The sequence below is a fragment of the Melghirimyces thermohalophilus genome, from assembly GCF_900102685.1.
Taxonomy (GTDB): domain Bacteria; phylum Bacillota; class Bacilli; order Thermoactinomycetales; family DSM-45169; genus Melghirimyces; species Melghirimyces thermohalophilus.
In genome coordinates this window covers 56,971-103,042 of sequence record NZ_FMZA01000013.1, presented here as the reverse complement: position 1 = coordinate 103,042, position 46,072 = coordinate 56,971, and the positions used below count along the sequence as shown (strand labels likewise).

At 49.0% G+C, this 46,072-nt stretch carries 37 protein-coding genes and 3 pseudogenes (1 of these 40 cut by a window edge); 6 read left to right on the top strand and 34 right to left on the bottom strand.

The features are described from left to right. Positions 1 to 122 precede the first annotated feature (122 nt). Positions 123 to 1,340, bottom strand: a complete 1,218-nt coding sequence (locus tag BLP91_RS10990) for a LolA family protein (protein ID WP_091570848.1) — start codon at positions 1,338 to 1,340, stop codon at positions 123 to 125. 271 nt (positions 1,341 to 1,611) lie between these two features. On the opposite strand from BLP91_RS10990, the gene BLP91_RS10985 reads away from it, so the two are divergent. Next, positions 1,612 to 2,514 carry an acetamidase/formamidase family protein gene (locus tag BLP91_RS10985; protein ID WP_091570870.1) on the top strand — a complete coding sequence of 301 codons (903 nt, stop codon included), beginning with the start codon at positions 1,612 to 1,614 and terminating at the stop codon, positions 2,512 to 2,514. A 60-nt stretch (positions 2,515 to 2,574) separates the two neighbouring features. Here BLP91_RS10985 and pdxA read toward each other — a convergent pair whose 3' ends face one another. The 16 genes and pseudogenes from pdxA to BLP91_RS10905 form a co-directional block, all read right to left on the bottom strand. Beyond that, entirely contained in the window at positions 2,575 to 3,570 is a 996-nt protein-coding gene (gene pdxA, locus BLP91_RS10980) for a 4-hydroxythreonine-4-phosphate dehydrogenase PdxA (protein WP_091570845.1), read from the bottom strand. Next, positions 3,563 to 4,831 (bottom strand): four-carbon acid sugar kinase family protein, encoded by a 1,269-nt coding sequence (locus tag BLP91_RS10975; RefSeq protein WP_091570842.1) that lies wholly within the window; start codon positions 4,829 to 4,831, stop codon positions 3,563 to 3,565. The genes pdxA and BLP91_RS10975 overlap by 8 nt, the downstream gene beginning before the upstream one ends. Positions 4,832 to 4,845: 14 nt before the next feature. Then, complete coding sequence (locus BLP91_RS10970; protein WP_091570840.1) at positions 4,846 to 5,799, bottom strand: 2-keto-3-deoxygluconate permease; 954 nt, start codon at positions 5,797 to 5,799, stop codon at positions 4,846 to 4,848. A 135-nt stretch (positions 5,800 to 5,934) separates the two neighbouring features. After that, the gene (locus BLP91_RS10965; protein ID WP_176757943.1) at positions 5,935 to 7,635 is read right to left on the bottom strand and encodes a sigma-54-dependent Fis family transcriptional regulator; all 1,701 of its coding nucleotides are present in this window, start codon (positions 7,633 to 7,635) and stop codon (positions 5,935 to 5,937) included. 121 nt (positions 7,636 to 7,756) lie between these two features. Further along, on the bottom strand, positions 7,757 to 8,716 hold the full coding sequence (locus BLP91_RS10960; RefSeq protein WP_091570867.1) for a ring-cleaving dioxygenase: 960 nt from the start codon (positions 8,714 to 8,716) through the stop codon (positions 7,757 to 7,759). Between the two features lie 75 nt (positions 8,717 to 8,791). After that, a complete protein-coding gene (locus BLP91_RS10955; protein ID WP_091570834.1) occupies positions 8,792 to 8,998 on the bottom strand; it encodes a hypothetical protein in 207 nt (68 codons plus the stop codon). A gap of 521 nt (positions 8,999 to 9,519) precedes the next feature. Further along, positions 9,520 to 10,959 (bottom strand): NAD-dependent succinate-semialdehyde dehydrogenase, encoded by a 1,440-nt coding sequence (locus tag BLP91_RS10950; RefSeq protein WP_091570832.1) that lies wholly within the window; start codon positions 10,957 to 10,959, stop codon positions 9,520 to 9,522. Between the two features lie 255 nt (positions 10,960 to 11,214). Next, the gene (gene nrdF, locus BLP91_RS10945) at positions 11,215 to 12,183 is read right to left on the bottom strand and encodes a class 1b ribonucleoside-diphosphate reductase subunit beta (protein ID WP_091570829.1); all 969 of its coding nucleotides are present in this window, start codon (positions 12,181 to 12,183) and stop codon (positions 11,215 to 11,217) included. Positions 12,184 to 12,214: 31 nt separating this feature from the next. Further along, complete coding sequence (gene nrdE, locus BLP91_RS10940; protein ID WP_091570864.1) at positions 12,215 to 14,299, bottom strand: class 1b ribonucleoside-diphosphate reductase subunit alpha; 2,085 nt, start codon at positions 14,297 to 14,299, stop codon at positions 12,215 to 12,217. Continuing rightward, entirely contained in the window at positions 14,286 to 14,657 is a 372-nt protein-coding gene (gene nrdI / locus BLP91_RS10935) for a class Ib ribonucleoside-diphosphate reductase assembly flavoprotein NrdI (protein ID WP_091570826.1), read from the bottom strand. The genes nrdE and nrdI overlap by 14 nt, the downstream gene beginning before the upstream one ends. Before the next feature lie 225 nt (positions 14,658 to 14,882). Beyond that, entirely contained in the window at positions 14,883 to 16,577 is a 1,695-nt protein-coding gene (locus BLP91_RS10930; RefSeq protein ID WP_091570824.1) for a glycoside hydrolase family 13 protein, read from the bottom strand. A 47-nt stretch (positions 16,578 to 16,624) separates the two neighbouring features. Beyond that, positions 16,625 to 17,446 carry a carbohydrate ABC transporter permease gene (locus BLP91_RS10925; RefSeq protein WP_091570821.1) on the bottom strand — a complete coding sequence of 274 codons (822 nt, stop codon included), beginning with the start codon at positions 17,444 to 17,446 and terminating at the stop codon, positions 16,625 to 16,627. Next, a complete protein-coding gene (locus tag BLP91_RS10920; RefSeq protein WP_091570818.1) occupies positions 17,446 to 18,309 on the bottom strand; it encodes a carbohydrate ABC transporter permease in 864 nt (287 codons plus the stop codon). Before BLP91_RS10920 ends, BLP91_RS10925 begins: the two co-directional genes overlap by 1 nt. A gap of 13 nt (positions 18,310 to 18,322) precedes the next feature. Further along, positions 18,323 to 19,552, bottom strand: a complete 1,230-nt coding sequence (locus tag BLP91_RS10915; protein ID WP_091570816.1) for an ABC transporter substrate-binding protein — start codon at positions 19,550 to 19,552, stop codon at positions 18,323 to 18,325. A gap of 124 nt (positions 19,553 to 19,676) precedes the next feature. Next, a complete protein-coding gene (locus tag BLP91_RS10910) occupies positions 19,677 to 20,663 on the bottom strand; it encodes a LacI family DNA-binding transcriptional regulator (protein WP_091570813.1) in 987 nt (328 codons plus the stop codon). Positions 20,664 to 20,903: 240 nt separating this feature from the next. Next, positions 20,904 to 21,273 (bottom strand): annotated as a pseudogene (locus tag BLP91_RS10905) (MFS transporter); the annotation flags it as partial. A gap of 268 nt (positions 21,274 to 21,541) precedes the next feature. Here BLP91_RS10905 and BLP91_RS10900 point away from each other — a divergent pair. After that, positions 21,542 to 23,074, top strand: coding sequence for a YifB family Mg chelatase-like AAA ATPase (locus BLP91_RS10900; protein ID WP_091570810.1), 1,533 nt, complete (start codon positions 21,542 to 21,544; stop codon positions 23,072 to 23,074). 296 nt (positions 23,075 to 23,370) lie between these two features. Here the strand turns inward: BLP91_RS10900 and BLP91_RS10895 are convergent, their stop codons facing one another. The 6 genes from BLP91_RS10895 to BLP91_RS10865 all read right to left on the bottom strand — a co-directional run bounded on the left by BLP91_RS10895 (position 23,371) and on the right by BLP91_RS10865 (position 31,969). Beyond that, positions 23,371 to 24,630, bottom strand: coding sequence for a Zn-dependent hydrolase (locus BLP91_RS10895; protein ID WP_091570808.1), 1,260 nt, complete (start codon positions 24,628 to 24,630; stop codon positions 23,371 to 23,373). Between the two features lie 44 nt (positions 24,631 to 24,674). Next, complete coding sequence (locus BLP91_RS10890; RefSeq protein ID WP_245662235.1) at positions 24,675 to 24,920, bottom strand: hypothetical protein; 246 nt, start codon at positions 24,918 to 24,920, stop codon at positions 24,675 to 24,677. A 98-nt stretch (positions 24,921 to 25,018) separates the two neighbouring features. Continuing rightward, entirely contained in the window at positions 25,019 to 26,437 is a 1,419-nt protein-coding gene (gene hydA, locus BLP91_RS10885; RefSeq protein ID WP_091570803.1) for a dihydropyrimidinase, read from the bottom strand. Positions 26,438 to 26,508: 71 nt separating this feature from the next. Next, positions 26,509 to 27,768 carry an NAD-dependent dihydropyrimidine dehydrogenase subunit PreA gene (gene preA / locus BLP91_RS10880; protein ID WP_091570800.1) on the bottom strand — a complete coding sequence of 420 codons (1,260 nt, stop codon included), beginning with the start codon at positions 27,766 to 27,768 and terminating at the stop codon, positions 26,509 to 26,511. 38 nt (positions 27,769 to 27,806) lie between these two features. Further along, positions 27,807 to 29,183, bottom strand: a complete 1,377-nt coding sequence (locus BLP91_RS10875) for an NAD(P)-dependent oxidoreductase (protein WP_091570797.1) — start codon at positions 29,181 to 29,183, stop codon at positions 27,807 to 27,809. A gap of 839 nt (positions 29,184 to 30,022) precedes the next feature. Beyond that, positions 30,023 to 31,969: an aconitate hydratase gene (locus BLP91_RS10865; protein WP_091570861.1), complete on the bottom strand. Its 1,947-nt coding sequence runs from the start codon at positions 31,967 to 31,969 to the stop codon at positions 30,023 to 30,025. A 442-nt stretch (positions 31,970 to 32,411) separates the two neighbouring features. On the opposite strand from BLP91_RS10865, the gene BLP91_RS10860 reads away from it, so the two are divergent. Both BLP91_RS10860 and BLP91_RS10855 read left to right on the top strand, forming a co-directional pair. Continuing rightward, positions 32,412 to 33,503 (top strand): alanine racemase, encoded by a 1,092-nt coding sequence (locus BLP91_RS10860; protein WP_091570792.1) that lies wholly within the window; start codon positions 32,412 to 32,414, stop codon positions 33,501 to 33,503. 12 nt (positions 33,504 to 33,515) lie between these two features. Then, a pseudogene (locus BLP91_RS10855) lies at positions 33,516 to 34,277 on the top strand (N-acyl-D-amino-acid deacylase family protein); the annotation flags it as partial. Positions 34,278 to 34,363: 86 nt separating this feature from the next. Here BLP91_RS10855 and BLP91_RS17560 read toward each other — a convergent pair. Both BLP91_RS17560 and BLP91_RS10850 read right to left on the bottom strand, forming a co-directional pair. Next, positions 34,364 to 34,621, bottom strand: a complete 258-nt coding sequence (locus BLP91_RS17560) for a sodium:solute symporter family transporter (RefSeq protein WP_143003532.1) — start codon at positions 34,619 to 34,621, stop codon at positions 34,364 to 34,366. A gap of 288 nt (positions 34,622 to 34,909) precedes the next feature. Beyond that, entirely contained in the window at positions 34,910 to 36,001 is a 1,092-nt protein-coding gene (locus BLP91_RS10850; RefSeq protein WP_091570786.1) for a PQQ-dependent sugar dehydrogenase, read from the bottom strand. 299 nt (positions 36,002 to 36,300) lie between these two features. On the opposite strand from BLP91_RS10850, the gene BLP91_RS17555 reads away from it, so the two are divergent. Both BLP91_RS17555 and BLP91_RS10840 read left to right on the top strand, forming a co-directional pair. After that, positions 36,301 to 36,519 carry a DivIVA domain-containing protein gene (locus tag BLP91_RS17555; protein ID WP_091570784.1) on the top strand — a complete coding sequence of 73 codons (219 nt, stop codon included), beginning with the start codon at positions 36,301 to 36,303 and terminating at the stop codon, positions 36,517 to 36,519. Next, positions 36,479 to 36,595 carry a DivIVA domain-containing protein gene (locus BLP91_RS10840; protein ID WP_425412214.1) on the top strand — a complete coding sequence of 39 codons (117 nt, stop codon included), beginning with the start codon at positions 36,479 to 36,481 and terminating at the stop codon, positions 36,593 to 36,595. Before BLP91_RS17555 ends, BLP91_RS10840 begins: the two co-directional genes overlap by 41 nt. Before the next feature lie 91 nt (positions 36,596 to 36,686). Here BLP91_RS10840 and BLP91_RS17165 read toward each other — a convergent pair. From BLP91_RS17165 to BLP91_RS10795, 9 genes and pseudogenes are all read right to left on the bottom strand, one after another. After that, positions 36,687 to 36,985 (bottom strand): annotated as a pseudogene (locus BLP91_RS17165) (IS3 family transposase); the annotation flags it as partial. A 181-nt stretch (positions 36,986 to 37,166) separates the two neighbouring features. Then, positions 37,167 to 38,219, bottom strand: a complete 1,053-nt coding sequence (locus tag BLP91_RS10830; protein ID WP_091570775.1) for a galactitol-1-phosphate 5-dehydrogenase — start codon at positions 38,217 to 38,219, stop codon at positions 37,167 to 37,169. A gap of 253 nt (positions 38,220 to 38,472) precedes the next feature. Continuing rightward, on the bottom strand, positions 38,473 to 39,504 hold the full coding sequence (locus BLP91_RS10825) for a zinc-binding dehydrogenase (RefSeq protein ID WP_091570771.1): 1,032 nt from the start codon (positions 39,502 to 39,504) through the stop codon (positions 38,473 to 38,475). Between the two features lie 41 nt (positions 39,505 to 39,545). Then, positions 39,546 to 40,805: a galactitol-specific PTS transporter subunit IIC gene (locus BLP91_RS10820; RefSeq protein WP_091570769.1), complete on the bottom strand. Its 1,260-nt coding sequence runs from the start codon at positions 40,803 to 40,805 to the stop codon at positions 39,546 to 39,548. Between the two features lie 79 nt (positions 40,806 to 40,884). Next, complete coding sequence (locus BLP91_RS10815) at positions 40,885 to 41,169, bottom strand: PTS sugar transporter subunit IIB (protein WP_091570766.1); 285 nt, start codon at positions 41,167 to 41,169, stop codon at positions 40,885 to 40,887. 15 nt (positions 41,170 to 41,184) lie between these two features. After that, positions 41,185 to 41,658 carry a PTS sugar transporter subunit IIA gene (locus tag BLP91_RS10810; protein ID WP_091570764.1) on the bottom strand — a complete coding sequence of 158 codons (474 nt, stop codon included), beginning with the start codon at positions 41,656 to 41,658 and terminating at the stop codon, positions 41,185 to 41,187. 37 nt (positions 41,659 to 41,695) lie between these two features. Then, positions 41,696 to 43,747, bottom strand: a complete 2,052-nt coding sequence (locus BLP91_RS10805; RefSeq protein WP_091570761.1) for a BglG family transcription antiterminator — start codon at positions 43,745 to 43,747, stop codon at positions 41,696 to 41,698. 336 nt (positions 43,748 to 44,083) lie between these two features. Continuing rightward, positions 44,084 to 45,220: an NAD(P)/FAD-dependent oxidoreductase gene (locus BLP91_RS10800; protein ID WP_091570858.1), complete on the bottom strand. Its 1,137-nt coding sequence runs from the start codon at positions 45,218 to 45,220 to the stop codon at positions 44,084 to 44,086. 151 nt (positions 45,221 to 45,371) lie between these two features. Further along, positions 45,372 to 46,072, bottom strand: the 3' portion of a protein-coding gene (locus BLP91_RS10795) for a hypothetical protein (protein ID WP_091570758.1). Its footprint extends 46 nt past the window's final position; only the last 701 of its 747 coding nucleotides appear in the window; its start codon lies off the right edge, out of view; its stop codon occupies positions 45,372 to 45,374.

Below are 46,072 nucleotides of genomic sequence, written 5' to 3'. Positions count from 1 at the left end.
ACTTCTGTCCTTTTTTCGCCATGAAAACACCCCTTAAAAGTAGTTCCGTTCACAGGGGGTTTTTCCTGTGTCTACTTTAAGGGGTGCACATCAATAACGATCCCTGCTCTTTTTTTGTTTTTTTATTTTTCCTTCATCTTTTCCCAATCCTTAGGCACCACCGGAGCAAATTGTTGGGTGTTGACCCCTTGGTTGAACTGAATGTCTTGCACCTTGATGTGATAGGCTTCGTCCCCGTTCCGATCCGTCCCGATCAGCTTCAACAGCACGCCTGTCTCAGTATCCACCCACATTTTATAGGTGGTAGCTCCTAACTTCTTGGAGAGATACTCGTTGTGTTTCCCCTCGATCACCGTGATATCCCGGTTAAACATCTTGTCATGGCCCACGACTTTATTTTCCTTGTTACGCAGCCAGAATGCGTAGTTTTGCGGGAAAGTCACTTCTTTGGCAACATAGGCCGATGCCGGATCTTGCCGCTGGACAAAGACCGATTGCCCTTTTTCATTAGTAAAATGACGCGGTCCGTTGAATTCTTTTTGAGGAGCCACTTTCGATTTGGAGAACTGCTCTTTCTGATGGTTCATCACCAGCTGTTCTTTCCCGTTTGACTTGGTTTCAAAGACGGTTCCGTTTGCTTTGGTCACCTTCACATGGCTTCCCGGTATTTTTCCTTCATCCACCTGAAATTCGACCGTTTCATTTTGTCCGTTGTTTTGGAAATGGATGTGGAAGGATCCTTGGATGTTTTGGTAATGATCCACCGCATTCAACATTTTCTTTTGAATGGAGGCGATTGCGGAGTTGGTATGGTAGGTTTGATCGGTCAAATGGTTCACCGAAGCAGTCGGCAGGCTGTACAAATTGACCATGTCCGCACCGGTATATGTGTTTGCGTAATCGCCGTGTTGAGTCACGTCGACTCCATTCATCGATCCACTAACAGCACCGATGTAACTCCAGCCACCAGGTGCTGTATTCTGGTTAATATCACCAACAGAATAGTGACCGGAACTATTTTTTATAAAATAGTTCGCAGCAGGGTTCGTAAAATCGGAGTTGTTGAGCCATACGGAGAGTTCTGGATTGTTATAGGAATAGTCGTAGTCCCAGTGATACCACCGATAGGAATCGTTTCGGGCAAGGCGATCATCTCCGTTTTGGTCCCCACTGTATCCACTTCGATAGGTCCAACTTCCATAAGATCCATTGGAGCAAGGATAACCAACCGCATCATTATCACACATGGCTTCCGTTGCATAAACGGTTGAAGGAGCGCTAGTTCCCAACCCTCCGACGGCTAACACACCGACTATCAGACTGCTCAACAACTTTTTCATCTTCATCCCTCCTCGAGTAATCATTCGTACCGCAGTTTCCTTTTGTGTCCATTTCGTATTAATTTTTCCTTTCATTTGCAAATTTCAAAACAAACCTTCGAAAAATGATCAAGCGCACAGATGACTAATCCCTATAGCCTAAGCCTCCTTCTTCAATGACCAGGATCTGTGGTTCCGCATGATCCGATCGATCACCAACGAGCTTTTTTCGGATTACTTTCTCCGGCACGATTCCTGTGCTATGCTGGGATCAAAAAGAGGGGAATGGGGGATGACGGTTCAACTATCCTGTGAAAAGTCGATTTATTCTTTCAGTAAAAACCACGCGCCCATTGTGCGGGTGACGGCGCCGGCACGTGTGGAGATCGAAACTTATGATTGTTTCACCAACCAGGTGACGTCTACCGAAACCTTTACCTCCTTGGATTGGGATCGAATCAACCCCGCCACCGGTCCGATCGAGGTGGAGGATGCGGAACCAGGGGATATCTTGAAAGTCCACATCGAAACGATCGAGTGGGCGGAGCAGGGAATCATGGCCACGGGCCCCAAAATGGGGGTGATGGGTCACCGTCTCCAAAAACTGAGCGCTAAACCGATTGCCATCCGGGACGGCAAAGCCATTTTCAACGAGCAGTTACATATCCCGCTCAATCCGATGATCGGGGTGATAGGTGTGGCTCCCGCAGAAGGGGAGGTCCCCTGTGGGACCCCCGGCTCCCACGGTGGCAACATGGACAATAAGCTGATCACGGAAGGGGCCACCCTCTATTTTCCGGTGTTTGTGAAAGGGGCCCTGTTTGGGCTGGGGGACCTCCATGCGGCGATGGGAGACGGAGAAGTCTGTGTCTCGGGCATCGAGATCCCTGGCAAGGTGACCGTTCAGTTGGATGTGATCAAAGGTTTCTCCATTCCCAATCCCCGTCTGGAAAATGCCGATTCCTTCGTTACTATCGCTTCTGCCTCCACCCTGGACGAAGCAGCCAAAACAGCGGTGGAAGAGATGATCGACTATCTCTCTCAGTATATCGATCTTCCACTGGAGGAGCTGACGATGCTGATGAGCGCCACCGGCCAAACGGAGATTTGTCAGATGGTCGACCCCTTGGTCACTGCCCGCTTCGTCGTTCCCAAGTGGGTGTTGAAATCTTACCAGGTCCCTATTTATGAGTAAGATAAAACACAAAATAGCCGGGGAATCTATCCACCCGGCTTTTTGCATAGCTCCATTCGATTAACTTTTCGGAGCCAGTTCCACCGCTTGCTGGATCGCTGCCACCATGCTTTTTTCATCCGCTTGCCCGGTGCCGGCGATATCGAAGGCCGTTCCATGGTCCACACTGGTCCGAATGATGGGCAGGCCCACGGTGATGTTGACGCCGGCATCCAGACCCAACACTTTGACAGGACCATGACCCTGGTCGTGATACATGGCCACCACGATATCAAAGTCTCCCCGGACGGCGCGGAAGAAAAGGGTGTCGGCGGGCAGCGGCCCCTCTACATCGATCCCTTCCTCCTTCGCTTTCTCCACGGCGGGGACCACTTTTTCCTCCTCTTCCCCGTTGCCGAAGAGGCCGTTTTCCCCGGCGTGGGGGTTGATCCCGCACACGGCGATCCGCGGCTTGGCAATACCGGCGCGGCTCAGGGTGTCATGGGCGAGACGGATCACCCGATACACTCTATCGGGCTGGATCATCCGAACGGCCTCGAGCAGCCCCACGTGAGTGGTCACATGAATCACTTTTAGCTTGGGCGCCGATAACATCATGGAATAATCGTCGGTTCCAGTCAGATCGGCTAGAATCTCCGTATGCCCCGGGTAACGGTGCCCCCCTTGCTGCAGGGCTTCTTTATTGAGCGGCGCTGTGCAGATGGCGTCCAGTTGACCATCCTGCGCCAGGCGGATCGCCTTCTCCAGATAACGAAAGGCGGCATCCCCTGCCTGGGGGGAGACTTGCCCCACGGGAAGCTCTGGAGAAAGCAATCCCAGGTCCAAAACGTCCACCTGTCCCTGCTGGAAGGTAGCCTCGCCCACCGATGACACCGGATGAATCCCCAAGCCGGTCCGAACAAAGGTCTCTGCCCGTTCCATGATCTTCTGATCTCCGATCACAATGGGGCGACATCTATCATAAAGGTCCGCCCTGTGTAAAGCTTTCAGGATAATCTCAGGGCCGACCCCCGCTGCATCTCCCATCGTCATTCCGATAATCGGTCGGTCACTCATACACTTTTGTCCCCTTTAACCGATGATTTGCTTCAACCAATGAGACATCCGAACCGAAGGCGCCTGCTTTGGTGACGGCCAGTCCCGAAGGACCGCCCAGAAGGGTACCGATGGGGAGTCCCGGCTCCACTTCTCCCTTCAGGGTCAGACCCTGTGCCCCGATGTGGCGACAGACGGATTTGGCCGTATCCCCTCCGGTCAGGATGAGACGTTCCACCTGATTTTGCCGGATCACTTCCCCAGCGAGTTTTCCCAATTCACCGACGATCCGTTCACCCGCTTCGGCTCGATTCCAACCGGCTGGTTTCGCTCCGGTCGTATCTCCGGATCCGACGTATATCACCAGGTCACGGCCTTGCTTTAAGACCCGGCCGGCTCGTTCCATGGCATCCTCCAGAGAGGGGGGATCGGCGAACAGCAAGCGGGTGGGATCCAACTCGAGGATTTCCGTCCCGGGTTCCTGCAGCATTCGTTTCACCTGCCTTTGGGTTACCTGGGACATGCTGCCGGATACGGTCAACACAGGACCCCGGGTCTCAGGCAGTTCCTCCCTTTTCTCTTCTCCCAGCGCAGGAAGAAGGTGCTCGGCCAACCCGGCAGAACCGACCCACAGAACAGCATGCTGCCTCAACTGCTGAACAATTCGGACCAAATCCTCATCGGTGGCGGCATCAAAGATCAACAGCCGGATGCCCTTTTTCCGACAATTAGCCAGCCGTTCTGCCCAATCCTCCCCGGAACCTCGGGGAAAAAGCATGGTCTTTTCCCCTGTCTGAGCCGTCAAAAGACGGCTGAGATCCGATTCGGTGACCGGTGTTCGGGGATCCCGGGCCACCTCCGTTTCATGAACGGGGACCCCTTTCACATAATGGATACCTCCTTCTGTGGCCCGACCCATTTTGGGATAGGCGGGAGCGATCACGGCAAACGGGAGCCCTGATTCATCCAGGGCCGCTTGCACCTCGGATCCTACATTTCCTCTTAAGGTGGAATCGATTTTTTTGTAATAAAGTTTCGTCCCTTGCTCCTTCAGCCACCGGACCGCCTGGGATACCGCTTTGGCGGCCGCAGTCGGGGCAAGCGTCCGACTATCCGTTTCCAGCACGATACCATCCGTTGCCCCAAGGGAAGCTTCGGGACAGAACAGAACAGAGACTTCCAACCCTTTGGCGACAAATTGAACACCCGTATCCCCCGCTCCAGTCAGATCATCGGCGATCACGCCGATGGCGGGATCCCGGTTCACATGGATACCTTCCATAAGAGTGGCCTCCGTCAGGATTTTTTCCAAGGTTTTTTCACTAGGAACGCGATATACAACGGCAACAGCAAGGCAGTCGTCACTGTGGACGCCGCCACCTGAACCGTAGCCAGCGCCGATACCTTGGCGAAAGAAGCGTTGGCTGCAGCGATAGCCGCAGGAGTGGCCACAGCGTTACCCGCCGTCGAACCTTCCGCTGCTCCGGTGATGGGGTTCCAGCCGCAGGCTTTAAAGACGAGGTAACCGGCGGTGCCAGTCAAAATAACAGTCAGCACACCCAGTAGGATTCCGCTGAGTCCCCCTTCGATAATCTTGCTGAAATCGATTCCCATCCCCAGGGCGAAGGCGAAGAAGGGGATCAACATGTCGCTGCCTTTCCCCAGGAAGTTTCGCATTTCGTCGTCCAGATTACCCAAAACCATCCCCACCAGAATCGGCAGCAAGACCGACAGAAAAGATTGCAAGGAGAAGAATCCTTCCACATAACCCATCGCCCCAAAAATGCTGAGGGCCACCATGGTGAGAAACGGTCCGTCATTGAGTGCCAACAGAGAATAGGCCGCTTTATCTTCTTTATTCCCGTATTGGCCCACAATCGCCATATACAAGCCACCGTTGCTATTGGTCATCGCCGCAATGATCGCTAAGGGCGCGAGACCGAGCCACAAGCTGTCCTCTCCGGCGAAGGTGTAGGCGATCAGGCCAACCGCCGCTCCCACCAGCCATTTCACCCCCAGGAGGGTGGCCCCTTTGGCCAGACTGACTCCGAAACTGCGCAGGTTGATCTGCGCCCCGGCACAAAGCAGGAACAGCGCGATCAACGTGCCCGATCCGTCCACAAACAGATCTTGGGTAAAGTTTCCGATCCGCAGCAGTCCCGGGGCAAAGGTGTTGATCAGAGCCGCCGTGAGCAGCGGAATCACCATCATCCCACCGGGAATCCGATCCATAAACCGCTTGATCTTCATTGCCAACCTCTCCCTTACCGTATCAGATTCGTTTAATTTTACAACAAATAAACCAAAAGAAAACGCTTTCACTTTGAGTCTACATAAGTTATGTTCTATATTGCAATGGTATTAGTAACCGTTTTCCGGGAGAGGTTATTTGCGATTCAGTTTTCGCCACAAGGTACTACGGTTGATTCCCAGTCGTTTGGCCGCCTTTGTCCGATTGTCCCCTTCTTCTTCCAACACCTGGCGGATGATCCGTTCCTCGATTTCTTCTAAAGTCCCGCTTAAAAAGTTGTTGCATTCTGATATCCCTTGTGTAAACCCCATCGATTGATTCAGTTGCTTCCGTCCTTGGTCGACAGATAGAAAGGGGGTATTCGCTTCCCGTACCAACCCTTCCAACGTAGCAGCCAGCTGGGGTAGGTTCCCCGGCCAACGTTCCCTCTTAAACAACTCCAACAATTCCGGCTCCAAGCCGACCACCTGTTTTCCGTACTTGGAATTGAACTGGGCAATCCAAAGACGGCATAAGTCGTCCAAATCCTCGATCCGCTCCCGCAGAGGAGGTAAGTGAATGAAGATATAGGAGCTTCCTTTCATATCAGCAGCTCGATAGCCAGAGGAAAAAATCAGCCGAGGTCCATTATCTTCCGCAGTATCAGAAAGCAGACGTTCCCTGATGCCGGCAGACAGCTGATCCGCTCGCTCCACATGAAGAGTTCCCCCCTGGGCCACATCTATTTCACGATCCACCAGTATCTGTTCCATGCGGGCTCCATCTACTGTGATCAAGGGACCTCGCCGCCCGCTTGCCAGGTGGATCGCCTCAGCAAAGCGGGTTTTTCCAGTTCCCTTCTCCCCTGTGAGCCAAACCGGCGTCGAAGTGGAGGCCGCTACTCTGGCTTGCTCCACCGCCTGCCGTATGGATCCGCTCCTACCTTCGATGCGGGAGAACGCGGCAAAGCCGCTCCGTTTGACCTTGATTCCTTGTCCCTCCGGGTACGCGCTTTCCTGGAAGGTGTACACCACAAACCCGTCCACCTCCTCGGACTGCACCACCACGCTCCGTTCTGAAGGGAGAGTGATCCCGTGGACAATCCTCCTATCCTTTAAAAAGGGATGTTCCCGCCACAACCAGGCGGCCACATCTTCTGCTCCTCTCTCGGTCATATCCAACCATTTCTTTAACCGGTAGTTGGCATAGATCGTCCTCCCTTGATGATCGGTGATCAGAATCCCCCGCTCCTCCCGATCTAGGATCGACTGCAACAAGCGGAGTTTCTCCTCTCGATGCCGAATCCGTTGAAAGGTCTGCTTGGCTTCTCGGAAAGCATCTGACACCGCCTCTTTTCCCGAGGTGATCAGAATGCCGTGTAGTCCCTCTTCTCCCGCTGTCCGCACGGTCACAACATCACCCAGTACGACCCGGACTCCCGCTTGACGCAGCTGCGTCAAAACCTGTCTCACTTCTCCGGGGTCGTGGATCGTATAACTCTTTAGATCCAGTCCCAACAGATCCCGCACCGTAACCGCTCCCCGGGTAATGGCGGGAAAACCGACAATAGCCGCATCGCCCTGATAATCCTTGACCAGCGTTAACACCCGCAGCATGTCGTAGCCGGTGATCGGGATCTCAATCACCGGAAGGGAGATCGCTTCCTGGATCAGCTGAGCCGTCCCTCCGCGGCTGATCACCAGATCAAACCCATTCTCCTCGGCACGGGCCGCCTGCTTCACACCAGCTTCTAAGTCCCCCGTTTCCACTTCTAGATCGATCTCCGGGTCCTTATCGGCCCACTCCAACAGCAGCTTCTTCAACCCTGGGTAGGGAGCGACCGCCAATATTCTCATCTGACACCACCCCATTCCGTTGCAAAATACAACGATACTGTAGCATACTCATTGCGAGAAAACAAACCACCCAGGTGGCGAACGAATCAAAAAAACGACCCGCTTAGGGTCGCTAATTGATTTAATCCAGCGGTCGCAACCGGGCTTCGATTCTTTCCCGTTGGGGTTCCAGAAAAGGAGGAAGAGCCAGCTTTTCTCCTAAGTGGTCGGGGTCCTCATCTGTCGCAAACCCGGGGCCATCGGTGGCCAGTTCAAACAAAATCCCGTTTGGTTCCCGAAAGTAGATGGAGCGGAAATAATAGCGGTCAATAGGGCCTGAATGGTGAATTCCCGCCTCGTTTAACCGCTCCAGCCACGCCTCGTATTCCTTATCGTCAGGCACCCGGAACGCAACGTGATGGACCCCGCCCCGGCCCAGGCGTTCCCTCGGGAGATCGGGCCGCTCTTCCACGTGGATCTCGGCGCCGGGACCCCCGTCACCCGTAGCGAAGATCTGGATATCCGGTTGCCCCTCATCTGGAGACGGATATTCTCCCGCCGGACGGAATCCCAGCACATCCAGCAGTATGCGGAGAGTGGGTTCCGCTTCGGCCACCGTCAACATCACCGGGCCCAGTCCCAGAATGCCATGCTCGACTGGAACCGGACTTTTTTCCCATGGATGACCGCCAGGGACGCCCTTTTCATCTTCCACGACCAACGCCAATCGCTGCCCCTCGAAATCCCGGAAAAGGAGTCCATCCCGTCCTCCGCGGTCGGAGAAGCCTTCATGTTCCACCTGAAGTTGGTCAAACCGATCCGCCCAATAATGGAGCGCTTCCCGACCTTTTACCCGCAGCGAAACTGATGATATGCTGCCGGTCCCCGGGTGGGTGGGCGCCAGTTGAGGAATATCAAAAAACGTCAATTCCGTCCCCGGGTTTCCCTGTTCATCCCCGTAAAACAAATGATAACAGGATGTATCATCTTGGTTGACCGTCTTCTTTACCAAGCGCAGACCCAGGGTCTCCGTATAAAAGCTTCGATTCCGGGGAGCATCTGCCGTCAGCGCCGAAACATGGTGAATGCCGGTCAGTTGCACGGGATCACCTCCGTTTTCTTGACATAAAAACAGCCGCTGACCTTTTCCTGTCAGCAGCCGCAACCGGATTCCGGTTTATGAATTCGTATGTTGCTCCTGTGTGTTTGACTCCTCAACGCTCTGTTCCGTGGACACCGCTTCTCTCTGTTTCGGGAAAAAAGGTTTGACATACTTATTGAGCAGCCAGGTTGCCACAAAAGCGACGATCAAGGCTTTGATAATAAAAACGGCTAGTTCCGCACCTAGAGGGATGATCAATTGATTCATCCAATCCGGTTGCATAGGTTGTGCTCCGGGGATAGTAATCACTCCTTGTCAGATTAAAAAATGCTCGATCGCTGGAAGGTTCCTTAATGGTTTTACCTTCTTCTCCGGGATCTAAACATGAACACCTCGTGTTACGGACACTTCCCGTCCTTATAGAGGTTCACCACAGTAAACGGTCGATTCCCTCACTCCGTTTCTTTTATCTCTCTTTAATTCGGATATTTTTTTCGAAAAAACAGACCAACACAATAAAGTTATTATAAGGACATTTCTTCAGATCGAACCTGACTACCATCGGGATCCAGAAGATGCGATCACTTTCCCAAGCCTCGCGGAAAGAAAAACCCGGGGACGAAAACAGCGGTGCTCATCTGAATCGAACGATGAACATGGGCTCGGCCGGATTCTCAGACAGGCAATCATAGTGGTCCAAATTGACTGGAAACCCCTCCCGTTTAGTGGGAGGGTATCTTCCCATCGCCAAGACTGCCCCGTTCCGCCGCGGCTGCTGTTAGATGCAGGGTTGAAAGACCGAGTTACTTCAGACCAATGGAGATATACTTGGTTTCCAGATATTCTTCGATTCCGTAACGGCCGCCTTCCCGACCGAGGCCGCTCTCTTTCATCCCGCCGAAGGGGGCTTGAGCAGTGGACGGCATGCCGTCGTTTACCCCGACGATCCCGTATTCCAGGCCTTCCGAGACACGGACGGCGCGGGACAAGTCCCGGGTGTACAGGTAAGCGGCCAAGCCGAATCGGGTGTTGTTGGCCAATTCGAGGGCCTCTTCTTCCGTATCGAAGGCATGAACAGGGAGCACCGGGCCGAAGGTCTCCTCCTGTTCCACCTGCATCTGTTCCGTCGTGTCCAACAGAACCGTCGGTTCAAAGAAGCAGCCGTTTCCATTCACCGGTATCCGGTTCCCTCCAAGCATCACCTTTGCTCCCTTCGCCTCGGCGTCACGGACGTGTCGATCCACTTTTTCCAAGGCGGCTTCATCGATCAGGGGACCGATCTGCACGTCCTCCTCCAGTCCGTTCCCCACCTTCAGTTCACGGGCATAACGGGTCAGCAGGGAGGTAAATTCATCTTTGATGCTGCGATGAACATAGACCCGATTGGTGCAGACGCAGGTTTGACCGGCATTGCGGAATTTGCTGTCCAACACTTCTTGAGCCGCTTGTTCCAAGTCCGCATCCTCAAAGACGAGGTAAGGAGCGTGTCCCCCCAACTCCAAGCTGAGTCGTTTGACGGTGTCCGCTGCCTGTCTCATCAAGGTTTTGCCCACTTCCGTCGAGCCGGTGAAGGTCAGTTTCCGGACGCGTTCATCCGCTAGGAGGGCATCTCCGATCTCTGCTGCCCGGCTTCCGGTCACCAGATTAAACACCCCAGCAGGAATGCCGGCGTTTTCCATGATCTCTGCTAGCAACGCCGCAGTCAGCGGGGTTTGTTCCGCCGGTTTGACCACCATGGTGCAGCCAGCGGCAAGGGCCGGAGCCGCTTTGCGCGTGATCATGGCCGCTGGGAAATTCCAGGGGGTGATCGCCGCCGCCACCCCTACCGGTTGGTGCTGCACCCAGATCCGCTTGTCCGGGGAGCTGGCGGGGATGGTTTCGCCATAGATCCGCTTGGCTTCTTCCGCATACCATTGGAAGAAGTCGGCGGCGTATTGCACCTCACCTCGCGCTTCCGCCAGAGGTTTGCCCTGCTCCTGGGTCATGAGGCGGGCCATCTCCTCCTTCCGTTCCATCATCCCGTCGTATACCCGGGCCAGCAGTTCTCCCCGCTCCCGGGCGGTTTTCCGGGACCAGGCCGGGAATGCCCTGGAAGCGGCATCTACAGCCTTTTTCACCTCTTCCTTCCCGCCGTCCGCCATGCGGCCGACTACCGAGCCGTCGGCGGGATTGGTCACATCAAAATACGCTTCCGTCGACGCGTCTTGCCACGTTCCATCAATATACAACCGATATTGAATCATTTTGCTTAACCTCCTTAGCAGCATAGTATCATTTAAACGATTGGACAGTCCGTATAACAGTTGGATGTTATCCTGTCTCTCGAATCTAACATAACAATCACATATTTAGTAAGAAAACCGAAACCCATTGATCAAACACTTAGAATGGGTTTGGGACCAACGGCCAAGAACCCGGCTCCCTGTAAGCTGAGGAGCCGGGTTCTTGGTGTTGCCTTTTGCTAAATGGCAAGACGAGAAGGTATGCGGACCGATTCATCAGGGTTGAAAGATAAAATCTTCATCGCGCAAATGCTCGACATGAACAGCACGGTGGTAGGAGTTTCCTTTCAGACTGAAAAAGTCATGGTTTTTCGTCTTCGTTTTCAACCCGTTTTCCACAATGGGATTGATCTTTTCTTCAGGAAATAGGGGCTCCTTTCCGAGATTCATCAATGCTTTGTTGGCGTTGTAACGAACAAACCGGTTCACGTCATCTTCCAGACCGATCGGGTGATACATTTCTTCCGTATAACGCAGCTCCAGGGCATATAGTTGATTGAGAAGATCATACACCTCTTGATCGATATCCTGCTGCTCTTGCTCCGATAGTTGTTCGTATACATTTTGAGCCAATATGCCGACAAACAGGCCGTGAATACTCTCATCTCTTAAAATCAGGTTGATAATTTCACCACTTGCTGTCATTTTCCCCTGACCGCTCAAATACAAGGGGTAAAAAAAGCCACTGTAAAATAAAAAGGATTCTAGGAACACACTAGCCGCCATCGCCATATACAACGATTTTTTGCTGCAAGTAGGCTGCCATAACTGATGATAACGATGAATAATCAACTCTGCCTTTTCCGTCAGGAGAGGGTGTTGATCGACCCATGAAAATAATTCATCGATCTCCTGAGTGGTGCACAATGTGGTGAAAATATGACTATAGGAACGCGCATGAATCTCTTCCATAGCGCCCATGAAAGCGAGGACGGATTTCGCTTGCAGGTTATCGGTGTGCATCAAAATAAGCGGCATCCCTTCGCCCCCCTGTTTCGTATCGAGGAGGGTCAGGCCGCCAAGCACTTTCTTGTACACCTCCTTTTCTTGATCCGATAATCGAGACCACACGTTTTTATCCTCCGACACGGGAATTTCCTCTTCCGTCCAAAACTGCTGGATATTCTGATTCCAAAACATCTGTGAAAAATCATCCTCCGGCCGGTTCCAATTGACTGCCTTCATCCTTTCAACCTCCTAGGTTTATGATATTTCGTCACACCGAACAAGCGATACACTCCTCCACCCCTCTTTTCCTCGTACGGGTATAGTACAGGCTCTTCAGTCCTTTTCGATTGGCGTAGATGTAATAACGAGCCAGCTCCCTAGTAGAGATATCGGAGTTGACGTATAAGATCGTCGATATACCTTGATCTACATGCTGCTGAATAACAGCCATCAGATCAATCAGTTTAAACATGTCCATATCATAGGCTGATTTATAAAGAAATAAATTTTCTTTACTCAAAAACGGAGCGGGATAATACGTTGTCGCATTCCCATATGTACGGGTCTCAATTGGATCCACAATCGGCATCACCGAAGAGGTCGCGTTCTGAATATACGAAATGGAGGCAGTTGGGGCACAGGCCAGACGGTACGCATGATACAAACCGAACTCCTGTACGTTACCCATCAGATCCTTCCACTCGCGCGGCCCCGGCACCCGGATGTCCGAAAAAAGTTGATCCACTTTTTTTGTTTGGGGCCGGAAATCTTCACTGATATACCGGTCAAAATAACGTCCATTCGCATAGTCCGACTGCTCAAAACCGGAAAAAACAGCACCTTTTTCCTTGGCCAACTCCATCGATTTTTCTAAGCTGTAGTAATTGAGCATCATAAAAAAGGTGTTGGCGAAATCCTTTGCTTCTTCGCTTTCATAGGGGATACCCACTTTGGTTAGGTAACCGTGCAGATTCATCACGCCCAGACCGACCGAGCGCAATTCCCGGTTTGCCTTACGTACTCCCGGTGCATTGGTTACATTGGTCATCTCTGATACAGCCGTCAGCATCTCCATCCCCGTATGGACTGATTTTCGAATGTTTCCGCTCTCCATGACATTGGCAATGTTTAATGAACCGAGATTGCAGCTGATGTCCCTGCGAATGATATCTTCCTCGTGATGATCGGTGATGGTCGATGTTTCCTGCAATTGAAAGATCTCCGTGCAAAGGTTGGACATTTTGACGCTTCCTATGTTGTGCAGCGGATGCTGTCGATTGGCATTGGATATGAAGACGAGATACGGATAACCACTCTCCATTTGAATCATCGCGATCTTGGTCAGCATCTCTCTCGCCGACATCACTTTCTTCTTTTTGACATTCGGATGCTGCAAAAGTTCATCATACATCTCGTCCAAGTCCATGTCGTCCAAGTGCTTGCCATAGGCTTTATAAACGGAAAATGGAGCAAATGCATAAAGGTCCTCATCTCTCTCAGCCAGTTCAAACAAGATGTTGGGACAAATAAGCCCGATAGATAGAGAGGCTAGGCGGGATTTTTCATCCGCGTTAATTTTTTTGCTATCCAACAGTTCATTGGCATCCCAGTGAAAAACATTGATGTAGACCGCTCCGGCTCCTTTCCGTTGCCCCAGCTGGTTGGCGTAGGAGAACGTATCCTCCAAAATTTTGGCTACCGGCATCACCCCACTCGCAGCATTGGCAATCCCCTTGATTTCCTCCCCGCGGGCTCGCAGCTTACTCAGGTTGAGCGCAATGCCTCCCCCTTGTTTCGACAACTGCATCGATGTCGAGATGTTGTAACAGATGCTATTTAGAGTGTCGTCCATTTCTAACAAGTAACAGGAAACCATTTCACCGCGACGAGTTTTTCCTGCGTTCAGAAAGGTGGGAGTGGCCGGTTGATAGCATTGTTCAATCATAGAGTCGGCATAGGTTAGCGCTTGATCCAAGTTTCCGCGGGCTAGAAAAAGAGCGACGATTGCGATGCGGTCTTCGTATGTTTCCAAATACTTTTGCCCGTCGCTGCTTTTCAAGGCATAGTCACGGTAAAATTTAGAGATCGCCATATAGGATTGAAACTGAAATTGGTAGGTGTAAACGTGTTGAAAGACTCTCTCCATTTGATCCAATGTATATTGTTTTAAAAGGTTGTCATCATAGTGATCAACCAGCAAATATTTAATTTTTTCCCGAAGGGAAGAAAAATGAATCGATTGGGAGTCAACCTCTTCCTCAAACATACGGACGGCTTCCAAGTCTTTTTCAAGATCAAAAAAACCGTCTTCCTTGCGAGAAAGAATCTCGTTGTTTAGCTCAATATGTTTCAACTGTTTCTTCAATTCCCCTCATCCTTTCATTGAATATTTCGACATCCCCCTTGGTACCGCTCATTTCAAATTTGCACAAAATCGGAACTCCGTACTTCTCGGCAATGATGTCCGCACTACGAGCAAATCCCTCTCCCCAATTCTTGTTTCCCGAAGCCGCTACAGCAAATAAAAAGCGGTGGTTCCGTTGCAAGAACTGGGTAACCTGATCCGGTACCTGTCCAAATCCGGTAGTATAAGTAACCAGAACAAAAGGCTGCTCGACTAGTGGATTCTCATCGATGCATAGTGCCGAAAAACCGGTTTTAACGATAAAGCGACGGACGTTTCCTGTTTTGGAAGCATATAGAATGTGCATCACATACCCCCCCTTTCATCTCGTTTTCTTTCAGTAAGCGGAAGTTTTACATAATCGATAGCTACCTTTTATCAGCTCGAACGTCCTATGTTATGTATGTTCTGACGCCCCTATAAAACACAATATATTGTTGTTTAATGAAAAACATACACCAATATATTGTGTATGTCAACAAAATATCGCCAACACTACTAAGATTCGTGTTGGCGTGAAATCAGAGATTTGTTATCGAATTTGATACACACGGGCCTCATAAGGTTTTAGAGTGAAGGAAGAAATGTTTTCCGTCGGGTCCACTTCGAGGTTGGCGATGATCAACTCCTGCCGGGTCATCTCCACTTCCGCCGGCATTTGGAAATCCGCCTCTTCCCCGGAAAAATTGCAAATCACAAGCCACTGTTCCCCTTTGAAGGAACGGGTGTAAGCATAGATTTGTTCGTGATCCTCCAGGATCAAATCATAGATGCCATAAACCATGATCGGATATTTTTTGCGCAATTGAATCAGACGGCGGTAGTAATGGAAGACGGAGTCAGGGTCCTTAACCGCCTGTGCCGCGTTGATCTCCGGATAGTTGGGATTGACCCGGATCCACGGGGTGCCGCTGGTAAAACCGCCGTTCGCTGAATCATCCCATTGCATCGGTGTACGGGCGTTATCCCGACTCTTTTTGTGAATCGAACGCATCACTTCCGTCGGATCGACCCCTTCCTTTTCCACCTTTTCTCGGTACATGTTCATTGTTTCGATATCCCGGTAATCTTCAATCGAATCAAACTGCACATTGGTCATTCCCAGCTCTTCCCCTTGATAAATGTAAGGGGTCCCCTGCATCAGATGGAGGCAGGTGGCCAACATTTTGGCTGATACCACGCGGTGCTCTCCATCATCCCCCCAGCGGGAAACGATCCGCGGCTGATCGTGGTTGTTCCAGTAGAGACTGTTCCAACCGCAGCCCTCTAGCCCCTTTTGCCAGCGGGTCATTGTCCGCTTCAGATCCGTCAGCTTCATCGGTTTGACGTCCCATTTCCCGCCGGGGCCGGAGTCCAAATCCATGTGTTCAAATTGGAAGACCATATTGAGCTCATTCCGAGCTTCCCCTGTGTAGAGGCGGGCCTCTTCAGGGGTGACTCCCGGCATCTCCCCCACGGTCATGATGTCGTATCGATGGAGGACCTCCCGGTTCATCTCCTGCAAAAACTCATGGATTCTGGGTCCGTTCATGAAAAAGTCCGCCCCAGAAACGTATCCCTTTCCTTCGGGATCCGGGGCATCGGGCAATTTCGGCACTTTGGAGATGAAATTGATCACATCCATGCGGAAACCGTCGATCCCCTTGTCCAGCCACCACGTCATCATCTCGTAAATTTCTCGGCGTAGGCGAGGATTTTCCCAATTGAGATCCGGCTGCTTTTTGGAGAAGAGATGCAAGAAGTATTCATCTGTCGTCTCGTCATACTCCCAAGCGGAACCGGAAAACATCGACTCCCAATTGTTGGGCTCCTTCCCATCGGATCCCGGACGCCACCAGTAATAATCCCGATAAGGCGAATCCTTGGAGGAACGGGATGCGACAAACCAGGCATGTTCATCGGAGGTGTGATTCACCACCAGATCCATCACCAGCTTCATCCCCCGGCGGTGAACCGCCTCCAGCAGCTCCTCCCAATCGGCCATGGTACCGAATTCATCCATGATCGCCCGATAATCACTGATATCGTAGCCGTTATCATCATTAGGGGACTGATAGACCGGAGACAGCCAGATCACATCTACACCCAGCTCTTCCAAATAGTCCAGCTTTTCCGTGATCCCCTTGAGATCGCCGATTCCATCTCCATCAGAATCCTTAAAGCTCCGGGGGTAAATTTGATAAACAACACTTTCCTTCCACCATCTTCTGCGAGTTGATTGCGTCATCGGTCTCCCCCTTTTCTATCAATAAATCCGAGCTATTTGCTTATCATTTATTTCACCGCACCACGGGTCACACCGCTGATGATCCACTTCTGCGCCACCAGGTAGACGAGGATCATCGGCGACAGCGCCATCAGATACGAGGCGAAGGCCAAGTTGTAGTCGGTGCTGAATTGGGACTGGAATACATACTGCACCAAGGGCAGAGTGAAACTCTCCCGGTCGCTCAGAATCACCAATGGCAGCAAAAAGTCGTTCCATGCCCACAGGCAGGTGAGTATGCCGACGGTAGCGTTCATCGGAGCCAAAAGGGGGAAGATCACCTTCCAAAACACTTTCCACGGCCCTGCTCCATCCACGTAAGCCGCCTCTTCCAGCTCCTTAGGAATCGATTTGATATAGCCGACATAAACAAAAATGTTGAAGGCCAACCCATAAACGATATAGAGGAAGATGAGCCCGCCCTGGTTATTGAGGCCGAGGAAACTGGTTTCTTTAACAATCGGCAACATAATGATCGGAAACGGAACAAACATGGCGCTAACAAAGTAGTAGTACAGGAAACGAAAAAATCGCCGGTGCAGGTTGCGAGCGATGGCATAGGCGACCAGGGAATTGGTCAAAAGCGTAAACAAAACGGTAAAGGCAGTCACCACCACACTGTTCCCAAGGGCCTGGAAGAAGTGGGTCAACTGGATCGCCTCGGTAAAGTTGGACAGACTCCACGCTTCCGGCAATGACAACAGAGACCGATTCATCTCCTCCGGTGTTTTGAAGGCCGTCACCACGGTCAGATACAGGGGGAATAACACCACCAGGGAGGCGAGAATCAGGAGGATGGTGACAGGAACGTTATAGGAACGGCCTTTCATCAGAGATTCACCTCTCTCTTCTGCAGGTATTTCAGTTGCACCACTGAAACGATCACGATCAGGACGAAGTAGACGACGGAGTTCGCTGCCTGGTAGGCGAATTCACCGCCTTCAAAGCCTCCGCGGTAGATCAAGAGAGAAATCGCTTCGGTCGCCTGTCCCGGCCCCCCTCCGGTCAGAGCGATGATATGGTCGAAAACCATCAGGAAATTTTTCATCGCCAATACCATGTTGATGGTAAAAAAGGGTGCGATCATGGGAAATGTCACGTGCCAAAAGGATTTCCATTTCCCAGCACCGTCGAGGCTGGCCGCTTCATACAGATCTTGCGGAATCGTCTGCAGCCCGGCCAGGTAAAGGATGGTGTTAAAGGCAGCGGCCTGCCAAACGGCTACAATCACCACACCAATCCAGGCCATGTCCGGATCGCCCAGGATATTGGCCGACAGGGCATCGATCCCTAATTGCGAAGCGAGGTGGGGCAGAAAAAAGGCGAAAATGTAGTTAAAGATATAACCCACAATCAAAATGCTCAACACATTGGGCAGGAAGAAGATCCCCCGCATCGTTTTACGGAAGGGAATTTTGGCATTAAGCCCCATCGCCAGAGCAAGACTGATCATATTGACCAAAAGCGTAGAGATGATGGCAAACTGAAAGGTAAACAGATAAGCATGGTAGACCCGATCGTCCTGAAACAGGTTCCAGTAATTTTTCAGTCCGACAAAGTCAAATTCCCCATAACCCTTATAATCGGTAAAGCTGTAGAAGATCCCTTGTAGCACGGGAACCGTATGAAACAGAAAAAACAAAGCCAACCCCGGAAGAACCATCCAGTAAAAAGCCCGGCTGTTTTTCATCATGCGGCTTCCCCCCTCACGATTGACGCGCCTCTACTTTATTCCATTCCTCGTCCAGTTTCTTTAAGAATCCGGCCGGGTTTCCATCGACCAGAAAACCCTGAATCAGACGCTGAAGCGGGATCGCCGGTGAAAATTGGTGTTCCGGGAATCCTTCGATCCGCTGCTCCTCAAAATAAGGCCGGAGACTGGCCAGGGAAGGTTCCTGCTGGTACATCCCCTTGACCGTAGGAAAGGTGTTCTGTTCCTTCATGTAATACTGAACATTCTCCCCCTTCATCAAAAAGCGAATAAAGGCGAGGGACTCTTCCTGGTGCTCCGTCTCTTTCGACATGGTCAAAACAGTATCCACACCGGAGACGAGGCGATTCTTGTCGGGATCGTTGGTGGAGGGAAGCGGAAAAGAGCCGATCTTTATCTCTGGATTCGCTTTACGAATGGCGGAGATCGCCCAGCTTCCCTGAATCAACATCGCCGTGTCCCCGTTGGCAAAGGCGAGGTTGCCGTCATTGTAACCCCGGCCAAAGGGATCAGGCTGACTGTACTCCAGCAGGGTAAGCATTTTTTCAGCCACCGGGCGATACTCCTGGGTGAAGGTGGCCTCTCCCCGCTTGCGCTGGTCAAAGAAACGATCCCCTTGGATGTTGGCGGCCAGAGAGTTAAAGGGAACCATCGCCGTCCAGGCGTCTTTGTACGCAAAGTAGAAGGGAGTCTCCCCCGCTTCCTCGATGGTCTCGGCCACCTCGATCAGTTCGTCCCAGGTTTTGGGGACCTCCAAGCCCAACTCCGCAAACGTTTCCTTGTTGTACAGCACCACATTGGCATTGGCAGCAAAGGGAACCCCGTTGGTTTCCTTGCCGGAACGGCCCAGCTCGTTTAGCACTTCCCGGTATGTCGGGAGAACTTTTTTCGTCACCGGATCGCCGGAGAAGTTGTAAAAGACCCCCACTTCGGCGATATCTCCGTATGTGTTGTTCCCGTTGATCCCCATCACATCGGGAACATCCCCTTTCACTAACCGGGTACGGAGCACCGTTTCCGCATCGGGCACATGGTTTTGTTCCACATCGATATTGGGATGCTCTTTTTCGAAACGTTTGATCAACTCATTGTAAGTTCCCACCGCTTCCGGCTTGTTTTGGAAAAATTCCAGATGGACTTTTCCGTCCGCTGTTTCATCCTCGGATGCACAGCCGACGGTGAGAACCACTGCCATGATCGTCACCCACCACCCCAACCGTTTCACTTTTAATTCCCTCCTTTTCGAAAGTAAACGTTTACGTCACAGGGGTAAAAAGGGGAGTAAACTTTTGTTTACTCCGTGAACACCGCCGAAGACCCTCAGCAGCTTCTACTTGACAACCTGTAGATCACCGCTGACCGACGGTCTCCCGCTCCACCATTTGGTGAGACAGGAGAAGACTCTCTGCGGACCGGTGACCTAACACGATATCCACCGCTTTTTTTCCCATCTGATACAAAGGTTGCGCCATCGTGGTTAAGGGGGGAAAAGCCATCTCCGCAGCCCGGGTGTTATCATAGCCGATGATAGAGATTTCCCCTGGCACTTTGATCCCCTTCCGGTGCAACAGCGAAAGAGCACCGACGGCCATTTCGTCGCTGGCACAAAAAACCGCCTCCACATCGGGGACGCGACGGAGCAATCGTTCCATGGCAAGGGCGCCGCTAGAAAAACCGAAATCCCCGTAGGCGATGCGATGTTCCTCGGCAGGGAGTCCATGATCACACAACGCCTCTTTAAATCCTGCCACCCGGGGAACCGTGGCAATGAGATCCCCTTCGGTTCCGGAGAGCATGCCCAGAGAACGATGACCTTTCTCCACAAGATAGGACGTCGCATCATATGCCGCCTGCCGATCATCCACCTTCACATAAGGGATGTCGTAATCGGAACGGGTCGACACCAAGACCAGCGATGCACCCATCTTTCGAATCGCCTCATAATACTCTTTAGTCAAGGTTTCACTCATAAAGATGATGCCGTCAACCTGATTTTCCCGAAGCGTCTGCAGATACTTCATGGTGCGAACCCCGTTTTTAGCGGTTTTGCAGATGATCACACTGTACCCCTTTTCATGTGCCTCCTCCTCAACTCCCGCAAGCACTTCCGAGGCGAACAGATCCGATACTTCTGGCAACAAGACGGCCAAAGTTCGCGTTTTTTTGCTGATCAATCCCCGTGCGATCGCGTTCGGCTGATAACCCATTTCATCAATCACTTGGTTGACACGCTTCTTCGTTTCCTCGGAGTAACCAGAAAGCCCGTTTAGGATGCGGGAAACCGTGGCAACGGAGACCCCCGCTCGTTTAGCCACATCTTTCATCGTGTAGGCCATCTTTCACCGTCCACTTTCTACGTAAACGTTTACTTTACCGTACCACCAATAGAAACCGTTTTCAATTTGATTTTCTTTGGTTAAGGAACCGCCCCACCATGATCGGTTGGGACGGTTTTGTCCCATAAAGGTAATTGTCCCGATGAAGACCGTCAGTGGAAAGATCGAATACCGAAACACCTGGAACTCCAACTTCGACGTCTCCAAACAGAATTGCCTGAAGATAAACAACACCAGTACACCCCGCCGATGAACCGGAAAAATCATCAGAAAAACGGTCTGCATCAGAGGAAGCATCACCCCGGCTCCCCTGGATTGAATCACCCTCTCAAACAACAACATCGAAAAATCGGGAGCGATCCCCGCAAACAAGGTACCGATGGCAAAAATACTCATGGCGGACAGGAAAAGCTGCCTGGTTGAAAACGCGCGATGAGAAAGGCACTCAATAGAATCATGATCCCGTTGACCAGCATAAAAACCGTCGTCAACCACTGTGCACTGTCACCATCACATTCATCTTTTCCATGATCGGCGGTATGGCTGTGACCATCAGAGTCTGATTCAATATAGCGATAAAAGCTCCCCCAAGCAGCGAAGCAGCAATCACCTTCGGATGTTGTCACTGAATGGTCTCACTCCCGCATCCCCTCCTGCATCTGATCCGAATCTTTTTAGAATACATATCTTAAAATTAGGAAGACCATTGCATGGCTCAAGGGATAAGATACAAGCTTTTTCTCTACCGCACCTTGAGAATTGCCATCCTCCTTTTGGTTACAAATCACCACCCAATGAGGAAAAACCTTCCGTTTCCGGTTGGGTTATGGTATAAAGATGACAGAAGAGACGACTAATTTCGACAAACGGAGGGTTTTATGTACGCCAAAATGTACAGCAGTTCCGTTTTAGGCATCGACGGGTATGTGGTGGAAGTGGAAGTGGATATTTCCAACGGCCTGCCCACCTTTGACCTGGTAGGGTTGCCGGATTCGTCGGTGCGGGAGGCTCGGGACCGCGTGCGGGCGGCGGTAAAAAACAGCGGGTGTCAATTTCCGCTGCAGCGGATCACCACCAACTTGGCCCCTGCGGATCTGAAAAAAGAAGGCTCCAGCTTTGATTTAGCCATCGCCGCCGGGGTGCTGGCGGCCAGCGGACAGGTGCCGGCCCGGGGGTGGGAGGAGACGCTGTTTCTCGGCGAGTTGGCCCTGGATGGAACCTTACGTTCCCTGAACGGAGTGTTGCCGATGGTGATGGCGGCAAACCAGGCAGGCTTTTCCCGAGTGCTGTTGCCGGTGGAGAACGCGGCGGAGGCTCAGCTGGTGGAAGGATTGGATGTGATTCCCGTCTCCTCCCTGCAGGAGACAATGGGCTACCTCTGTGGCGAATGGGAACCACAATCAGTGGATATTCCTCCCGATCAGGGAAAGGAAGAGGAACCCCATCCCGACGATTTTGCCGATGTACGGGGTCAGCCCCATGTGAAACGGGCGATGGAAGTAGCGGCAGCTGGGATGCACAATCTGCTGTTTATCGGACCTCCTGGTTCGGGGAAAACCATGTTGGCCCGGCGGATCCCTTCCATCCTGCCGGAGATGACCATGCAGGAATCCCTGGAAGTGACCAAGGTGCAAAGCATTGCCGGCCTACTGAATCGAAAAGGAAGTTTGGTCACCCGCCGTCCTTTTCGCTCGCCGCACCATACCATCTCCCAAGCCGGCTTGGTAGGCGGGGGCTCGACGCCCAAGCCGGGAGAGGTAAGCCTGGCCCATCGGGGGATCCTCTTTCTGGACGAGATGCCGGAGTTTACTAAGGGGGCGCTGGAGGTTCTCAGACAGCCGCTGGAGGATCGGGAAGTAACCGTCGCCCGGGCCCGGGCCGTTCTCACCTTTCCGGCACAGTTTATGTTGGTGGGTTCCATGAACCCTTGTCCCTGCGGCTACTTCGGATATGAAGAGGACCGGGCATGCACCTGTACACCGCAACAGGTTCGCCGCTATCGATCCAAACTGTCGGGTCCTCTCCTGGATCGGATCGACATCCATGTGGAAGTTCCTCGAGTCAACTACCAGACACTCACCTCTTCCCAGCGAGAGGAGACCTCCGAAACCATCCGTCAACGAGTCGCTCAGGCCCATGCCGTACAATCGGAACGGTATCGGGATACGTCCATCCTGCATAACGCAGCGATGCCGTCCGCCTACATACGGGATCACTGCCGCCTCAATAAAGATTCCCGGGATCTGTTGAAGCAATCCTTCGATACCCTCGGCCTCTCCGCCCGCGCTCATGACCGCATCCTGAAACTGGCGCGCACCATCGCCGACCTGGAGGGGAAGGACCTCATCGATACCGCCCACATCGCCGAAGCGATCCAATACCGCACCCTGGATCGGAAATGGTGGGAGTGAGGAGAAGAGAAAATGACCTTGATGGCATCAGGCCATTCTAGGAGAAAACGGGTTTCCTCCCCTTCCTCCGGCCGGTTGTCCATCGCAGTCTGATAGGGATTTGGATTCGTGGCGTGCTGTTGCAATTTTCTCAAGAAGGTTCCTCCGACTCTAAAGCATGGAGATGCAACTTTATGACCACTTTGAAAGTGGACACATTCTTCAATAAAGGAATCCGCTTTCCATTTCCTTTTTTAGCGTGTTGAACGCGAATATATAAACACCCTATGGTTTATTGCCACCTTAGCCCGTTGCTACTAAAAATTCTTTCGCCATATTTTTTCTTTCGTGGTCATTGCTAATACAGCTTCTAATATAACATTTACTCCCTTTTCACAATCCTCCCAATACGTTAACTCGTCTTCCGCATGGCTTTTCCCATTTATACTTGGAACAAAGATCATCGCAGATGGGATCATAGACGCGATGAATTGAGCATCATGCCCTGCCCCACTTACCATTCTTTTGTACGAATAGCCCAATGATTTCACGGATTGCTCTAGCAAAGAAACAACTTCTTCATCAAACCACACCGTATCCCGGTCCCATAACTTTGTTGTTTTCACGTTGCATCCTTCTCTATCAGGGGATTTCGAGAGCTCTTCGACGATTTCTTCCACTTGTTTAAGTATTTTTGGATCCTGATGTCTGGCTTCAAGTGAAAAAACCACTTTATTCGGAATTACCGTGTGTATGTTTGGAAGCACATTCATCCGCCCTATCGTATACACCAAGTTATTATCAAGCTTACTCAATTTCTCACGTGCCTTAGTAATTAAATTATTTGTTGCAAACAACGCATCTTTTCGCATATCCATTGGTGTAGTTCCTGCATGATCAGATTCCCCGGTTACTTCGATCTCATAACATATCATTCCAACCACACATTCAACGACACCAATAGAAGTAGATTCCCTTTCAAGCACAGGCCCTTGCTCAATGTGGATTTCTAGAAATGACTTTGCTTTCCCTAACCGGTTCTCTTCTTCACCTGCGTATCCAATAGCGTTTAGAGCTTCTTCAAATGTTACCCCGTCTATATCCGTTTTTGCCATCATAACAGATTTCGAAAATTTCCCTGATAGAATCCCTGATGCCATCAAAGACGGTTCGAACCTTGCACCTTCTTCATTTGTGATATTCGCTACCACGATGGGAACATTAGGTTTAATATCATTTTCAACGAGGGTTCGTACTACTTCCAAACCAGCCAATACACCTAACACACCATCAAAGCGCCCACCATTTTTTACAGAGTCCAGGTGTGACCCTATTACAACAGGTGGTTGGTTTTCTTCCAATCCAGCAAGCGTAGCGTACATATTTCCTATGTCGTCCACCTTCACTGACATCCCTAATTCTTCACAACAAGAACGAAAATAATCTCTAGCTTTACGGTCCTCTTCCGATAACGCCAAACGTGTTACACCGTTATTTTCTGTCCGTCCAAAATCAGCAAACTCTTCCATCGTATTTTTTAATCGTTCACCATTAATCAGTAATTTTTGTTTTTCCATTATCATCACTCCCGTTGGTCAAATTGTCTCCATTTAACTGACGACTAAAGGTTTCTAGCAATCTTTCCCTCGAATTCTTGTTGATGTTTTCTAAAGATCAATGTGGAAAAGTATCTCCTGCTATTAGCATTCGTAATATGAAGCGTCTCTCTTTTACCGTTTGCATCTTTTTTTTCAAATGTTACATAGGAACCATCCAGATTTTCTATCACCTCTACGATTACATAGCCCCTCTCAATCAAAGAATCAATTTTATTTTTCTGCTCTAAAAAATCAAGATGTGTATTCAAATTAATCATCCCCCTCCTATGCATTTAAATTATCCTTATTCAGCAAATGAATAGAGACAGCGTGAATAAGTAGAATAAGGTTGCTGAAGGGGCGCTAGTTAGTTTCTGAGCATTGACTCGGGTTTCTCTATGCGCTGCATACCATATCGCGCGCGTTTCAAGAATTTCCCATACCCCGGACTTCCTACAAATTGTCTATCTTTAACAACATACTCCCCTCGCGAAAGTACTGTAATCGGCTGACCTGTCACCTTCATACCTTCAAGTGCACTGTAATCAACATTCATATGATGGGTTTTTTGAGATATTGTGCGTTCTATATTGGGATCAAACAAAACAATATCCGCATCACTTCCTGGTGCAAGGGTTCCTTTTTGAGGAAATAAGCCAAAGAGTTTTGCGGCCTGTGTTGACACCATATTTACAAACTCATTCAAGGAGATACGACTCTTTTTCACTCCCTCTGAAAATAAGACACTAAAACGATCTTCCACAAACGGTCCGCCATTGGGTATTTTTGTGAAATCTCCTTTTCCAAGCTCCTTTTGTCCGTAAAAATCAAATGCGCAGTGATCAGATCCAATGGTTTGTAATTCTCCCCTCTTTAGTGCATTCCATAGGATCTCTTGATTCGATTTGTCTCTTAACGGCGGGGACCAGACATATTTGCCACCTTCAAAATCAGGCTTTTCCATATAAGATTGATCCAGCACTAAATATTGCGGACACGTTTCCCCCCAAACACGCAATCCTTTTTTACGGGCTTCAGCAATTTGTTCCACAGCCTCTTTGCACGTTACGTGAACGACATAAAGCTGAGAATCCGCAAGGGCCGTGAGTTTTGCTGCACGTCCCGTTGCCTCCCCTTCAACTTCCGGGGGCCGGGTTAAAGCATGGTAGATTGGTTCTGTGTTTCCTTCTTCCAATGCTTTTTTTGTAAGATAATCGATTACGTCTCCATTTTCAGCATGAACCATAACAAGAGCATCATGCTTTTTGGCAGTAATCAAGGTTCGAAATAGTGTCTCATCATCTGCCTGTAATACATTTTTATAAGCCATAAACACTTTAAAAGATGTAACGCCTTCTTCTTCAATAACCAGAGGGATTTCTTTTAACACATCCTCATTGATTTCACTAATCTGCAGATGATAGGCAAAATCGATAACGGCCTTATCTTTCGATTTTTGATGCCATTTTTGAATTGAACTTTTTAGCGGTTTACCCTTTTCAGTTAAACAGAAATCGATAATAGTTGTAGTTCCGCCGTGTGCTGCAGCTATGGTACCCGTTTCAAAATCATCCTTGGTTACCGTCCCACCAAAAGGCATTTCCATATGTGTATGGGGGTCGATTCCGCCCGGAAATACATAACACCCCTCCGCATCAATCATTTCTGCTTCATCGTCACGGATTTCATCGCCAATTATTTTGACCTTTTCATTTTCAATAAGTATATCTGCTCTATACGTATCCGCTGCTGTTACAATCGTTCCGTTTTTGATCATTTTTTTCATGATTTACCCTCCTAGAAGCAATCTATTATAAAAAAATTCTGACCTAATTAACCGTCCTTCATCGTTTTTGTTCAGGATTGCTGTATGGCAGCCTGTCGTTCAAGCCAAGTCATTGAAGGCTCGGTTTGAGGTAATTCCACCATGTCAATTGCTCCCTCAACTGGACAAACAATCGAGCAGAGATTGCAACCAACACATTCTTCCTCCTGCACTTTCAGATATTCTTTTCCGTTCGCATCCGTTAATATATCGATACACTGATGTGCACTATCTTCACATGAAATGTAGCATTTATTACAATTGATACAAATATCGTTGTTAATTCGTGCAACAACTTTATAATTCAGGTCGAGATTGCTCCAATCCGTATACTTTTCAACCGAGGCACCTATAATCTCATTAACGGACGAAATACCTTTCTCATCGAGGTAATTATTCAGTCCATCAACCATGTCTTCAATAACCCTGAATCCATGATGCATGGCAGCTGTACAAACCTGTACGCCACCTGCTCCCATTAGCATGAACTCTACTGTATCCTGCCAGCTTGAAATACCACCAATACCTGAAATAGGGATGTTTATTTCCGGGTCACGGGCACATTCACCTACCATATTTAAGGCGATAGGCTTTACTGCAGGACCGCAATATCCGCCATGCGCTCCTTTTCCATTGACATTGGGAATGGTATTCCATGTATCGAGGTCGATCCCTATCAAACTATTAATGGTATTAATCATGCTAATAGCATCTGCCCCGCCACGCGCAGCAGCCTTAGCAGTTACCGTAATGTCCGTTATATTTGGAGTTAATTTAACTATTACCGGTACTTCAGCCTTTTCTTTAGCATAAATTGTAGTTTTTTCAACTAAATCAGGATGTTGGCCTACTGCAGATCCCATCCCTCTTTCAGACATCCCATGGGGACAGCCGAGATTCAGTTCAAAACCATCTACCCCGACATCTTGCACCCGTTTAACAATTTCATGCCATTTTTCACGTTTCGGTTCCACCATCAACGATGCAATAATCGGATGATCAGGGAAACGTTTTTTAGTTTCGTAAATTTCCTTCAGATTATCCTCTAATGGGCGGTCAGTTATTAATTCAATATTGTTAAACCCTACTACCCTTTTACCATTAAAATGATTTGCACCAAAGCGAGAACTCACATTCAATACCGGATCACCAAGTGTTTTCCATACAGCCCCTCCCCAACCGGCTTCAAACGCACGTTGTACTTGGTAACCTGAATTCGTGGGAGGTGCAGATGCAAGCCAATACGGATTGGGTGATTTGATCCCGGCAAAATCAATTCTTAAATCAGCCATTGTCCTCCTCCTATCATCTGAAATGGGTATATGCCTTACTAAGCTGTTTCTATTCTAGACTTGTTTAATTGTTTATGGATCGAATAAGCCGCTTCCTTTCCTTGTTGGGCTGCTGAAACAACCATAGCCTCCCCCTGTCCTTTTCCAAATATAACGTCACCCGCAGCGTATACCTTTGGAATTGACGTTTGGTAAGTTTGTGGATCCACCTGAACCACACCGCCATTATGTTCTAAACCAAAATGATCGATTAATCTCCTGAATCGCGTTTGACCAATCGCTTTAACTACAATATCAACATCCATGGTGAATGTGGAGTCCTCAACCTCGACAGGATGACGTCGTCCGTCTTCGCCTTTCTCTCCCAACTCCATTCGAACACATTCCATTTGTTTAACATGGCCTTTGTCATCACCGATTAGACGTTTGGGGGACATTAACCACCTAAATTCAACACCATCCTGCTTTGCAAACTCATATTCAAAATCATAAGCCGTCATTTCCGCTTCTGTTCTCCGGTATATAATTTTCACATTTTTTGCACCGAGTCTGGCCGAAATGGTTGCCCCGTCAATTGCCGTATTCCCGGCTCCAATAACAGCCACCCGTTTTCCTGAAAAATCCTCGTCCGTAACGCCATTGATTTTGACATTTTCTACAAGATCAATCGCGTCATAAACACCATCTAATTCTTCACCTTCAATCCCCAACATGGGCACCTTTGACATTCCAACAGCTAATATCACTGCATCAAATTCTTTAACGAGATCCTCTGCTAATATATCTTTACCTACCTCAATGTTTGTACGGATTTCAACACCTAAATTTTCAACCTGTTTCACTTCCCAAAGGGAAATATCTTTTGGAAGACGAAAAGGAACTATACCATGGGTGTCTAGTCCCCCTCCCTCTCTTTTAGCTTCATATACAATAACTTCATAACCCAACAGCGCCAATTCACGTGCCGCAGACAGTCCGGCAGGACCGCTGCCTATAATAGCGATACACTTCCCGTTTTTTTCTCCTGCTTTAAACAAAACCTGTTCATTTTTAATGGCCCAATCCGTTGCATAGCGTTGCAATTGTCCGATCATAATAGGCTTTGTAGAATGATTCAAAACACATGCACCTTCACATAATTCTTCTGTTGGACATACCCGAGCACAAGTTGCCCCGACAGGATTATCCTCCATAATTATCTTCGCAGCACCTTTTATATTTCCTGAAGCAATGCCTTTTATGAATGCGGGGACATCAATACCTGTTGGACAAGCAGTAATGCAAGGTGCATCATAACAATAAAGACACCGATTGGATTCATCGATTGCCTCTTGAGCATTATAACTTGGTGTTGATTCCTCAAAAACTTTCGCTAATTTATCAATGGATATAAGCGGTTGTTTTGAATCACTCAATGTTATACCTCCTAGTAAATAAAATGCCTTCGATCGTTTGCTCACGTACCTTCTTTTATCTCCCCCTGACTTCCCTGATTTTCTCTTTCCTGGTTTTAGTTAGCATCCATGATCCATTCTAAACGTTAAACATACAGATGACACTAGACAAATAGTCAAATTATTTTGTATCTTGTTAAGACGTAATGTTAGACCGGTTTGTACATACTTCAGAGTGGAAATCCGTCACATCTGAATCGGCTGTCTCGGGTTCAGGGTACAACGCCCCGCTTCAGTTAAATCCGTTTCCTTCAACGGGGCGATTGGTGTGCATCCTAATTCACCTCGAATTACCTCGGTTGCCTCCTATTCGCTTCCACCGCGTTCCACTCGCTCCACTCCTTCAGGGAAAACTATATACGGATACGTTAGTACCCGTTAAGTCCCCCTCCATCAATGTCCCCCTACATCCCGCTAGCCACAAAATCGCGGGCCCCGGCCCGACGTACCCTACTCAACCGACTTCCAACCGGTACTTCCTACGACAATAAATCCGATACTCGTAGAAAGACGGCCCAAGCGAGTGCATTTTCCGCTTCTCTTTGTCGCCATCCGAAGCCTCCATCTATCTTATCTGTGAAATCCCAAATCCAAAGACGGGGCTGCATGAATTGTGCGAATACATCTTGCACAATGTCTTCCGCATCGGGCGGCAATACCCAAGATCCGATAAACGAGACCGAACAGCATCGATTTGTATTGCTTGTAAGCTTGATCCAACGATCGGGCATAAAAGAACCCTTCCCCACTCAGTCGGCGGAAAGGGTTCTGTATGGGTTAGCACCAGTGGGAGGGAGAACCTATTGACGTTGTCGCACCCAGTTGATCAAACCTCCAGCCTGAATCACGTCTATTTGACGGGGGGAGAGATCATGTTTTAAAGCGACCGTCTGATTTCTCCCTTTTACTTCAGCGGTCAGTTTTCTTCCCTGTTCAATGCTTTTCTGCAGATGGGGGAGGATCAGAACGTCCCCTTGTTCTAATTGATCGTAACCTTCGGGATCGTCAAAGGTGAGGGGAAGGACGCCGAAGTTGATCAGATTTTGCCAGTGAATGCGAGCAAAGCTTTTCGCTACAACCAGGCGCAATCCCAGGTATTGAGGAGCTAAAGCCGCATGTTCCCGACTGGAACCTTGACCGTAGTTTTCTCCGCCGACCACAGCGTGTCGCCGCCCCTGGTCGTATGTTTCCATCGCCCGCTTCGCGTAGCTGTCATCAACAATTCCGAAGGCAAATTCACTGATTCGCGGAATGTTGCTGCGGAAAGGTAACACATGGGCGCCCGCCGGCAATATTTCATCAGTGGAAATATCATCCCCTACCTTTAACAGCACCTCCACCTCCAGCGGATCAGCCAATGGCTCCAACTCATGGATGGTGGAGATGTTGGGCCCCTTCACCAGTTGGACCTTCCGGGATTCCTCCGGCGACGGCGGCTCCATCAACATTTGCGTGTTGATCACCGGCTTTTTCGGTTCATCCAACACAGGATAATCCATATCCAGATCCCGCGGATCCGTGATTTTGCCTGTTAAAGCGGATGCCGTCGCCGTTTCCGGGCTGCACAGGTAGACGCTGTCTTCCACGGTCCCGGAGCGACCGGGAAAATTGCGCGGTACCGTCCGCAAGCTGTTGCGGCCGGTAGCCGGGGCCTGTCCCATCCCGATGCACCCGTTGCATCCCGCTTGGTGCAAACGCGCACCAGACTGAATCAGGTCGAAGAGAAGTCCCTCTTGCATCAGATTTTCTAAAAGCTGCCTCGAAGTCGGGTTGATATCAAAAGAAACCGTATCGACCACCTGACGTCCCTTCACCATTTTTGCAGCAATAGCAAAATCACGGTACCCCGGATTGGCAGAGGAACCGATATAAGATTGGTAAACCGGACGTCCGGCCACCTCCCGAACGGGAACCACATTTCCCGGGCTGTCTGGTAACGCGATGAGAGGTTCCAACTGGGTAAGGTCCAGTTCGACCACGCGATCGTATTCAGCCCCCTCATCAGGCAGCAGGGACACCCAATCCGCCTCCCGCCCTTGTCTGTATAAAAACCGGCGGACTTCATCATCAGAGGGAAAGACCGTCGTCGTACATCCCAACTCTGCTCCCATATTAGCGATCACATGTCGATCCATCGCCGATAAGGAATCCAACCCGGGCCCATGATACTCAAATACTTTTCCCACACCGCCGGATACCCCGTAGCGGCGCAACATTTCCAGAATGACGTCCTTGGCACTCACCCACTCTGGCAGTTTCCCGGTCAACCTCACCCCCCACACTTCAGGCATTTTAATGTAAAAAGGCTCACCTGCCATCGCCATAGCCACTTCCAGCCCCCCGGACCCGATAGCCAACATCCCCAGTGAACCATTGGCACAGGTATGACTATCGGAACCCACCATGGTTTTTCCCGGCTTGCCGAGGTGCTGCATATGGACAGGGTGGCTGACACCGTTTCCTGGACGGCTGAACCAGAGACCGAAACGTTGGGCGGCACTTTGCAAAAACAGATGGTCGTCCGCATTTTTATGATCCTCTTGCAACAGGTTGTGATCGACGTACTGTGCGGAAATCTCGGTCTTTACCCGGTCCAATCCCATCGCTTCTAACTCCAGCATCACCAACGTTCCGGTTGCATCCTGGGTCAAGGTTTGATCGATCCGAATGCCGATCTCCTCACCCGTTTTCATCTCTCCAGAGACCAGATGATCTCCAATCAATTTTTGGGTCACATTGCGTGCCATCATCGGTCAACCTCCTTTGTCACGGGTATTATTCATCTTTAGCTACTCATTATTCTAGCGGCACACGGTTCCCGGATGCCGTCTACCGAAAAACCTCCCAGGATAGCCCCTTTTACTTCCCCATTTCCTTGTCACGTTCCAACAAAAACGCAATCTGTGGTGTAACCGGATATCATCCCTTTCGATATCAGCAAAACCTTGTGTAAACCCAACGTCTGAGGGAGATTTCGGGTGTTTTCAATCCTGTTTTCCTACCTGTATTTACCGTCCCTTCCTCTCCGCATCCTATTGAATTCCAATTCCGATTGGACATATAATATCAAAAAGTCAAAAAAGGGACGGCAAACCCGTCTCCATGATAACCAAGGAAGATAGGTGTTACTCTTCGGAATATCCAAATACATCTTGTATAACCCACCCTAAAAAAACAGGAGGTACACCGATGTTGGAAACACCCTGTCTCGTCATCGACCCGGATAAATTGGCCAACAACATCCACCAAATGGCGGAAACGCTTCGCCCATACAACGTAAAGCTTCGCCCCCACACCAAAACTCACAAAATCCCGCGGATCGCTAAAAAGCAACTGAACGATGGTGCCGTCGGCATCACTACTGCCAAAGTTTCCGAAGCAGAGGTGATGGCTCAGCACGGGCTCTCGAACATTTTTATCGCCTACCCCATCATCGGTGAAACCAAAATTGAACGCGTTCAGCGATTAAACCGCATGACGGATTTGACCATCGGTGTAGACAGTCTGATGGGAGCGGAGAAACTCTCAGCGATGGCGGAAGCTGATCAACGCCCCCTCCAAGTTCGCCTGGAAGTGGATACCGGATTGAAAAGAACCGGCATCCCCTATGATCAAGCCGTGGAACTGGCTCAGGTGATCCACAATCTCCCCGCCCTCCGTTTAACCGGGATCTACACCTTCCGCGGGGCGCTGCTTCAAGGAAAACCTACCTTGGACTTGGAACGGGCCGGCATCGAAGAAGGCAACATGATGGCTTCCCTGGCAAAGCGGATTCGGGAGCAGGGGGTTCCCATTCGCGATGTCAGTGTAGGTTCAACCCCTACCGCTGCCCACGCCGCGAAGGTGGACGGGGTAACCGAAGTCAGGCCCGGCACTTATGTGTTTTATGACCGAATGCAAGCCCAGCTGGGAGTCTCCTCCCTGGATGATTGCGCTGCATCGGTTCTCGTCACCGTGGTAAGTCGGCCTTCAGATGATCGCATCGTGATCGACGGGGGGAGTAAAACCTTTGCCACCGATGTGCAGCCAAATACCCCCCCTCATCACATGACCGGGTTTGGCCACGTGGTGGGCTATCCGGATGTCGTATTCGAACGGATGACGGAGGAACACGGCATGTTGAAAGTGACCCCGGACCATTCCTTTCAAGTCGGGGACCGCCTCCGGATCATCCCCAACCATATCTGCAGCACCGTCAACCTGCACAACCGGATCTACTTAGAGAAAGACCACGGTGAATACGAAGCTTGGGAAGTAAGCGCGAGAGGCCATCTATCCTAGGAGGGAACATCGATGCTGGACCTGGTCATCCAAAATGGACGGATCATTGACGGGACGGGAAACCCCTGGTTTTTCGGCGATATCGGGGTGAAGGATGGAACCATCGTTGAAGTGGGACGTGTTCAACAAAAGGGACGACAAAGGATTGATGCCTGCGGTCAGGTGATCGCACCCGGATTTATCGACGGCCATTGCCATTCGGATCTCATGATCCTCGATCACCCCCATAGCGAAATCAAACTCCAACAAGGGGTCACCACGGAAGTAATCGGCAACTGCGGCTTGGCACCAGCACCTTTTTTCAGAGAGCACGGAGAACTGCTGCGTAGTTATGTTGAGCCGGTCCTGGGAAAAACCGACTGGGATTGGCCTTGGGAAACGGTTGGGCAATATATGGACTATGTCAAACAACATCACCCCTCCGACAACTTGGCGACCTATGTCGCCCACGGTGCCTTACGAATCGCCGTGATGGGGTTCGCTGACCGGCCTGCTTCTCCAAAAGAGATCGAAGGGATGAAAAAATTACTGGAAGAAGGGCTGAAGGATGGAGCCATCGGCCTGTCCATCGGACTTCTTTACGCTCCTGGGAGCTACACCTCCAAGGAAGAGCTGGCGGAATTATGCACAGTCCTCACCAAATATAACGGCTTGTTGTCCACCCATATTCGAGGGGAAGGAAACAACCTACTTCCCTCAGTAAGGGAGGTGATCTGGATCGCGGAAAAAAGCGGTGTCCCCCTCCACATCAGCCACCTAAAAGCGGCTGGCAGGAGAAACTGGGGCCAGGTGATGGATGCGATGAATCTGATCGATGATGCCCGGGCCAGGGGATTCGATGTCACGTGCGATGTTTATCCCTACGACGCCGGTTCCACAATGCTAACCACTTTGCTTCCTCCTTGGGTGCTTGAAGGAGGAATAAAGGAGGTCATTCCTTTTGGCAAGGTTTCTGAGAAAGCGTGGATTCCGCCTACCTTGACCCATGTGAGAACGGTAAGTGTGACAAATCCGACGAACAGGATGATGCCTTGAATCACATCGGTATAGACGACGGCGAGATAACTCGGTTTTTTAGCCTTCCATGCGGGTAAACTCCTTTGCCTATTTTTTATCATTCTAGTTCCATACACAATACATTTGAATCATTATGGGCCTGTGTCGAGCCTTTATGACAGCAACCTTGGGTATCTCTAAGCTCAACTGCGCCCCCTTTTGCATTCCTGGCGTAGATCAGTCCCTTGATCGCTATGCTGTATGGGTATTTGGGATTTAAGATTGAATATGTACCGGATCTCCCCCACAAGAGGAACTGGGTGAATACGAGGAGAAGTTGCAACGGGCCTCCGTTTAAGAAGATCCCAGGTGAGTCTCCGGTCTGATCGTGATCACCCGCTCTCCCCCATTCACGGCGCTAATTTAAACAACCGATCGTCCCCTTTTTTGGGACTTCCCCTCCCATCGGTGTTGTTGGTCAACACATAGAGAGTTCCATCTACAGCGACGATATCCCGCAAGCGCCCCTTTCCCGTAAAGATCCGTCCAGATTCCTTTTTGCCCGTGGCGAAGAAGCGCACCTCTTCTCCGCGGAGTCCGGCGATGTACAACTTCCCCTCCAGAAAGGTCAACCCGGAAGGCGCCCATGTGTCTTCTCCCGACTGGTACTGGGGAGAGATCATTCCCTTCCTTTTCTCATCTCCGGTGATGATCGGCCATCCGTAGTTTTTACCCGCTTCGATCCGATTGATTTCATCCCGGCCCGATTCATCACCCGAGGGGCCATGTTCCGCACTGTACAGGACACCCTCCTCCGTCCAGGCCAGCCCTTGCGGGTTGCGGTGTCCATAGCTGTAGACAAGGGAGTCGGGAAAAGGGTTGTCCTCGGGCACAGATCCATCCAAGTTCATGCGGAGAATCTTTCCCGCTAGACTGTTCCGGTTTTGCGCATGCTCCTCCTTTCCTGCATCCCCCGTCGTGATGTATAATTTTCCATCTGGACCGATTCCCAGCCGACCCCCGTTGTGGATAAAGCCGCCTGGGATTCCCTCCAGCAACGCTTGTTTCTCCTTCCAAACCCCCTCCTCCCGTTTGAGGAGAATCAGTCGGTTCCGCGTCTTTCCCTCATCTCGGTAGGTGTGATACGCATAGAGCTGACCATTTTCCTCAAACTCCGGATGGGCAGCGATCCCGAGAAACCCGCCCTCACCCTCGTGGTGAACGGCCTTTTTTAACCTCAGCTGTCGCCGTTTCCACTTCCCCCCTTCCCGCGGCAACTCGACGATGGCCCCGCCGCGTTCGCTGATATAGATATGCTGTTCGGTCACCACCAAGGACCAAGGGACCTGCAACCCGGTCGCGATCTCCTCCACCTTTCCTTTCTTCTGCTGGGTTTCCCGTTGTTTCGTCTTCCCTGTTCCCTCCGAACCGGTCCCCGGATCAAGAGGTCCAGCGCAGGAAACTGCCAACAACAATGTCAGAACCACTCCGATCCACCGCATACGAATCCTCCTTTCTGATCGAACTACTATTATATCTATTACCCTTCGAGGAGGCAGTTTTCCTGGTGGAATAGAGAAAAGCCGGCTCTTGAACACAAAACCGTAACAAAATCCTGCTTTGGTATTTATTGGGCAGAATCAATATGCCCCACCCGCAACAATGTCGAAATTTGAACTGAAAGAACCTTACATTTGAACTTACTTTCGCAGAAGGCTGGATATTTTAAAATATCTGGTGGTGTGGGGGTTACATCATAGTAATCATTCAAGGAAAAGGGAGAGAATAATAAGATGGCCCCCTGGAGCTTCACAACCAAGAGTTTCACCGAGCTTTTCGCGGTTATAATCGTAAAGAAGTGGATGCTTACATGCGGAAGGTGATCGAAAGCTATGAAATCTTGGTCCGGAAAGAGGAGTGGACATTGGAACAAGGCGTGCCAGTAATTCCTGGGGGCAAACAGTTGCTAACCCCTCGACATCCACAACCAAGAGTTCAAGCGAATGCTCTGGGGCTATGATGTGGACGAAGTCAATGATTTTCTGGATTGGGTGATTCAAAGTATCGAACGGTTGGTTAGGGAAAAGGAAGCGTAGGATCCGAACGAAGGCCCTAATGGGTACAGATTGCATCTGCCACATCCGAAGAGGGCCTGCCAAGGTGAGCATCGATCGAAAAAAGTCCTTCCTTATTGTTGTACAAATCCTGCACCACCGATAGATAAGCAAAGTCGTTCCCGATTCGAACGTAGGTAATATCCGTCACGAGACGAAGCAACGGAGCCTCGGCGGTAAACTTTCGATTCAACCGGTCCGGAAAAAGGAGAGATGCCTTCCGTCCGTAAAAGACCGTTTTTTGCGAATGACCGAACGGATTCTAAGCTCGCGCATCAGCCTACGGACACGTTTTCGGATGGCCACGGTTCCTTCACGTCAAAGAACGGTGATCATTCGAATATACCCGTAATACGGTTGCAGACGATAAATTCAAGTCCATATATCTGTGTAAATTCTCCCCTTTAGCAGAAGCCACCATTCAAGGTAGAAGCTGAAGGTTATTTTCTTGTTTTAAACGTTGGACACTGCGGACTTGAAAAACTCCGTCCCACACCGATCCTCCTTGGGTCCCACCATCCACATTCCAAAACTCCAAAGGCTGATGCGCTTCTTACCTGATCTCGGGATAAAACAAAACCTTTACATAGGATCCTTTTTTATTGATTATCTGATCAAATGTTTCAGGACCTTCTTCCAATTTCAACCGATAAGAAATCATGGGCTTTACATTAATTTGACCCGTACTCATATAGTGAATAGAAGAATTCCATTCTTTTCCTGGAAATGGAGAGGAAATAGCATTCCATGATCCCAACACTCTCAATTCGTTTCTCACTATTTTTTCAAAGTAGAACCGTTCGATATGGACATCTGCATACGGGATACCCATAAAAACGACCTCTCCGCCTTTTTTTGGCAAAGCGAGAACCTGTGCGGACGTGATTGGGGATCCCGCTGATTCTACCGCTAAATCAACACCGTTACCATCTGTTTGCTCCAGAAGCTGTGTATGAGCTGGATTTTCTAATGAATTGATTAATATGTCCGCTCCAACTTCTTTTGCAATATCCAACTTGGAATCATCAATATCAATCGCATAAACTTTTTTTGCACCAAATATTTTTGCCCATTGAACAGCGAGCAGTCCAATGCTTCCGCACCCCATAACGGCTACTTCTGCACCTGGCTGAATACGTGTGCGGTAATATCCATGGGCAACAACGGATGAAGGCTCAATCAAAGCAGCTGTATCGAAATCAACATTGTCCGGAAGTGGGACGATATTTTCTGCTGGCAACTTCACATATTCTGCATATGCACCGGGGTGACGTGCACCGATGACAGTTAGCTTTTTGCAGCGTGATAATTCCCCTTTACGACAACTTTCACATTCACCACAATAGAAAGTCGGACAGGCTGCAACACGGTCTCCCAGCTGAATACCTCGAACCTCTGATCCAATCTCTGTCACTACTCCTGAAAACTCGTGACCAAATGTCATGCCTTCCACATAGGGTCCCAATTTTTTGTATCTGGAGATATCTGAACCGCAAATTCCGACTGCCTTGATCTTGATGATTACTTCATCCGCTTTTTTGATGACGGGTTCAGGTGATTCTTCAAAACGAATATCCTGTTTTCCATAAAGGTTAAGCGACTTCATTCCTATCAGCCTTTCAAGTGTTTGGCTTGGTCTTGCTGAAAATTAATTTATATAATGCGAAGCCGACGATCAGAGTGTTAAAAATGAGCTGGTATTCGAAGTAAAAATCACTGATGGCTCGAAAGGGGCCCAATATAAAATCCAAAAATGTATTTACCATTTTCCACCCTCATTTTTTGGTTTTAATAGGGTATAATCAATAATATTGATCCATTCTTGCTTTTCCACTTTTAAACGCCTCCCTTCACCTTTCTTAATCAACTGGAGTCAATAAGACTTTGATCGCTTCTCCACTTTTAATGACTTCATATGCTTCGTCCCATTGAGTAATATCAAATTGATGGGTTACCATCGCTTTTGCGTTCACACTTCCATTACTCATCAACGCAAGAGAGGGTTCCCAGTCCTCCGGTTTCTGACTTCTGCTTCCGACGACACGGATTTCTTTTTGAATGATCTTTTCCAGATCGAATGGAATTTCCGGTTGAGCAAAAAGTCCAACCTGGCCATACTCCCCCTTTTTACGCAGCAGATCAAGTCCTTGTTTTGCTGCAGGAACTGCACCTGAACATTCGAAGACGACATCTGCACCATAGCCGTCTGTCAGACTGTTAATCAGAGCTTTAATATCTTGTTCCTGCACATTCACCGCATAGTCGATCCCTAATTCTTTTGCTTTATCCAAACGGACTCGGTCGTTGCTTAAACCTGTGATAATCACTTTAGCACCACGACTTTTGGCAATCTGTGCACAAAACAAGCCAATCGGGCCCGGTCCGATGACAACGACAAGATCACCTTCGTTCATTTCCGTTTTTGCAACTGCGTGATGCGTGCATGCCAGCGGTTCTGTCATTGCCGCTGATTGAAAATCCACATTTTCAGGAAGGTGATGAACACTTTCTTTACGGGCAACTAAATACTTCGCGAATCCGCCATCTTGCTGTGTACCAAGCCCTTTTCGATGATTACACAGATTATAGTCACCGGACTTACAATATTCACATTCTCCGCAGATATAGAAGGTCGTTTCTGAAGTCACCCGATCCCCGGGCTTAAATTCAGTAACACCCTCACCGACTTCAACGACTTCACCGGAAAATTCATGTCCTAAAGTGACGGGTACACCCACTTTATAATGTCCTTCATAGGTATGAATGTCCGAACCACAGATCCCTGCATATTTCACTTTAATTTTTACTTGATCTTTACCTACTTGCGGTTCCTCTTTCTCTTGAATTTCCAGATTGCCAAATCCGAGTTTCGTTTTTACCAATGCTTTCATTTTCGGCTCCCCTTAATCATGATTCATTGAAGTGAGCGATGTTATTGAAACAAACTAAATAATTTATAGATGAGCCAGTTTACCAAATTACCTCCCTGGTCAATGCTTGAGATCTTAGCGGAACCTTCAGGCATATTAAAATCAGCATTTATCGCCATTTGAGTAAAGATTTGTGCAACGTCCGTTGCCATATACAGTGATAACCCAATCATCACAGTACCGATGATGACCGAATGAATAATATTTCCCCTGGCAGCCCCCACAATAAAGGCAACAATGAACGGAATCGTGGCTAAGTCACCAAACGGCAATAAAGCATTTCCCGGTAAAATGACGGCTAGTACAACCGTAATAGGAACAAGGATGAGTGCCGTTGAAATCACCGCAGGATGACCCAGCAATACGGCGGCATCGAGTCCGATATAAATTTCTCTATCACCAAATCGTTTGTTTAACCACTGACGTGCTGATTCTGAAATAGGCATTAACCCTTCCATCAGGATCTTAACCATACGGGGCATTAGTACCATCACAGCAGCCATTGCCATACCGATTTCAATTACCTTACCTGCGCTGTAACCTGCAAGAAATCCAATTGTCGCACCTAAGAACAATCCAATGAAAATCGATTCACCAAAAATACCAAAACGTTTTTGAATGCTGTCAGGATCCGCAGTCCATTTTTTTACACCGGGGATTTGTTGAAGTATTTTAACTAAGAATATTCCTGGCGCATAGGAGATGGTGCTGCCGGTTGCAACGGAAACGCCTGGTAATTCGTAGAACTCGCTAACCATAGGTGCGGTCCAGTCAGCAACTTTGAGGCAGACAATCTGGAATATGACCGCTGCAATAAGAGCTTGGACGATACTGCCTGAAAGGGTATAAACCATCGCTGCCATGAATGTATAGTGCCAAAAGTTCCAAATATCCACATTCATGGTTTTGGTCGTTTTTGTAGCAAGCATGATAACGTTCACAATTAAACCCAATGGAATGATAAACGCCGCAACAACAGATGCCCAGGCAATGGATGATGTAGCCGGCCAACCCACGTCAATAACACTTAACTCAACACCTAACCGCTCCACCATCCCTTGTGCTGCAGGCCCCAGATTTTTCACAAGGAGATCTACCACTAAGAAGATACCGACAAAAGCAACCCCGATCGTTAACCCAGAACGAAATGCTTTACCCGGTTTCTGGCCAAATAATAAACCTAACAAGAAGATGGCAACGGGCAAGATGACGGTGGCTCCTAAATCTAAGAAAGCTTTTATAAAATCAACAAAACCCTGCATGTTTTGTCCCCCTCACATTTGAATGCGAATCCCGATTTCTTATTTGAAAAGAAATCGAGATTCACTTTTTGTTAACATCCTATTTTTTAAGCTCTTCCAATATCTTCTGTTTGGTTTCTTCAACCCCGATACCCGTCAGAAAGGATCGGGCATTAATAACGGGGAATGGATATTCTTTTTTCGTCATGGCTGTTGTCACCAATAAATCAGCAGTATCAACATAACTCTCTACCTCAGCAATCTTGATTTGAACCAAATCCACTTTAATGTCATGTTCTTTGGCCATTTCTTCAATTGCACCATTCACAACAGTGGATGTTGCAATACCTGCTCCACACGCTACCAATACTTGTTTCTTTTTCATTTTTACACATCTCCTTTAAAGAGTGATTAAACTTAATTTTTCTTCCAAAAGCTGTTTGATATTGGTTTTGTCTTTTGCTTCTACCAAACTTTTTAATGTATCTTCATCTTGGAAGATATTCGATAAGCTTTGCAGCAAGGATAACTGGGCATGCGCCTCATCCATTGCCAACATAAACACCAACCGAACGGGTGTCGTCTTACTGTCATCCCCCATAACACCAAAATCAACAGCATTTTTCAAAACACCGACACTGATCGTTTTACGATTGACGTGCTCAACATCTGTATGTGGAATTGCTACAGCAATCCCTGCAGTTGGAAGACCTGTTGGGAATTCGCCTTCTCTGGCAATGATGGCATTGATAAAACTTTCTTTGACAAGACCTTTGCTTACTAGGTGACGTCCCATTTCTGTTAGAACATCTTCTTTTGTATCACCTTCCAAATTCAGGTGAATAACCGATTCATCGAAATATAAATCACTCATTTTCACACCTCATTCAATATGGTTACCTGCCGCTTGATTAATCGGTAGAATATAATTTGACTATTTCATAGATCTCTTCAACCGTATCCGTGTTTATCAAACGATTTCGGTCTTTTTCCGAACTGGCGAGTTTCATTAATTGCATCAGTGCATGGATATGCCTCTTCTTATCCACGGCAGCGATTACGATAACAAGGTGGATCACATGGTCCGTTGTGAATTTCACCCCCTTTTCCAATCGCAAAAGGCTCATTCCGACTTCATGGACACCTTCTTCCGGAGCTGCATGTGGGATTGCAATATTCGGGCCGATTACGATGTAGGGGTCCTCTTCTGTACGATGAATCATCGCTTCCACATATTCCGGACCAATTTTACCTGTTTCAACCAATGGCTGTGCACTGACCCGAATGGCTTCCTCCCAGGATGCAACGGAATTTTTTATCGTTATATACTGCGGAGAAATCAATTCATTTAAACGAATATCCTTGCTGCCGATGTTTTGTTTAACGGATGAGTCTTCATCTCGGTTAAGATAGTTTTGCAAATCCTCTTTTAAAGCTTTTTCATCTTTGATCACGGTGTGATTGTTTATAATGTCGATTAAATGATTCACATGAATGTCTTTTGGGATATATCCGTGTAATTCCAGCATGACTTGTTTTCGCAGGCGGTATTTTTCCTCATGTCCAAGGAATGCTTTGCATTTGAACAATTTTTTGTCCGTTTCAAGATAGATCGGTGAGAAGACAATATCGTAATCCAAACGATAATCCAGAAATTCGCGAACGGATAAGGAATCAAGGAATATAAACTCGGGAAACAGTTCCCTTAATTCGTTAAACATTAATTTTGAAACGGAAACACCCTGAGGACATACAACGATCGCTTTTACTTTTTTCTCTATGCTGTCTCCTTGTTTTGTCATCCACCCACCAATCAGCATCGTAATATAGGCGGTTTCATTTTCAGGGATGCTGTTGCCAATCAAAGTTTCTAATGGGCCTGTAGATCTTTTTACAAGATGATGCAGTTCCTTAAATTCTTTACTCAATGAATCTTGTATATTGATGGTTTCTGTAAGCTGATATTTTATTCGATAATAAGCAGGCTTAATATGCTGCAACAATTTGTTCAGCAATTGCTCCCGGTCCCGCAGATATATACATGCACTCTTCTCAAAAAGACGTAACATATGGTCGATCGCTGGAATTAAGTTCGGGATCGCATCATCTTCTGTTAAATATTCTGACCAATATACATTTGTGGTCAATAAATGTAGCGTGATGAACAAACGTTCTTCCACTGGGATTTGCTTGGCGTCATAGAAAATTTCCTCTGTCGCCTTATACTCTTTCGTGTTTGCCAATTCCTCATATTGAATGGAAAAGGAATGAACTTGCTTTCCTTTCTCTATTCTTCTCAGAACCAGTATAAGAATGTAGGGCATGGTTTCGATTTTTTCGTCGGTAAATTTTAGATTTAATTTATTCTCCACGTTTTCTATGCGTCTATAGATTTCATTGATCTGTTCTGAACGGATATGGGCTAACTCTTTGATCCTGCTTTTTCCACCATGCATTTGCAGGATTTGATAGGTTACATTGATAAGCAGTTTTCGTATCTGAAACTCTTTACCTTCTAGTAGATAACCAGACTTTCTTGAATATCGAATGCTCAAATGATAATCATTCAAATAGGTTTGTACCTTCTTTAAGTCCCTAAGAACGGTATTCTTACTAACACTCAACTCCGCTGTAAAGTGGGTAAGTGAAAGCTCTTCTTCACTGCTTAAGAGCATCATGATAATAAGATAGACGCGTTGATTCACGGACAGAATGGTGGAGCCCACCGGTTCTTCTTCACCATTAAGCTTCGTAAAGACGGCTTGATCAATTATAAAATGCCCTTGTCTTGTTCTTTCTATGGCAGGAAGGTTTTCGGTTATGAGCCACTCATTGATATAGTTGAAGCAGTAGCCAAGTTGTCTACGACTTAAGCCGTATTTCTTGGCCAAGGCCATACTCGTGATTCTCGGATTACTAACCAGTTCAGCCAAAATGGTTTTGCTTCGATCACTAAGTGACAAACGCGTTCCCTCCTTCCACATTGATTGTAGCACTCAGGACCTACATAATGAATGCGTTTTCATCCCATATCAGTGGACATTCATTGTACATCATTGTGATTTACATTGGAAAACACAGATTATGCGTGATTATAAGTAGTGAATAGGCGACCATTTGGCACGGAATCTTTCTTATCTTGTGATGCATTGAATGAAAATACCGGGTTTAACAGACCGGTTCCGTTGGATGATAGCTCGACAGCCAGGGGAACGAAAAGTTGCCAACACCGATCAGTCGAACTAATGGTGTTGGCAACTAATATGAACGTGAACAATATGGTGTGTTCATGGCTCTTTTTAATGACTCTCCGCTTTCATCTCAATCTGACGCAAGGGATCGTACGCCTTTAAATCCAAAGCGGGCGATTCGCGCAAGGACAGGGAGGCGGCCAGCAGGCCGACGTAGGGACCCATTGTTAAACCGGAGGGACCGAGGCCGGTGGCGATAACCAAGCCGGGAAGTTGTGGGACGGTACCGAGCAGGGGCAAATGATCCGGTGTAACTGGACGGAATCCGACACGTGTCTCAAAGATCGTGCCGTCAGCCAATCCCGGTGCAACTGACAGAGCTTCGTTCAATACTTCTGCCATCCCTCCCGCTGTTCTTCGGTAATCGAACCCGGTATCATCTTCCCGAGTCGCTCCGATCACCACCCGGGAATCGTCAAAGGCTAGCATATAGTGACTCCCTGTCGGCATGACGACCGGCCAACGAGCGGTGTCTACATTCCCCGGCAGTTGCAGATGGACGATCTGCCCCCGCTGAGGAGCGACCGGAACGGCTACGCCGAGTCGGTCCAACATTTGCGCCGTCCAGGCCCCCGATGCGGCCACAACGGCATCCGCCTCTATTTTTTCATCCTGGACACGGATTCCCGTCACACGGGAACCAGTCATTTCCGGTTGGGCATCTCCCTGCTGCACATGGGCACCATGGCGTTGGGCAGCCCGTTTCAATGCCTCTCGCAGGCTAGAGCCGTCCACTCGGGCGGCACCGGTGATATGGACGGCCCCCACATCTTTCCGTAAAGGCGGAAAATACCGGTGGACTTCGCCAGGGGCAATCCGAGTGATTTCACCTATTTCCTGCGCTTCGGTTTGATGGCGGTAAGCCCGCGCCTCCATCTCGTCCAGTTCGTCAGAATCCCTGCTGATAGCGAGCGCCCCTACTTGACGGAAACCAAAATCGACCTCTCCACCTTCCCTTAATTGAGACACCAGACTATGGTAATAGCGGGCGCTGTCACGTGCTAAACGGTACCAGTCCGGATCCTTGGATCGGTGGGAAATCCATGGAGAGACAATCCCGGCCCCAGCCGCAGTAGCCTGACCTTGATCCTCTCGGTCAACCAATACCACCTCTACCCCTTGCCTCGCTAAATGATAGGCGGCACTGACACCGACGATGCCCCCGCCAACAACGACGACCTTCATACCTTCCACCTGCTTTCATCCTAAGTTTCTCTTCATCAATATCACAAATTGCTCCATTTCTCAAAAGAATTCCCTGGCACAGCCACCATGGAAGTGCCAGGGAAACACCGTACACACCGATGATCCATTCTCTTCACTAGCGGATCTTTTTTTACAGATTTCCACCCAAGATGGCCACATTCTGATCCTGTGGAGCAAACCCCCGTCCGTTCCACTTCAGTGTCGTCTGGATATATCCCAGTCGGTCGGCGTTATATCGGCCGGCGATCGCCTGAACGGCTTGGAGTTCATAACTTCCATCCCGGTTAAAATCAATCGGATACAAACCGGAGGCGGGATTAACCCAGCCTTCGATCGGCTCCTTCAGAGTCCCATTTGGACGATAGATTTCCGATACGTATTCTTTCCCTTTGTAGTGGAGATCTAGTATAAATTTTTTCCGCAACCGAGAACTGGTCACCTGGACTTTATACAGGTTTTCATAGGAGACATGGTACGAATACGCCTCGTTAAAGCTTTCGGAATCAAAGATCGGCCTTATTTGCCCGTTTATATTCGAAAAGACATAGGCGTATATCCCTCCACCGCTGCCCCCGGTGTCGATCTCTACCAATATGTCATCCACGCGGTTCCCGGTTAAATCACCCAGGAAAAGGGTCGGATTGTAGCCCATGTTGTTTTTCATGGCGATCTGCTGGTATTGGTGGGTGCGGCCGTTTTGTACAAGCAACGTGATATTCTGCCAGAGGGGACTGTCCGGAGTTTTCGTACCCGTCAGCAAAACCCGGTCGATCACATGATCCCCGTCAACATCCCCGTACTTGACAGCCACTGTGACGGGAGCTTGGGAAA

Bases quoted from the DNA above. Each gene is read 5' to 3' on its own strand.
- BLP91_RS10990 (WP_091570848.1), bottom strand. From the start codon at position 1,340: ATGAAAAAGTTGTTGAGCAGTCTGATAGTCGGTGTGTTAGCCGTCGGA.
- BLP91_RS10985 (WP_091570870.1), top strand. From the start codon at position 1,612: ATGACGGTTCAACTATCCTGTGAAAAGTCGATTTATTCTTTCAGTAAA.
- pdxA (WP_091570845.1), bottom strand. From the start codon at position 3,570: ATGAGTGACCGACCGATTATCGGAATGACGATGGGAGATGCAGCGGGG.
- BLP91_RS10975 (WP_091570842.1), bottom strand. From the start codon at position 4,831: ATGGAAGGTATCCATGTGAACCGGGATCCCGCCATCGGCGTGATCGCC.
- BLP91_RS10970 (WP_091570840.1), bottom strand. From the start codon at position 5,799: ATGAAGATCAAGCGGTTTATGGATCGGATTCCCGGTGGGATGATGGTG.
- BLP91_RS10965 (WP_176757943.1), bottom strand. From the start codon at position 7,635: ATGAGAATATTGGCGGTCGCTCCCTACCCAGGGTTGAAGAAGCTGCTG.
- BLP91_RS10955 (WP_091570834.1), bottom strand. From the start codon at position 8,998: ATGCAACCGGATTGGATGAATCAATTGATCATCCCTCTAGGTGCGGAA.
- BLP91_RS10950 (WP_091570832.1), bottom strand. From the start codon at position 10,959: ATGATTCAATATCGGTTGTATATTGATGGAACGTGGCAAGACGCGTCG.
- nrdF (WP_091570829.1), bottom strand. From the start codon at position 12,183: ATGAAGGCAGTCAATTGGAACCGGCCGGAGGATGATTTTTCACAGATG.
- nrdI (WP_091570826.1), bottom strand. From the start codon at position 14,657: ATGCACATTCTATATGCTTCCAAAACAGGAAACGTCCGTCGCTTTATC.
- BLP91_RS10930 (WP_091570824.1), bottom strand. From the start codon at position 16,577: ATGACGCAATCAACTCGCAGAAGATGGTGGAAGGAAAGTGTTGTTTAT.
- BLP91_RS10925 (WP_091570821.1), bottom strand. From the start codon at position 17,446: ATGAAAGGCCGTTCCTATAACGTTCCTGTCACCATCCTCCTGATTCTC.
- BLP91_RS10920 (WP_091570818.1), bottom strand. From the start codon at position 18,309: ATGATGAAAAACAGCCGGGCTTTTTACTGGATGGTTCTTCCGGGGTTG.
- BLP91_RS10910 (WP_091570813.1), bottom strand. From the start codon at position 20,663: ATGGCCTACACGATGAAAGATGTGGCTAAACGAGCGGGGGTCTCCGTT.
- BLP91_RS10900 (WP_091570810.1), top strand. From the start codon at position 21,542: ATGTACGCCAAAATGTACAGCAGTTCCGTTTTAGGCATCGACGGGTAT.
- BLP91_RS10895 (WP_091570808.1), bottom strand. From the start codon at position 24,630: ATGGAAAAACAAAAATTACTGATTAATGGTGAACGATTAAAAAATACG.
- hydA (WP_091570803.1), bottom strand. From the start codon at position 26,437: ATGAAAAAAATGATCAAAAACGGAACGATTGTAACAGCAGCGGATACG.
- preA (WP_091570800.1), bottom strand. From the start codon at position 27,768: ATGGCTGATTTAAGAATTGATTTTGCCGGGATCAAATCACCCAATCCG.
- BLP91_RS10865 (WP_091570861.1), bottom strand. From the start codon at position 31,969: ATGGCACGCAATGTGACCCAAAAATTGATTGGAGATCATCTGGTCTCT.
- BLP91_RS10860 (WP_091570792.1), top strand. From the start codon at position 32,412: ATGTTGGAAACACCCTGTCTCGTCATCGACCCGGATAAATTGGCCAAC.
- BLP91_RS17560 (WP_143003532.1), bottom strand. From the start codon at position 34,621: ATGATAAAAAATAGGCAAAGGAGTTTACCCGCATGGAAGGCTAAAAAA.
- BLP91_RS10850 (WP_091570786.1), bottom strand. From the start codon at position 36,001: ATGCGGTGGATCGGAGTGGTTCTGACATTGTTGTTGGCAGTTTCCTGC.
- BLP91_RS10830 (WP_091570775.1), bottom strand. From the start codon at position 38,219: ATGAAGTCGCTTAACCTTTATGGAAAACAGGATATTCGTTTTGAAGAA.
- BLP91_RS10825 (WP_091570771.1), bottom strand. From the start codon at position 39,504: ATGAAAGCATTGGTAAAAACGAAACTCGGATTTGGCAATCTGGAAATT.
- BLP91_RS10820 (WP_091570769.1), bottom strand. From the start codon at position 40,805: ATGCAGGGTTTTGTTGATTTTATAAAAGCTTTCTTAGATTTAGGAGCC.
- BLP91_RS10815 (WP_091570766.1), bottom strand. From the start codon at position 41,169: ATGAAAAAGAAACAAGTATTGGTAGCGTGTGGAGCAGGTATTGCAACA.
- BLP91_RS10810 (WP_091570764.1), bottom strand. From the start codon at position 41,658: ATGAGTGATTTATATTTCGATGAATCGGTTATTCACCTGAATTTGGAA.
- BLP91_RS10800 (WP_091570858.1), bottom strand. From the start codon at position 45,220: ATGAAGGTCGTCGTTGTTGGCGGGGGCATCGTCGGTGTCAGTGCCGCC.